Origin of the sequence: Kitasatospora sp. NPDC092286, assembly GCF_044755565.1 — a bacterium.
GTDB lineage: Bacteria > Actinomycetota > Actinomycetes > Streptomycetales > Streptomycetaceae > Kitasatospora.
Genome location: NZ_JBIVRD010000005.1, coordinates 1 through 57,671, shown reverse-complemented (window position 1 = coordinate 57,671; position 57,671 = coordinate 1). Strand labels below are relative to the sequence as shown.

The 57,671-nt window shown below is 73.4% G+C and carries 21 protein-coding genes (1 of these 21 running past the window's edge); 15 read left to right on the top strand and 6 right to left on the bottom strand.

The annotated features are described in order from the left end of the window. The 13 genes from eccB to ACIQIB_RS06845 all read left to right on the top strand — a co-directional run. Positions 1 to 123, top strand: partial view of a type VII secretion protein EccB gene (gene eccB, locus ACIQIB_RS06905; RefSeq protein ID WP_363611124.1) — the final stretch only. 1,332 nt of this gene lie to the left of the window's left edge; 123 of the gene's 1,455 nt are visible here — the last part of the coding sequence; the start codon falls outside the window, past its left edge; it ends in the stop codon at positions 121 to 123. A 132-nt stretch (positions 124 to 255) separates the two neighbouring features. Then, positions 256 to 600, top strand: a complete 345-nt coding sequence (locus tag ACIQIB_RS06900; RefSeq protein WP_363611122.1) for a hypothetical protein — start codon at positions 256 to 258, stop codon at positions 598 to 600. Positions 601 to 688: 88 nt separating this feature from the next. Next, positions 689 to 991 carry a hypothetical protein gene (locus ACIQIB_RS06895; RefSeq protein WP_400757095.1) on the top strand — a complete coding sequence of 101 codons (303 nt, stop codon included), beginning with the start codon at positions 689 to 691 and terminating at the stop codon, positions 989 to 991. 6 nt (positions 992 to 997) lie between these two features. Beyond that, positions 998 to 1,405, top strand: a complete 408-nt coding sequence (locus ACIQIB_RS06890) for a hypothetical protein (RefSeq protein ID WP_363611118.1) — start codon at positions 998 to 1,000, stop codon at positions 1,403 to 1,405. A 96-nt stretch (positions 1,406 to 1,501) separates the two neighbouring features. Further along, the gene (locus ACIQIB_RS06885) at positions 1,502 to 3,601 is read left to right on the top strand and encodes a hypothetical protein (RefSeq protein ID WP_400757093.1); all 2,100 of its coding nucleotides are present in this window, start codon (positions 1,502 to 1,504) and stop codon (positions 3,599 to 3,601) included. Positions 3,602 to 3,676: 75 nt separating this feature from the next. Next, complete coding sequence (locus ACIQIB_RS06880) at positions 3,677 to 4,117, top strand: YbaB/EbfC family nucleoid-associated protein (protein WP_363611114.1); 441 nt, start codon at positions 3,677 to 3,679, stop codon at positions 4,115 to 4,117. Further along, complete coding sequence (locus ACIQIB_RS06875) at positions 4,110 to 4,424, top strand: hypothetical protein (RefSeq protein ID WP_363611112.1); 315 nt, start codon at positions 4,110 to 4,112, stop codon at positions 4,422 to 4,424. The genes ACIQIB_RS06880 and ACIQIB_RS06875 overlap by 8 nt, the downstream gene beginning before the upstream one ends. A 204-nt stretch (positions 4,425 to 4,628) precedes the next feature. Further along, positions 4,629 to 40,325, top strand: coding sequence for an EndoU domain-containing protein (locus tag ACIQIB_RS06870; protein WP_400757091.1), 35,697 nt, complete (start codon positions 4,629 to 4,631; stop codon positions 40,323 to 40,325). 145 nt (positions 40,326 to 40,470) lie between these two features. Further along, complete coding sequence (locus tag ACIQIB_RS06865) at positions 40,471 to 41,925, top strand: hypothetical protein (RefSeq protein ID WP_400757090.1); 1,455 nt, start codon at positions 40,471 to 40,473, stop codon at positions 41,923 to 41,925. 91 nt (positions 41,926 to 42,016) lie between these two features. Beyond that, positions 42,017 to 45,451 (top strand): right-handed parallel beta-helix repeat-containing protein, encoded by a 3,435-nt coding sequence (locus ACIQIB_RS06860; protein WP_363611106.1) that lies wholly within the window; start codon positions 42,017 to 42,019, stop codon positions 45,449 to 45,451. 35 nt (positions 45,452 to 45,486) lie between these two features. Further along, complete coding sequence (locus tag ACIQIB_RS06855) at positions 45,487 to 46,689, top strand: S8 family serine peptidase (RefSeq protein ID WP_400757088.1); 1,203 nt, start codon at positions 45,487 to 45,489, stop codon at positions 46,687 to 46,689. A gap of 226 nt (positions 46,690 to 46,915) precedes the next feature. Then, positions 46,916 to 47,494 carry a sigma-70 family RNA polymerase sigma factor gene (locus ACIQIB_RS06850; protein ID WP_363611102.1) on the top strand — a complete coding sequence of 193 codons (579 nt, stop codon included), beginning with the start codon at positions 46,916 to 46,918 and terminating at the stop codon, positions 47,492 to 47,494. Positions 47,495 to 47,910: 416 nt separating this feature from the next. Continuing rightward, on the top strand, positions 47,911 to 49,515 hold the full coding sequence (locus ACIQIB_RS06845; RefSeq protein ID WP_400757087.1) for a glycosyl hydrolase family 18 protein: 1,605 nt from the start codon (positions 47,911 to 47,913) through the stop codon (positions 49,513 to 49,515). 58 nt (positions 49,516 to 49,573) lie between these two features. On the opposite strand, the gene ACIQIB_RS06840 is transcribed toward ACIQIB_RS06845, so the two are convergent. The 3 genes from ACIQIB_RS06840 to ACIQIB_RS06830 all read right to left on the bottom strand — a co-directional run bounded on the left by ACIQIB_RS06840 (position 49,574) and on the right by ACIQIB_RS06830 (position 52,231). Further along, positions 49,574 to 50,074, bottom strand: coding sequence for a hypothetical protein (locus tag ACIQIB_RS06840; RefSeq protein ID WP_400757086.1), 501 nt, complete (start codon positions 50,072 to 50,074; stop codon positions 49,574 to 49,576). 331 nt (positions 50,075 to 50,405) lie between these two features. Next, the gene (locus ACIQIB_RS06835; protein ID WP_363611096.1) at positions 50,406 to 51,089 is read right to left on the bottom strand and encodes a response regulator transcription factor; all 684 of its coding nucleotides are present in this window, start codon (positions 51,087 to 51,089) and stop codon (positions 50,406 to 50,408) included. Next, positions 51,080 to 52,231, bottom strand: coding sequence for a sensor histidine kinase (locus ACIQIB_RS06830; RefSeq protein WP_400757085.1), 1,152 nt, complete (start codon positions 52,229 to 52,231; stop codon positions 51,080 to 51,082). The genes ACIQIB_RS06835 and ACIQIB_RS06830 overlap by 10 nt, the downstream gene beginning before the upstream one ends. 158 nt (positions 52,232 to 52,389) lie before the next feature. Between ACIQIB_RS06830 and ACIQIB_RS06825 the strand changes: the two genes are divergently transcribed. After that, positions 52,390 to 53,649, top strand: a complete 1,260-nt coding sequence (locus ACIQIB_RS06825) for a serine hydrolase domain-containing protein (RefSeq protein WP_400757083.1) — start codon at positions 52,390 to 52,392, stop codon at positions 53,647 to 53,649. A gap of 90 nt (positions 53,650 to 53,739) precedes the next feature. On the opposite strand, the gene ACIQIB_RS06820 is transcribed toward ACIQIB_RS06825, so the two are convergent. From ACIQIB_RS06820 to ACIQIB_RS06810, 3 genes are all read right to left on the bottom strand, one after another. Further along, positions 53,740 to 55,317 carry a CehA/McbA family metallohydrolase gene (locus tag ACIQIB_RS06820; protein WP_400757081.1) on the bottom strand — a complete coding sequence of 526 codons (1,578 nt, stop codon included), beginning with the start codon at positions 55,315 to 55,317 and terminating at the stop codon, positions 53,740 to 53,742. Between the two features lie 181 nt (positions 55,318 to 55,498). Continuing rightward, positions 55,499 to 56,608 carry a hypothetical protein gene (locus tag ACIQIB_RS06815; protein WP_363611088.1) on the bottom strand — a complete coding sequence of 370 codons (1,110 nt, stop codon included), beginning with the start codon at positions 56,606 to 56,608 and terminating at the stop codon, positions 55,499 to 55,501. Positions 56,609 to 56,641: 33 nt separating this feature from the next. Further along, on the bottom strand, positions 56,642 to 57,064 hold the full coding sequence (locus tag ACIQIB_RS06810; protein ID WP_400757080.1) for a hypothetical protein: 423 nt from the start codon (positions 57,062 to 57,064) through the stop codon (positions 56,642 to 56,644). Between the two features lie 197 nt (positions 57,065 to 57,261). Between ACIQIB_RS06810 and ACIQIB_RS06805 the strand changes: the two genes are divergently transcribed. Continuing rightward, positions 57,262 to 57,671: transposase (locus ACIQIB_RS06805; RefSeq protein ID WP_400757230.1), on the top strand; the 410-nt coding region annotated here is incomplete at its 3' end.

Sequence of the window (57,671 nt, the reverse complement as noted above, 5' to 3'; positions counted from 1 at the left end):
CCGAGCGCGGTGCCCGGGCGCCTGCTCTCGCTGCTGCCCACCGGGCCGAGCCTCGACCCGGCGCCGCTCGCCGGCGGCATCGTGCAGCCCCCGGCCGCCGCCGAGGGCCGCTGCGCGCGGTGAGCCGCGGCGCCGCCGGCGGCCGGTGAACCGTCCGGCGGCGGCGTTCCGTTCACCCTGGCGGGCCGGTCCTGCCGGCCCGTGGCACACCTTGCCGGCCGGGTGCGGCCGGCACTCATGGAGGAGGTACTCGCGGTGGCTCAGCAGACGACGGTCGACCAGAAGGTCCTGGCCGAAATCAGGACCATGGTCGAGGCGCGGTACACGGAGATGTCGACGACCGCGGCCTACATCGAGGACATCAACACGGCCGTCCGGGACAGCTTCTCCGGCGCGGCCAGCACCGCGTTCCAGAACCAGATCAACGCCTGGCTGGAGCAGTACGCGCTGGTCAAGAAGGACTACGACGCCTTCCACATGAAGCTCGGCGACGGTGGTCAGATCTTCAACGCGGCCGACGAGCACACGGTGGGCCTCGCCAACTTCTCCGGTGGCGGCGGCGCCGGACAGCACGTCGAGGACGTCCTGAACCCCCGCTAGGCCTTGCCGACGTCGTGCACGGCTGCCGCGGAAGGCGGTGGCCGATGCCCGCTCCCCGTACCAGAACTCCGTTTGAAGGGATCGCACCATGGGCAACATGTCGCTCCACTACGCCGGCATCGACAGCGCCATCGATGACCTCGAAGCCCACGCGAAGACGATGCACGACGCGATGACCAACCTGAAGTCGTACCTCGACACCAAGATCAACGTCGAGCTGGTGGGTGACTTCGCGCTGGCGGCCGGGAACCTCTCGAACACGCTGCACCTCGCCGACGAGGAGATGGGCAAGAAGATCGTCGCGGCCCACATGGCCCTCACCGAGATCCGCAACGTCATCAAGGACGCGGACATGCGGGCGGGCAGCCACTTCGACCACGTCGGGGGCTGATCGACCGTGGCAGACGATGACGAGGGCGACGGCGGGCACGGCGGCGATGTCAAGATCACCGACGGTTATCTGAGCACGTTCGCCACGGACAACCTCCAACGCTTCATCAAGGACATCAACGAGTCCGTGCCGGTGCAGCAGCTCAGGGGATACGCGACGGGTTCGACCCCGATCCTCGTGGGCAACGACTCCGCCAATTTCAAGAGCCCCGGCACGCTGGCCGCCGCGCTCAAGGCCTACACCGGTTCGGTCAACTCGCTTCTGACCACCGTCGTCGATCAGCTGAACACGCTGATCACCGACCTTCAGCTCGCCGACCTCCGCCTGAACAACGCGATGGACGAGACCCTCGACTACGCGCAGTTCATGCAGCTGGCCGAACGAACCCTGAACCCGGGGGCGGGAGCCAAGTAGCTCGTCGGTGAATTCCGGTCAGCACTGCGGAGCCGGCCCGATCCTGGGCCGGCCCCGTCTCATGTTCGGTCGCGCTCGGCCGCAGAAGGGTCTGTCATGGTTTACAAGTGGGAAGACGCGCTCACCTTTCTCGCAGCGTCGAACGACACGGCGCCGACCAGCCGGGACACGGTTCACGACGACGACAAGCCGTGGATCAACAAGGACAACACGGTCGCCGACGACTACTCGGGCTGGCAGGGACAGGAGACGGGAGGTACTGGTCAGAATCTGGACTCCTGGGTGGCCTGGTTCTTCAAATACACCACTCCGGGTGGTTACACCTACAACGCCAGCTATGTGGTCGGCGCCCACATCCTGTATCCCAACCTCGACGGCCCGGGCGCCAAGCTGGCGGGGTTCACGGGCAGCGTGGCGCCGCTGAAGCGCATGTACAACGCCGTCCCGCGCGTCACTGACTCGTTCAACGTCCTGGTGTTCGGCGACGTGGCGAACGCCCTGACGGAGGTGACCCACTTCCTCGACGGCTGGGTCGAGGAGATCGGCAAATGGGCGAACACCGTCGCCTCGAAGGACAGTGACTGGCAGGGAAGTGCGGCGGGGGCCTTCCGTGCCGTCCTGCTCGCGTTCAGGAACGAAATCGACGCCGACCGGCGCAATATGGCCCGCACCAATGTGCAGAGCTACCTGACGGCCGGCCCCACGTCCTGCGACGCCGTTTTCAGGACGGCGATGGAGACGCTCATGACCGGGTGGAACGAATGGTGGGCCTCGCCCAACGCCTGGCCGACGAACGCCGTGACCTCGGCCCTCACGGAGGGGCTCAAGGACGCGACGCTGGAGGTGACGCAGGTCGCCCAGAACGTCTCGTTCGGCCAGAAGATCCCCGAGACCACCGGAACGCTCAAGGACACGACCTCCGGCACACTGGACCTGAAATTCACCCTGAAGGGCGCGACGTTCGGCGATCCCAAAACGACCGACTTCTGGACGAAGGTGGAGGCCAGGGCGCGGGCGATCTGGGTGGAGAACATCGTTTCCATCCTGGACAAGGCGGCCGAGACGGCGCTCGGCGAGATCGCCAAGGCCTACGGGACCACCTCGGGTGCGGCCACGCCGCTCAAGCCCTTCCCGCTCATCATGCCCACGCCGAAGAAGGACGAGACCGACCCCACCAAGGACGACAAGACCGACGACATCGGCAACCCGAAGATCGACGACCCCACCCTCAAGACCTCCGGCGACGGTGGCGGCGGGCCCGATCTGAAGAACATGGGCGGCCCGGACCTGAAGAACATGGGCGGCCCGGACCTCAAGAACCCGGGTGGCCCGGACCTCAAGCTGGAGGGGAACGGGACCAGCGGCGGCGGGCCGAGCCTGACGAACCTCGGTCTCGGCTCGGTCGGCACCGGCACCGGCAGCGGGAACGGCACCGGCAGCGGCACGGGCCTCGACCTCATCGGCAACCCCAGCCCCGGCGGCGGGCTCCTGCCCGACGACCTCCTGCTGGGCGGCGGCGGATCGGGCCGGCCCGTCACCGTGCCGCCCGGCTCCGTGATCACCAAGGACGGGCGGATCGTCGACGAGAACGGCAATCCCGTGCTCGACTCCAGCGGCAACCCCATGGTGGCCGGCCCGAACTACACCATCGGGCCGGACGGCACTCTGCGCGACGACAAGGGCAACACCGTCTCGCAGTACCGGCAGCTGCTCGCCGACCGGTACTCCGGTGGCGGTGGTGGCGGGGACGACCTGCTGACGCCCAGTAACTTCGGCCCCGGCGGCTTCTCCTACGGCACGGGCGGCCTCGGCGGCCTGTCCGGTTCGGGTTCGGGGGGTCTGCTCACCCCCGGTGGCGGCCCGATGATCACCGGAATGGGCGGTGGCCTGAGCTCCCGGGCGCTCGCCTCCGGTGGCGACCCGAACGCCATGAAGGTCGCGGTCGACCAGGCCAACGCCGAGCGGATGGCCGCCGAGAAGGCCGCCCGGGCCGCCGCCCAGGAGCAGGCCCTGCTGACCGGCCGGCAGACCGCCACCAGCTCCGGCGGCATGCCGCCGATGATGCCGCCCGGTGGCGGCATGGGCGGCCAGGGCGGTCCCAACGACAAGGACCGCCGGCGCACCACCTGGCTGGCGGAGGACGAAGAGACCTGGGGCACCGAGACCGGTGCCGTGCACGGCGTCATCGGACGCTGACGCAACTGGGGTGCCGGGCCCGCCCTCGGGCGGGCCCGGCGGCCCGGCCTTTGACGACAAGACAGGAAGCAGCACATGAGCAACCCGTTCGCGGAACAGATCGCCCAGGCGATGGCTGACATGCAGAGCGAGCTGGCCAAGGCCGAGGCGATGCAGAAGGAGATGAACGAGCTCACCGCCTCGGTCACCTCCAAGGACCGGATGGTCACCGTCAAGGTCGGCTCGCAGGGGCAGGTCGTCTCGATGACCTTCCACACCAACGGCTACCGCGAGATGGCCCCCGCCGAACTGGCGAAGGTCCTCACCGACTCGCTCAACGAGGCCCGCGCGGCCGTGGGCGAGCAGGTCGCCGAACGGATCGGCCGGTTCGACGGCCTCGGCGACACCCTGCGGCTCTCCATGACCGGCGGCACCGAGCTCGACGAGATCCTCGAACCGCTCTGGGCGATGCGCCCGGGCTACGAGGCGCCGGACCGGAAGAAGAAGGCGGACCGTCAGGAGGAGTTCCATGGCTAGCCATGGCACCACGGCCAAGACCGCGATGCTCAAGCAGAGCTTCGCCGAGTTCTTCGAGCTGAAGAAGCTGACCGCGAAGGTCCTGGCGGACGCGGAGTTCATCAACGAAACGAACCTGACGGTCGGCGGCCACGACGAGATCGGCCAGCAGTACCACGCGCAGGTCGACGAGGGCACCACGAACCTGTACCAGCTGATCCTCAAGATCAACGGCACGATGGGTTCGGTCGGCGAGAACGGTGAGGTGCTGGCCGAGACGCTCGACAGGGCCGACGACCACTCCCTCGACCTCGCCAACGGCCTCTGAGCCCGGGCTTCCGACCCCAACCCTCCGACCCCAGCCCTCTGAAGCCCTCCCCGGACCGGCGGACAACCCGGCCGTAGGACCCCCGACAAGCGGTGACGGCGCGCGGGCGCCCCCTGGAACGACCGGAACGGCAGGCAGCACGTGCCCCACTCCTCGATCGAGGTCAATGCCTCGACAGCGCGCTTCTTCACGATCATCACCGGCATGCCCTGGCCGGAGGTGAAGGAGGGAGACCTGCGCGAGGTGCGGGACGCCTACGAGCGGTTGGCTCAGGAACTGCCCGAACTGCACGACCTGATCGCCAAGGTGGCGAAGCACTGCAAGGACCAGTTCGAGGGCGAGGCCGCCACGAAGTTCGCCTGGCAGCTGAACTCGTTCATCGGCAAGGCCGGCGGGAACGGGGAGGACTACGTGTCGGCGGCGGCCAAGACCGCCAAGGCGCTGGCGGACTGCGCCGGCGACGTGGCCAACTCGGTCGAGTACACCAAGTGGATGGCGATCGCCCAGCTGGTGCAGCTGATGATCGAGATCGCGCTGGCGATCTTCTGGGCGCCGTTCAGCTTCGGCGCCAGCCTGTCCGGGCTGGTGCTCAGGAAGCTGCTCACCAAGGTCGCGCTCCAGGCGCTGATGAAGTACCTGCTCAAGACCATCGCGATGCACACGTTCTCGGGCATCGTGGGTGGTCTGCTGATGGACGGCATCATCCAGAACCTCCAGATCGGGCAGGGCAACCGCGACCACATCGACAAGGAGTACACCAAGCAGGCGCTCCTCTTCGGCGTCATCGGCGGTGTGCTCGGCGGCCCGCTGGAACTCTTCGGGCTGGGGCTCGGCAAGCTGCTCGGGAAGCTGCTCGGCAAGAGCGGCGGCCGGCTGCTGGCCGACCAGCTGAGCAACTACCTGGTGCACGGCGACATCCAGGGCCTCAAGGCCCTGCTGGAGTCGGCCACCAAGGCGGCCGAGAAGGACGCGTTGAAGGGGCCGCTGGGTTCGGTGGGCAAGGGGCTCGCGAAGTCGGGGGAGAAGGTCGCGGGAGAGACCTTCACCAAGGCCGAGGCCAAGGCCTTCGCGCGCGAGCTCGGCAGCCTGATGGAGGCGGCCACCGAGCAACTGCAGCACGGCTTCGGGAAGAAGGGGACCGACGCCCTCTCCGGGATGTTCGTCAAGGAGATGGAGAAGGTCTTCACGAAGCACCTCGGCAAGGAACTCGGCGGGGCCGCGGCCGCCAAGGCGCTCGGCAAGGAGTTCGGCGAGGCCTTCGCCTCCAAGTGGGGGGCCAAGGGCGCGGAGCGGCTCGAAGGCGTCAAGGGCGCGCTCGAAGGGGCCCTCTCGCACGAGAGCGCGGAGAAGCTCTCCGCGCGCCAGGTGAAGATGCTGACCCAGGAACTGCCCGCGCTCGCCGAGCAGATGGGGAGCGGGAACAGGGCCTACGGCCTCGGGGTGGCGGTCGGCGGGTACATCCAGGCCGGTGTGCAGAACGTCCTCACCGAGGGCTTCTACAACCTCATCTTCGGGGAGAACCACGAGTTCACCGTCACCGGGGGAAGCTTCCTCGGCGGGATGCTGACCGGCATGATGGGCCACGTCATGCACGTCGGCGCCGGCCCGCTGATGCACAGGTACGTCGACTGGGTCCAGACGACCCAGAACGCGGCGGTGGAAGCCGGGGCGTCCTCGCACTTCCCGCTCTACCACCCGATCAACTTCGCCGCCCTGGCCTGCCTCGCGTCCGGCAAGGTGGTGCCGTTCCCGGTGCCCCGGATGGGGCACAGCCATGACTTCGAGGCCGCCAGCCTGCGGCACATCAACTCGCTGGAGGACGTGGCCGAGAACATCGGGCACGCCTCGGGGCTCAAGATCAACTCCCCGAAGGCCGACCCGGAGGTCGCCGAGTGGATGCAGTCGCTGTTGCAGTACGCGGACTTCGTGGGCGACGAGCGCTCCGCGCACGAGCCGGTGGGCCTGGCCGGCCTGCACTTCCTCGGTGACCTCGGCAGCCTCGACGCCCCCGCCACGCCTCCGCCGGCGCGGCCGTCGCGGACCTCCAGCACGGACGAGCACCTGGCGCCGAACGCCAAGCCGGCCACCTCGACCACCGCCGGGCCGGCCACCACCCCGCCCGTCCGGGTGCAGTCGCACGACGACCCGGCGACCGGCCCGAAGCCGGACGCGCCGAGGTCCGAGACGCCGAGGTCCGAGACGCCGAAGCAGGACGCCCCGAAGACCGGTGCGCCCGGCAGGCCGACCCCCCGGACCACCCAGTCCGTCACCGACCTGCCGCCGGTCCAGCCCAACCGGACCGAGGAGTCGAACCAGCACACGCCGCAGCAGACGCAGCAGACCGCCACGGCGACGACCGCCCCCGCGAACGGCACCGTCGGCAGGCCGGCGCCCGTCCCCACCGCCTCCTCCGACCACCCGGGTCCGAACCCTGCGCCGCCCACCACGCCGCGCCCGCCGGCGGGCACCGACCCCAACGGGCGCCACCCGGCGCAGGAGCCGCGCACCGGGACCGAGCGGCCGACCGAGAGCATCGCGTCGATCCTGCTGGGCCAGGACACCGGCCGGCCCGGCCGTACCCAGGGCGACGAGCCGCCGGTGCCGACGCCGCCCCAGCTGCTGACCGACGACCCCGGCCAGACCCCGAAGTCCGGGAAGCCGCAGGCGGACACCGCGCGGGACTCGACGACCGAGCTGCCGCCGCTGACCCCGCGGGCGCCCACCCGGTCCACCGAATCCACCGAATCCGCCGAGCTCGCCGGCCAGTCGGCCGTGACGCCGCCGCTCACGCCGGTCGACCACCCCGTGGTGCCCGGGGACAGTACCGACCCGCTGACGCCCACGGTGGTTCCGCCGCACGGTGGCGAGGACCAGAACGTCGTGCCCGTGCCGCCCGGCTCGTACCTGGCGGCGGACTACACCTCGGCGGACGTCCGGCGGCCCGCCGGGACCCAGGACACCGCCGTGGCAAAGCCGTTCGAGGCGCGGCGCGGCACCCTGCCGGACGGCACCCGGGCGACCGAACTCGTCCTGCGGACGCACCTGGACGCCTCCGCGCTCCCGGCGGGCTCCGAGCCGGCCGTGGAGGCCGTGCGCGGGCGCGCCCTGACCGCCGTGGCGGACGCCTACAACAACGGCCACAAGCTGCCGGACGGCAGCGTGCTGCGGGTCCGGGTCGAGTTCGTCGACGCGCCCGACGCCGCCCACCACACGGTGAAGCTGCACGCCGGCACCGTCCGCCAGGACGGGGCCAACTGGGGCCTGCGGGTGAGCCGCGACGTGCTCGCCCACGAGCTCGGCCACGCCCTCGGCCTGCGGGACGACCACCGTGAGACGCACGGTGAGACCGCCCCCGGTGCGCGCCGGAGCGTGCAGGGACCGGTCACGCGCGGGCTGCGTGAGGTGGGCACCGCCGTCGACGGCGCCTTCTCCCCGGTGACCGGGCCGGAGGGCGCCGCTCCCGCACCGCGCCCCACCGTCGCGCCCCAGGTCCGCGACGCCGCGCTGTACGGGCCGGACGGCCGTCTGCTGACGCCCGCCCTCCGGGAGGCCGGCCCGGGCGGGACGTACCACGAGAACCCCAACCGCACCCTGCGGCTGGAGACGACGACGGGCGACGCCGTGCAGGAGCGGACGCTCTTCCCGGCGCACTGGACGGCGGACGAGGCCGTGTACGCGGCCGAGCAGGCCCACCTCGACGCCGTGAGCCGGGGGCTGCCGCCGACCGCCCGCCGGTGGGTGGGCGAGTACGCGGGGGTGCGGTTCAGCGGGGAGCAGCGCGACGGCCTGATCACCTCCTTCCAGCCCTCGGGGAACCAGGAGGGGCTGACCGCTCCGGCCTACGCACCGGACCGGCCCGCACCGGCGCACGCCGCAGGGCTCGGCCGCGGCTCCGACTACGGGGACCGGCGGACCATGACCGGCGTCCACCACAACGTCGATCCCTGGGCGGCGAACGCGAACGGCCTCCAGGTCGCCCCCGTGGACCCGGCGACCCTGCACGCCAACGGCACCGCCCGCGGGGAGGTCTGGTTCCTGGACCCGGCCCTGCCGACGGACTCGCCGCTGGCCGAGCTCCCGAGCCGCTGGCACCGCCCGGCCGACGGGCCGGCGCCGATGCGCTACCCGGAGCACTGGACGGCCGAGCAGACCGGGTGGGCGGCGCAGGACGCTGCCGCCGGCCCGACGCGGCGGGTGCCGCTGGCCGACGGCCGGACGGAGCACTGGGTCGGCGAGGCCTACGGCGTCCGGATCGAGGGACTCAGCCGGGACGGCCGGATCCTCGTCCACCGGCCGGCCGGGACGCAGCCGAACCCGCGCGCCCCTTACGGCCGCTGGGACGCGGCCGGCGAGGTCGGCGGCTCGGCGCCCGTCACCGTCAGGCTGGGGGTGGGGCAGAACGCCCCGGTGACCCTGCGGCGGGTCCTGTTCGACAGCGGCCAGGAGGGCATCCAGCTCACCGCGCGGATCCATCTGGAGGCGGACGGCGCGATGACGCCCGCCCAGGTGACCGAGGCACGACAGCGACTCCAGACACAGGCCGACGAGTACATCGCCCAGCAGTTCCCCGACGAGGTCCTGCTCGACCTGCGGCTGGAGTTCACGGACAGCCCGGACGGCAGCCACTCCAGCCACCCGGTCACCGCCGGTACGGCGCCCGAGCTGCGCAACCACCTCGCCCCCCTGCTGGAGGCGGGTGGTCAGCACACTCTGATGTTCATGGCGGAGCGCTCCGCCCCGAACTCGGCGGCCCTGGACGGCCTCCGGGTGGGCGCCCTCCCGGAGCCGGTGCCCGGCAGCCTGCGCGAGCCCGGCACGGTCCACCCGGGCGAGCCGCTGCCCCGGACCACGGACGCCATGACGCCGCTGCTGCCCGGCCTGCGGAAGTCCTTCACCGAGGAGGCCTGGGACAAGCCGCACCGGGGGCTTCCGCCGGAGTGGACCGCCGAGGAGGCCCGGTTCGCGGCCGACCAGGTCGCGCGGTCCACGCTGGGCGGTCGGCCGGACCTCCTGGCCACCGGAGCGGCGGCCCCGCCGGTGCGCCTGAGGACCATCGCGGGCGTCGAGATCGGCGTTCAGGTGGTGAACGGCCGGATCACCGACTTCTGGGGCGTCCGCACGGACGACGGGACCTCGCGGCACACCGTGGAGACCGGCCCGCGCCGCGTCCTCGCCACCGCCGAGGTCCGCCCGCCGGTGGACGCCTTCGAACGCGGGCTGTCGGGCCGCCGCTGGCAGTCCTTCGAGGCCGCGCGCGTCGGACTCCCCGACGGGGACACCCAGACCGTGCTGACGCTGCGGCTGCACCTGGACACCTCGGGGCTGGAGTCCACGGCCGGAGCGGGTCTGGACGAGCCCACCCGTACCGGGCTGGCCGAGCTGCGGGACAGGGCGAGGCGCGGCGTCGGCGAGCAGTTCAACCGGGACCAGCGGCTCCCCAACGGCGATCTGCTGCGGGTCCAGGTGGAGTTCGTGGACCACGCGGAGGAGGCCCATCACACCGCCGTCATCCACCGCAGCAGCGAGCGGGAGTCCCTGACGGAGTGGAGCCTCGGCACCGACGAGCGGACGCTCGCCCACGAGCTCGGCCACGCGCTGGGCCTGCCCGACGAGTACCGCGAGGCCCGGTTCGGCCCGCGGGCCGTGTACGAGGACGGCGCACTCATGGCCTCCAACGAGCTGAACCGGTCCGGTCTGTTCTCGGTGGACCAGGACCACCAGCTCGTCGTCGACGGCCAACGGGCCCCGCTCGGCCTGCCGCCGCGCTACCTGCGGGACCTCGGTGCCGTCGTCGACTCGGCGCTCGACGTGCCGGTCCGGCCGCAGACCCCCGGCGGACCGCCGCCGCGGGCGGGCTTCGACGAGCAGGCCCGCCGTACGGCGCTGTACGGCGGCGAGGACGGCACCGGCGGCCACCTGTACCCGGGCCCGGGATCGGACCGGCCCCGCCCGGAGCGGGCGAACGAGCCGGTGAACCGCAACGGCACCTTCCGGGTCGAGACCCCGCCCGTCGAGCCGCCGCGGGTGGTCACCAGCGCGTCGGCCGGCGATCTCGCGGTGACGCCCCGTCCGGCGCCCGCCGACGGGCCGCAGGGCGGCAAGCGGACGATGTTCCCCGAGCACTGGACGGCGGACGACGCCGTGTACGCGGCCGAGCAGGCCTACCACACGGCCCGCCGCACCGGCCGGGTCACCGAGAACGGTGCCGCGTACCACTGGGTCGGCGAGTACGGCGGCGTGCGGATCGAGGGCGAACTGACCAACGGTCACTTCGGCACCTTCCGGCCCTCCGAGGACCAGACCGGGCTGGTCACCCCGACCCACGAACCGATGCGACCCGCGAACCGGGTCTTCGGTCTGGGCACGGAGGTGCACACCCGCTTCGGCGACCGGCAGACCCTCACCGGCGTCCACCACGCACCGACCCCGGCGGCCGCCCAGGTCCACGGCATCAAGGTGGAGCGGTCGTCGTCCCCGGCCCACGACAACGGCACCTACCGGGCGGACGTCTGGTTCCTCGACCCGACCGTGGCCCCCGGCTCCCCGATGGAGAACTTCCCGTCACGCTGGCACCGCCGCGCCGACGGCGAGACGCACACGCTGTACCCCGAGAACTGGTCGCCGGGCGACGTCCTGGACGCCGCCCGGGACGCGTACGCGGCGCGGAGCAGCTCCCGGCGCACGGACTCCGGTGCGGTGCACTGGGTGGGCGAGGCACGCGGCGTGCGGATCGAGGGGATCACCCGGGACGGGCTCCACCTGGTCCACCGGCCGACCACCGAGCAGCCGCTCACCCACTGGCGCCAGGAGAGTGTGGTCGAGCTGTCCGCGCCGACCTCCGTGAGGGTCGGCGCCGGCGGCCACGAGGTGACCGTCCGGCACGCCCGGTTCGACAGCGGGCAGGAGGGCATCGAACTCACCGCCAAGGTGCACCTGAGCTTCGAGGAGGGCATGCGGCCCGGCCCGGTCGCGGAGTTCCCGAAGGCGCTCCAGAAGGCCACCGACGCCTACGTCCGCGCACAGCGGACGGCGGGCGATCCGCCGGTGAAGCTGAGGATCGAGTTCACCGAGAACGCCCAGGACGCCCACTTCAGGGCCACGGTCCGCAGCGACACCGACCCGGACGTCCTCGACCTGCGGACGTTCCTGCCCGAGTTGACCGACGCCCCGACCCCCTTCCCGGAGCTGGTCCGCTCGCTCGGTGACGGCGCCCCGGGGGCCGGCTGGACGGACAGCGGGCCCCCGCGCCCGGTGGCGCCCCCGCTGCGCGAGCCCGGTACACCCGGGACGGGTGAACGCCCGCCCACCGTCAGCCGGATGACGGAGGCGGAGCCGTTCCTCACACGGGCCTTCGCCGCGTCGCTCGCCCCGGACGCCGGCCGCGGCCTGCCCCGCGAGTGGACCCCGGCCGAAGCCAGGTACGCGGCGGCCAACGCGACCCTGGTCTCCAGCCGGGTGGATCCGGACAACCCGAACCAGCGGATCACCGAGCGCCGGTACGGCGGGATCGGGATGGAGATCCGGACCGAGGGCGGCCGGATCGTGGACTTCAGCGGTCTGCCGGACCAGACGTTCCCGCCCCAGCGCACCCACCCCCTTCCCGAGCCGAGCGGCGCGCCGCTGACGTCCTCCTCTTCCTCCTCCTCTTCCTCCTCCTCTTCCTCGTCGTCGGCGGCTGCCGTTCCGCACGCGGCTCCAGACCCGGCAACCGAGCTGCGGCCGGGTCACACCTCGGCCGAGGTCACGCCGGCCGGCGGTCCACAGCGCCGGTTCGAGCTGCGGAGGGGCACCTTGCGGCAGGGCGGGGAGGACGCCACGGTCCTCGTCCTGCGGACCCACCTGGACCGCTCGGTCCTGCCGACCCACGACGCGCAGGGCCGGCCGGTCGACCGGACGGCCGCGGTGAACGCGCTGGAGGCGCGGGTCAGGGCCGGGGCCGAGCAGTTCAGCACCGGCCACCGGCTGCCCGACGGCAGCCTGCTGCGGGTACGGGTGGAGTTCGTGGAGAACGCGGCCGACGCCCACCGCACGGTGCGCCTGCACGACGGCAGCGCCCGTCAGAACGACCGGAACTGGCACCTGGGGATCTCCCAGGAGGAGCTGGTCCACCAGCTGGGCCGCGCCTTCGACCTGCCGGTCGAGGTGCACACGGGCGGCGGAGCGGGCCGGGTCGTCCCGGCGCTGACACCGGAGCGGCTGAACGCGCTGGGCGGCGTCGCGGACCAGGTGTCTGGCGGGCCCTTCCGGACCGACTCCTCCCCCCTGCCGACCAGGGCGGTGTTCGACGAGGCGGTCCGCACCAGGGCGCTGACCGGAGGCCCCGGGACGGCGGGCCACCTGCCGGCCGGCCTCCATCCGGAGGCGATCGGCCCGGACCGGGTGATGTGGCGCCACGCCAACGGCACCGTGCTGGTCCGGACGGAGACGGGCGGGGAGAGCACCCTGTTCCCGGCCCGCTGGACCGCCGAGGGCGCGGTGTACGCGGCCGAGCAGGCGTACCTCCACGCACGCCGCAACGGCGGGGTCGAGGATACCGAGACCGGCCGCCACTGGCAGGGCGAGTACGCGGGCGTCCGGATCGAGGGCGAGCTGGACGGCGCGGGCGGGTTCGTCTCGTTCCGCCCGTCCGCCGACCAGGACGGCCTGACGGCGGCCGGGTTCTCCCCGGACCTGCCCACCCACGGCGGCGGCCTGCCGGGTGCGGGGCGCCGGGGCGTGCGGTTCTCGGACGGGATGGAGGAGACCGACTACGGCGCCCGTCAGGCGGATGTCCGGGAGCTCGACCCGGCCGTGGCCCCGGGCGCGCCGTTGGCGCAGTTCCCGTCACGCTGGCAGCGGTCGCCGGACCCGCGCGGGCACCTGCTCTACCCCGAGCACTGGACGCCCGAGCAGGCCGCCCATGCGGCCGCCACGGTGGCGGCCGACCCCCAGACCCTCCGCGTCGACCTGAGGGACGGCCGGACCCGCTGGCTCGGCGGCTTCGACGAGCTGCCGATCGCCGGGATCTCGCAGGACGGCCGGGTCGTGGCGCACGGACCGGCCGAGGACCGGCCCGACCCCAACCCGTACTGGAGGCAGAGCCGCGAGCTCTTCCTGTCGGACGAGAGGGAGGTGCGGTTCCAGGGCCAGGCCATGGGCGGACGGTGGCTCCTCCGCGACAGCGGCCACGAGGTCCACCTGGTCACCCTCAGGATCCAGCTGAGGCCGGCCGTCGGGATGACGCCCGAGCAGGTCCACCAGGTGCAGGAGCAGCTGGCCCGCCGGGCCGGCCGGCACTTCGACGACTACCGTGGTCGCTCGAACCCCGACGACCCCTTCGAGAACCGGCGCCTGGCGCTGTCGCTGGAGTTCACCACGGACCCGCGGGACGCCGACTGGAGCACCGCCGTCCACCCCGGGGACGGCCCGAACCTCACCGACCTCCTGCCGCAGGCGCTCCGGCCGGAGCGGGCCGCCGAGCTGGTCGACGCCGTGTCCGACGCCACCCGTCGCGCGCGGAGGGACATGAACCCCGACTTCGCGCCACTGCTCCGCCTGCGCGACCCCGCCGAGGACCACGAGGCGTCGCTCGACACCGTCGTTGTGCCGCCCCCGGCCCCGGAGCGCGTCCTGGGCCCGTTCGCCCCCACCGCCCGGGACAACGGCGGCTTCGGCCTGCCTCCGGAGTGGACACGTGACGAGGCCCGCCACGCCGCCCACCAGGTCTTCCAGGATCTTCGGGGCAGCGGCCGGGGCCGCCCGCAACCGGAGATCCTCACCGGCGAGTTCGCCGGTGTCGGCCTCAGGCTGCTGGTCGACCGCGGGATGATCACGGACTTCTGGGCCGCGCCCGGCCAGCGCCTCGGCGACCAGGCCTTGGCGGCCCCGGCGCCGGCGCCCGTGCGGGTGCTGGCCACGGCGGAGGTCCGGCCGCCCACCGATCCGTTCCTCGCCGGCCTGCAGGCCCAGTTCATCCAGTCCTACGAGGCCCGGCGGGTGGCGGAGCCCGGCGGGGACACCAGGACCGTCCTGACCGTCCGGATCCACCCGCGCCCGATCGACCTGGGGACGAGCCCGACAGAGATCGCGCGGAACCTCGACCGGATGCTGCTCACCGCCGAGGCGGGCGTCCGGGACGTCTTCGACCAGGGCCAGCGGCTGCCCAACGGAGACCTGCTGGAGGTCGCGGTCCAGTTCGTCGACCGTCCGGAGGACGCCCACCACGTCGTCGACGTCCAGCTCGACCAGACGCAGGAGGACGCGCAGAGCTGGGGCGTGCACTCCGCCCCGAGGGTGATCGGCCACGAGGTGGGCCACCTGCTCGGCCTCGGGGACGAGTACCGGCGTGCGGAGGCCGGCCCCCGGCCGGTCTACCCGGAGCCCGGCCTCATGACCGCTCCCACGCTCGACCAGCGCGGCCGGGTCTGGTACGACGCGGACCACCCCCTCATGGAGCACGACAGGACCGCCAACCCCCCGGTGGCGCTGCGGCCGCACAACCTGGACGAGCTGGGCGCGGTGCTCGACCGGGCCTTCGGGACCGCCCCCCGGCAGCCCGACCCCGGCGAGCTCCCGGCCCGGGCGTCCTTCGGTGAGGACACCCGGCGGACCGCGCTCCACGACGGGCCGGACGGCCGGGGCGGGCACCTGGCCCCGCCGGCGGCCTCCGAGCGTCCCCGGCCGGAGCCGTTGCCCAGGACCCTCAACCACAACGGCACCTACCTGGTGGCAGGCGCCGAGGTCCCCGGCGACCGGCTGGCGGGCGCGCCGGACGCGCGCCTCGATTCCCGGTCGCTGCGGATGATGTTCCCCGAGCACTGGACGGCCGACGACGCGGTGTACGCGGCGAAGCAGGCCTACCTGGACGCCCGCCGGACCGGTGGCGTCACCGAGACCGGCCCCGTCTCGTACCGCTGGACCGGCGAGTACGCCGGGGTGCGCATCGAGGGCGAGATCCGGGGGGCCGACTTCACCTCGTTCCGGCCCTCGCTCGACCAGAGCGGGCTCGACACACCGCACTGGCTGCCGCCCAGGGAGACGCCGCGCTTCGGCCACCGGGTCGAGGACCTGGCCCGCTACGGCGACCGGCACACCCTCACCGGTGTCCACCACCACGGGCGGCGTATGACACCCGCCGACCACGGCCTGCGCATCGACCCGCCCCAGCCGGCGAACGCCAACGGCACCTACCGGGCGACCGTCTGGTACCTGGACCCGGCGGTCTCGCCGCACGCGCCGCTGAGCGACTTCCCGTCCCGGCAGTACCGCCGCGCCGACGAGCCGAGCCAGATGTTCTACCCCAGGGAATGGGGGCCCGAGCAGCTCCTCGACCAGGTGGACCAGGCCTACCGGGCCAGGCTGCACGAGACGGAGCTGGCCGACGGGAGCCTGCACTGGATCGGGACGTCCCAGGGCGTCCGGATCGAGGGCATCTTCCGCGACGGTCAGCACCTCGCCCACCGGCCGACCACCTGGCAGCCGTTCCGCCACGGTGACGGCGGCAGGGTGGTGACCACCTTCGTGGCGCACCCGTTGCAGCAGGACGGTGACCACATCGGCGTCACCTTCCGCCGCGACCTGCTCGGCAACGGCGAGTTGCGCAGCGAGCTGGTCGTCCAGGTGCGGGCGGGCGAGACGACTCCCGAGCAGCGGAGGGCGCTCCAGGGGATCGCGGACACCTACACCCGGCAGTCGCTCCAGCCCGGCGACCCGTCGGTCCGGGTGAGGCTCGACTTCGTCCGGCCCGAGGCTGTCACTCCGGGGCTCCCACCACTGTCGCCGGCCATCGATTTCGTATTCGAGACGAATCTCCGTTCGCGCCTCTGGAACCTCCGCGGGCTCGTCACCGAACTCGACGGAGCGCATCCGGTCACCTGGGCCCACCGCCTCCACCTGGACGACGTGGCGCCGGCGGCGCCGCTGCGCCCGCCGGTGACCCCCGGCACCGGTGAGCGCCCGCAGACCGTGACCCGGCTGGAGACGGACGCACGCCTGGACGCGGGCGCCGGGCCGGCCATCGCGGCGGGCCTCGCCGCCGGTGCGGGCCGCGGCCTGCCCCCCGAGTGGACGGTCGTGGAACGGCGCCACGCGGCGCGGAGGGTCGCGGACCTGGCCGGGGTCGCCCCGGGCTCGTCGGAGACCGTCGTCGGGCGCTTCGCCGGTGCCGAGCTCCGGGTCGAGCTGACGAACGGTGAGATCACCGACTTCCACGGGACGCCGGACCAGGTCTTCGAGCCTCAGCGCCGGCCCCGCCCCCGCGCGGAGCGGCCGGACCTGCAGATGCTGCACGCGCCGGCGCCGGTCGCGCACACCGCGGCGCAGCACGCGGTCGCGCCCGACCCGAGGTCGGCGCTGCTGACCGGCCACGAGTCGGTCGAGATCCCGCTGGTGCCGCAGCCCGGCCACCTGGCGGCAGCCGCGCCCGGTGCCGGCCCGCAGCGGCCGTTCGAGGTGCGGCGCGGCACCCTGGGCGAGGGCGGGGAGGAGGCCACCGTCCTCGCCCTGCGCACCCACCTGGACGTGTCGGCCGCGCAGCCGTGGGAGCGCGCCGGCTGGAACCGCACGGCGGAGGACCTGAAGGTCACGGCCAGGGAGGCCGCAGAGGCCTTCAACACCGGCCACCGGCTGCCCGACGGCCGGGTGCTTCGTGTTCGAATCGAGTTCGTCGACGCCCCCGGAACCGCTCATCACACCGTCCGGCTGAACCCCACGACGGCGGCCGGCGACGAGGCCTCCTGGGGTGTGACGACCTCGCGGGAGACGATGGTCCACCACCTGGGGCGCCTGCTCGGCCTGCCGGTGGAGAACCACCTGGCCGGCGGCACCGACCGGGCCGTCCCCGTCCCGTCCGCGGAGCGGCTGCGCGAGCTGGGGGCCGAGGTCGACCAGGCGTTCGGCCTGCCCGCCGGAGCCGGCCACGGGGCCGAAAACCCGCCGGCCAGGGCGACGTTCGGAGCGGACGTCCGGAGGGAGGTACTGCGCGAAGCGGCCCTGGGCGAGGTGGTCCACCGCCATGCCAACGGCACCTTGCGGACCCGGAGCGACGAGGCCGGCGCGGGCCGGGAGCACACCCGCTTCCCGGCGCACTGGACCGAGGAGCGGGCCGTGTACGCGGCCGAGCAGGCCTACCTCGACGCCCGCCGCAACGGCGGAGTCGTCGGGACGGGGACCGGTCACCACTGGCAGGGCGAGTACGCCGGTGTCCGGATCGAGGGCGAGCTGGGGACCAACGGCGAGTTCCTCTCCTTCCGTCCCTCCGCCGACCAGCGGGGCCTGACACCGCCGCCGTACGAGGTGCTCCGCCCCGCGCCCCGCACCGCCGGGGAACCGACGGTCCGTCGGGGCTGGTGGAGTTCCGCCGAGATCCACACCCGTCCCACGCCCGAGGAACTGCAGGCCAGGGGCGTGGACCTGGTGGATCTTCCTCCGGCGAACGTGCACGATTTCCAACGCGTGCGCGTGTGGACGCTGGACGAGGCCGTGGAGCCGGGGGCGCCGATGGCCGCCTTCGGCTCCCGTTGGCACACGTCGGCCGACGACCGTGGGCACCTGCTCTACCCGGAGTGGGTCCCGCCCGAGATCATGGCGGAGGTGGCCCAGCAGGCCTTCGAGAGCCGGAGCAGGGAGCTGTCCACGGACGGTGGCCGCACCGTCCGGTGGCTGGGGGACTACATCAGCCTGATGCCGGTCGTGGGTATCTCCCGGGACGGCCGGATCGTGGCCCACGGCCCGGCGGAGACGACGCCGCACGCCCCGTACGACCGCTGGGACCCGCGCGGCGTGGCGGACCGCTCCGAGCCGGCGGACGTGCCGGTCGGCGCACTGACCCTGACCGGTCGGCGCCACCTGCTCGACAGCGGCCAGGAGGCCGTCCGGTTCTCCGTCAAGGTCCACCTGCAGGGGGAGGCTGGGGCGACGCCCCAGCAGTTGGCCGGGGCCAGGGACCAGCTGCGACGGCAGGCCGACGATCATGTCGTCGTCCGGGCCGACGGCCGGCTGGTGACCGTGGATCTGGAGTTCACCGAGGATCCGGCCGCCGCCCAGCTGACCCGCACCGTTTCGGCCGACACCCTCCTGGTGCTGCTGGCCGACCACCTGCCGGCGGAGCTCGTCGCCGACGGGCCGGGCCTGACCGCCGCGCTGGACCGGCTCACCGAGCAGGCACCACGGCTGGCCACGCGAGAAGACCTCCCGCTGCTCCACCTGCGCGAGCCGGGCTTGCCGGCTGCCGACGAGCCGCTGCCCGCCCTGCTCGACGGGTTCGGGGGGACCGTCGAGGGCGACCGGTTGTTGTTCAGCGGGCCGGCCTGGGAGTCCCGTCGCGGCCTGCCGGCGGAATGGACGGCGGACGAGGTCCGCCGGGCCGCCGCCGACATCTACCGGGCCCGCAGGGACCTTCTCGACCAGGGCCACTACCCACTGGCGGGCGACGTGGTCGGCGGTCCGGGCGCCGACGGCAGGCCGCCGGTCGTGCTCCGTGACGAGTTCGCCGGCGTCCGGATCAACGTGCGCCACGAGAACGGGCTCATCACGGACGTCTGGGGCGAGCCCGGACAGCGGTTCGGGCAGCGGCTGTTCGATTCTTCGCCCGAGCCGGTGCGATTGCTGGCCACGGCCGCCATCCAGGAGCGCACGGGGTTGCGCTTCGAGGCCCGACGGGTCGCCTTGCCCGATGGCGACACGCAGACCGTCCTGTCGGTGAATCTGCACCTCAGGGTGGGGCAGGAGGCGGACCCGAACGCGGAGCCCTACGCGACGGAGCTGCCGCTCCTTCGGGGCCGGGTCGAGGAGGCGGTCAGCCAGGCTTTCGACCGGGGCCAGCGGCTGCCCAACGGGGACCTGCTGAAGGTCGAGGTCCGCTTCGCCGACCGCCCGTCGGAGGCCGCCCACACGATCACGGTGCGGCAGCCCCACGAACGCCGGCAGCCGGGTGACTGGGGACTGCACGATCCGTGGTCCGTCCAGGCTCAGAAGATCGGCTACATGATCGGCCTGGACGACGAGCGCCGTGCCGCGTCGGTGGGCCCGCGGCCGGTGTACGCGGACGCCGGGCTGATGGGAGGCGGCTTCAAGGACACCGTCGGCCGCTACGCGGTCGACTGGGACTACCGGACGCTGCAGAGCGAGGAGTTCGGCGGCGCGAACCAGCTGATGCCACGCAACCTGATCCAGCTGGGTGAGGTGCTCGACCGGGCCTTCGGGACGACCCCGCGGAAGCCGAACGGGTTCGAGCCGCCGGAGCGGGCGGTGTTCCCCGAGGCCGTGCGGCGGGCCGCGCTCTTCGACGGCCCGGACGGCCGGGGCGGGCACCTGACCCCGCCGGCGGCCTCCGAGCGGCGCCGCCTGTCGCCGTTGCCGCGTGACATCAACCGCGAGGGCCCGAACCTCGGCGAGGAACGTGACGTCAACCCCAATGGCGCGCTCCTCGGCGAGAACGGTGCGGTCAACCGCAACGGCACGTTCCTCGCCGACGCCGGTGAGGCGCCGGGCGGCCGGGTGGCGGACGACACGGCCCTCTCGGGGCCCGGGCGGGTCCGGATGATGTTCCCCGAGCACTGGACGGCCGACGACGCGGTGTACGCGGCGCAGCAGGCCTACCTGCACGCCCGCCGGACCGGCGATGTCACCGAGACCGGGCCGGTCTCGTACCGCTGGACCGGCGAGTACGCCGGGGTGCGGATCGAGGGTGAGATCCGGGGAGCCGACTTCACCTCGTTCCGGCCCTCGCGCGACCAGAGCGGGCTCGACACGCCTGCCTACGTGCCGTGGAGCGCCACCGACGGGTTGTTCGGGCAGCGGGTGTCGGACGTCGTCCGCTACGGCGACCGGCAGACCTTCACGGGCGCCCACCACCCGCCGGAGGCCGGGGTCGCCGAGAAGCACGGTCTCCGGGTCGATCCGCCGGTACACGGTGGCCGGCACCCCAACGGCACCTACCAGGGGAGGGTCTGGTTCCTGGATCCCGTGATCTCCCCGTCCTCGCCGGCGTCCCGGTTCCCGACCCGCTGGCAGAGCCGGGCGGACGGGGAAGCGCACACGTTCTACCCGAAGCACTGGACGTCCGAGCGGCTTCTCGCCGCGGTGGAGCGTGCTGCCGAGACGCCGGAGCACAGCTTCGTGCGCGCCGACGGGAGCACCTACTGGGTCGGTACCGCAGAGGGCGTCCGGATCGAGGGCGTCACCAGGAACGGGCAGCACGTCGTCCATCGCCCGGCCGGTCTGCAGTACGAGCAGGGCAGTTGGGACCGGGATGCCGTGGAGGCGCGCACGCCGCGGCACGTGGAGGGGATCGGAGCGGACAACGACCGCGAGGTCGCCGTGCAGCGGGTCCGCTTCAACAACGCCGAGTTCGGCGTCGAGTTCGTCGTTCCGGTCCGGCTGCGGTTCGACGGACTCGATGCGGGCGAACAGTCGGCCTACGTGCGGCGGGTGCAGCTCGCCGCGAACGCCTACGCCGAGAACCACGGGGTGCCGGGCTTCAGCCTGACCCGGATCACCGTCCGACTTGTCGGGTCACCGGAGGGTGCGCACTCCGACACCCGGATCACGCCGGAGAACCATGAGGCCGACGTCGATCTGACGACCTTGCTTCCGGACTTCACCGGCCTGGCCGACGGGGACCTCGCCGAGCTGGCGGCCAGGGCGCCGAGCACGCGGTGGCTGCCCGAGCCCCAGGTGCGGATGTCGGATCTGATCGAGTCCGGGACCAGTCGGCGGCCGCAGGTCCAGACCCAGGTGACGCCGCAGGAAATGAGCCTGATCGAGCCGGCGTTCGCCCCTGAGTTCGTCTCGCGCGAGGGGCATCTGCCGGGCGGTTGGACGGCCCACGACGCCATGTACGCGGTGACGAAGGGGACGACGGAACCCGAACGGGTGCTCCCGGGCGACCCGGACCGGGTGACCGGCCGGGTGACGTTCGAGAACGTCGCCATGACGTACGTGCGCCGGATGGACGACTGGCTGATCATCGACGTCCGCCCGGAGACCGGGATCGACGGGAAGGCCGTTGAGCCGCCGCCCGGTGTCGCGGTGCGGCCGTTCGTCCCGAAGGCCGGTGGGTCCTGGCACGTGATGGGCGCTCCGGACCTGGTACGGCCGGACGCCTGGCCGGCCGGCGGGCACACGACCGACCGCAACGGCGTGGTGCGCGTTCACGAGTGGTCGCCGGTCCCGGGGGTCGAGCCGGGATCGGCCGAGGCGGGCCTGCCGTCCAATCTCCGCCGGGCCGAGGACGCGCCGAGCAAGGGCACGTACTATCCGCGGGACTGGACGGCGCAGAGCACCGAACAGCGGGTTCAGGAGGCCTTCGGGAACCGTTCCCGTGAAGACCGCCTGCCGGACCGCGCGCTGTACTGGGCCGACGGCCCGGAGGGTCCGGTGCCCGCCGAGCTTCCCCAGGGCCGGGCCGTGCACTGGGTGGGCGAGGTCGACGGGGTACGGATCGAGGGCGTCGCGGTGGACGACCGGGTGGTCGTCCACAGCCCGGCGGCCGACCAGTGGTCCGGGGCGTGGCCCGCGGACCGCATGGTTCGGGAGGGCGCGTCCGGGCCCGTGGCCGACGGCATGTTCGAGGTGCCGCTGCGCGCTCGGCGGGTGCTGTTCGAGAACGGTCGGGAGGGTCTGGAGGTGTCCCCCCGGATCCGACTGGCGCAGGACGCCGGGACGGACGCGGCTGCCGTTGACGCGGTGAAGCGCCAACTGCAGGAGCAGGCCGACCACCTGGTCGCCATGGCCGGGAACCGCGGGGACACGCTGTTCCGGCTGCGGCTGGAGTTCCTCGACGTGCCCGGCGACGGCGATGCCGATGTCGTCGTCGGAGGCGGCCGGGGTCCGAGGACTTTGGAGGAGATCGTGCCGTCCCTGTGGGACAGGACGATCGGTGACCTCGACGGACTTCGGGCGGACTTGCGGACCGACGCACCGGAACTCCCGCCCGGGGCGTGGATCCCGGCCCCGGCGCACGACATCGGCGGCCGGTTCCACCCCGGAGTCGACGCCGCGACGCGACGCGGCCTGCCCGAGGACTGGGCACCGGAGACCAGGGAGTACGCCGCCCACTGGGTCATGACGCACAGCGAGGGCCTGCCGGACCACGCGATGCCGGCCAGGGGTGAGCGGGGCTACGAGGTACCGGTCGAGGGCACTCCTGGCCATGCGACCCCGGCCGCCGACACCCCGGTCGCGATGGTCCACCGCGGCACCTTCGGTGGTGTCCGGCTCAACGTGCTGGTCAGGGACGGTCTGATCACCGACTTCTGGGGCGAGCCACTCGCACGACGGGTCTCCGCCGCCGAGGACCTGGGGAACCGTCTGACAACGGTGGGGCCGCCGGAGGTCGAGTTCGTCCGGGGGATGCAGACCCGCCACGGGCAGCGGTTCGAGGTCCATCGGGTCGACCTGCCCGACGGTGACCGCGAGACCGTGCTGACGATGCGGCTCCACCTGGACACCAGCCCCCTGGATCTGCGGAACCCGGAGGTCCGCAAGGCGCTGGACGCGATGAAGGGGCGGGCCGCGGAGGGCGTCGACCGGGCGTACAACCTCGGCCAGCGGCTGCCCAACGGCGACCAGTTGCGGATCCGGGTCGAGTTCCTCGACACGGCCGGGCCGCGTGCCCAGACCATCGTGATCAACCCCGAGCCGGGGCGCGCGCACCACGTGGCGTGGCACCTGGGCCTTGAGTCGTACGTCCTCGCGCACGAACTCGGCCACCACCTCGGGCTCCCCGACGAGTACCGCGAGGCGAAGCCCGGCTGGGGCCACCGCGCGGTGTACCCGGACGGCGGTCTGATGGGAGGCCAGACCGTGATCCGCGGCGGCCGCTTCGACGTCGAGAGCGACAACCCCTACGGGTGGCCGGAGCGCCGCGCGGCCGACCAGGTCCTTCAGCCGCGCAATCTGCGGCAGCTGGGGACGGGGATCGACCGGGTCCTCGGCCGGCCCGAGGCGGGTTTCACGGCCGACGGGCTGCCGACGCGGGTCGGCCTGCGCGGCGAGGTCATCGAGACCGCGCTGCGCGGCAACCCGGACGGCCGGGGCGGGCACCTGTATCCGCTGCCGGGCTCGGGGCGGCCACGGCAGGCCGAGGTGGCCGGGTCGCTGAACCGCAACGGGACCTTCCAGGTGGAGAGCACGACCGCCGAGCGGGCGACGCACAGCGGTCGGCTGGCGGGCGACATCGAGGTGCCCGGCCCCGGCCGGACGACGCGGACGATGTTCCCGAAGCACTGGACGACGGAGCAGGCCGTGTACGCGGCCGAGCAGGCGCACCTCGCCGCCCGCCGGGCGGGCGACGTCCCGCCGCTCGTCCCCTCGGCGGGTGCCGGGCTGCTCGACGGCCCGCGCCCCGGTGAGCACCCGCTCAGTGCCCGCCGGACCGTCGGGATCGAGCGGTCGGGCGAGCTGACCTACCACTTCCTGGGTGAGTACGCCGGGGTGCGGATCGAGGGCGAGGTGCGGGGCGAGCAGATCGTCTCGTTCCGTCCCTCGACCTGGCAGGACGGGCTGGACAAGCCCGCGCACCTGCCCTGGCGTTCCACCGAGGGCGCGTTCGGCCAGGCGACCGAGGACCACGTCCGCTACGGCAACCGCCACACGCTCGACGGTGTGCACCACCAGCCGACGGCGGAGTCCGGCGAGTTCTTCGGCATTCGGGTCAACGAGCCGTGGATGAGGAACGACAACGGCACCTACCGGGCCGGGGTGTGGTTCCTCAAGCCGGGCATCAACCCGGACTCCCCCGAGGCCAGGCACCCGGACTCCTGGCGCCGGCGGGACGACTGGCAGGCCCACACGTTCTACCCCAGGAACTGGACGCCCTCCACGGTCGAGCACGCGGTCTCGGAGGCGTACGCGAACCGTCGTCAGCAGAGCCCGCCCGGTGCCGGGCCCGAGCACTGGATCGGCACGGCACTCGGCGTCCGGATCGAGGGGATCACCCTGGACGGCCGGCACCTCACCCACCGCCCGACCCTCGACCAACCGCACCGGTTGTGGAACGACTCCACCATCGTCGCGGAGTCGCCCCAGAACACCGTCTCGCTCGCGCCGGGCCGCCAAGGGAGGCTGCGCGCAGTCCAGTTCGCCGGCGACCAGACGGGGACCGAGCTGACCGTTCCGGTCCACCTGAGTCCGGACGAGGTGGCGACCGACCCAGCCGGGCTCCAGGCCAGGCTGCAGTACCAGGTGGACAGGTACCTCGGCCAGGGAGGTGACCTGGCGCGGCTTCGGCTGGCCTTCACCGACGACCCGGCGGCTGCGCACAGTCGTGGGGGGAATGCCGGGGATGTGGTGTCCTGGCTCGGACGCCTGGAGAGCCCGAACGCGAGCCGGAACGATGCTCGTGGCCTCATCTACGCCCTGACGTCGGACGTCTATGTCCTCTCGGAGCATCAGGGGCAGTTCCTCGGGGAGTACATCCACTCGCTGGCCGGGCAGCATCCTGTGGGGGCCCTTGTCCCGCTCCCGCGCGCCCCTCAGGCGGTCGAGGCGGCGCCACTTCGCGCGCCCGGTCTGCCCGGGACGGTCGAACCCCTGGTCATACACCCCGATCCGGAGGAGGTCGGGCCCGGGAACCCGCCGGCGGAGGACGGTCCGGAGGCGTCGCCGCCGGGGGGCGTGTACGACGAGCACATGGGCGGGATGGTGGACGGTCTGGCGAGTCTGCTGGCGGGGGACGGTCCGGAGGCGTCGCCGCCGGGGGGCGTGTACGACGAGCACATGGCCGGGATGGTGGACGGTCTGGCGAGTCTGCTGACGGGGGGCCCGGGGGACCTCCCGCAGCACTTCGCACCGGGCACCACGGACGGCGGCCCGCTGCACAGCGGCATCGTCGGGGCCGTGGGGCCGGACACCCTGTCGGTCGGCACTCCCGCCGGCGCCGGCGCCGGCGGCCCGGCCCGGGCCCGCACCGTTCCCCCCGCCGGCGGGGTCTGGCACCCCGCGACGAACCTCGACGGGACGCCGACCGAACCGGTGCGCCCCTCCGCCTGGCCGGCCGACAGCCACAGCACGGACCACAACGGTGTCGTGCGGGTGTACGACTGGTCGCCGGTCGACGGAGTCGCCCCGGGGTCGCCGGAGGCGGCCCTCCCGCAGAACCTGCGCCGGCCGGCGCAGGCCGCGGGCAGGGGGGCGTACTACCCGCGGGACTGGACGGCGCAGACCACCGCGCAGCATGCCGTCGAGGCGTTCGTCAACAGGTTCCGGACGGAGAACATGCCGGCGGACTCCCTGCACTGGGTGGAGGGGCCGCAGGGCCGACGCCTTGAGCAACTGCCCAACGGCACTGCCCAGTACTGGGTCGGTGAGGCGGGCGGTGTGCGGATCGAGGGCATCGCCGTCGACGGCCGGATCGTCCTGCACAGCCCGACCCTGCACCAGCCGCACGCGCCGCATGCCGGCTGGCCCGGTGAGGACCACGTGGCCCACGTCGGCGACGCCCACGTGCCGGTCGCCGTGGCCCTCGGACCACCGCTGACCGTCCGGCGGGTGCTGTTCGACAGCGGCCAGGAAGGCCTGGAGGTCACCGCCGAGTTCGAGCTGCGGCACCCCGGAGGCCTCGAACACCCTGAGGCCCAGGCGATGATGGAGCACCTGCAGGGGCTCGCCGACGCCTACGTCCAGGACGCCGCGCTCCGGTCGCCCGGTGCCCCGCCGGTCCGGCTCCGGCTGGAGTTCGACGACGTGTCGGAGGGCCGCCCGCGCATCGACATGCGGGAAGACACCGTGACCGGCTTCGACGAGCTGGCGCCCGCGTTGGCCATGGAGGTCGAGCAGGCCGGGCTGCACGGTCTGCTGGACCAGCTCGTCGACGGGATGCCGCCGCTGGACCCGGGGGCCCGGCTGCACGCCGTGTCGGTCCCGTCGCCGCACGACGGCACCGGGACCGGGCCGGGCGACGGCTGGGTCCACGGCCGGGCGGAGGACGTCGCGTCGTCGTTCGCGGCCGGCCTCGCCACCGACGCCGGCCGGCGTCTGCCGCAGGACTGGCCGGCGGACGCGCGGCGGTATGCCGCGCACGTGGTCCGGACGAACAACGCGGGCACGCCCCTCGCCGACGCCGTCGGCGGGGCGGCGGTCCCGATGGTTCACCGCGGTTCCTTCGGCGGCCTCCGGATCAACGTCCGGACCGAGAACGGTCTGATCACCGACTTCTGGGGCGAGGCACACCACCGCAACGTCTCCGTCACGGAGGACCTGGGGCGGCCCCTCACCACCGTGGGACCGCCGGAGTGGGAGTTCGTCCGAGGACTGGAGGCACGTGATGCCCAGGGGTTCGAGGTGCACCGGCGCGACCTGCCGGGAGGGGACCACGAGAGTGTGGTGACGGTCCGGCTCCACCTGGACACCCGCGGCCTCGACCTGAGGGATCCCGGAATCCGGCAGGCGCTGGACGAGCTCAGGGCCCGGATGGCGGAGGGCGTCGATCGGACCTACAACCTCGGTCAGCGGCTGCCCAACGGCGATCTGCTGAGGGTCCGGGCCCAACTCCTCGAAACCCCCGGTCCGGCCGCCCGGACCGTGGCGATCACTGCCAGGGACGGGCGTGAGCACCATCAGCAGTGGCACCTGGGCACCGACGCGACGACGCTCGCCCACGAGCTCGGGCACCACCTCGGGCTGCCCGACGAGTACGCCGAGGCGAGGCCCGGTCGTGGACGCCGCCCCGTGTATCCGGACGGGGGCCTGATGGGATCCCTGCGCACGGAGCCCGACGGCCGGGCTTCGATCGGCGCGGACCACCTCGGCGGGGGGCCGGTCCGCATCATGACCGACGGGGTCCTGCAGCCGCGCAACCTGCGCCAGCTGGGTGCGGGTATCGACCGGACCCTCGACGGGGTCACCCAGGGCTACACGGCCGACGGGCTGCCGAAGCGGGCCAAGCTCGGAGCCGACGTCATCCGCGCCGCGCTGCACGGCGAGGACGGACCGCGCGGCCGGGGCGGCCACCTGTTCCCCTCGTCGAGCGGGGACCGGGAGCAGCCGCGTGTGGTGGCCGGTTCCCTGAACCGCAACGGCACCTTCGAGGTGGCGGGGGAGGCCGTCGAACGGACGGTCCGGACCAGCACCCTGGCCGGCGACATCGAGGTGCCCCGCTCCGCTCCGACGACGCGGACGATGTTCCCCAGGCACTGGACGGTGGAGCAGGCCGCCTACGCGGCCGAGCAGGCCCACCACGCCGCCCTCCGGGCGGGCGAACGGCCGTCGGACGGCGGCATGCCGGACGGCGGGAACCCGCTCACGGCCCGCCGGGAGGAGGGGTACCAGCGCAGTCGGGCGACCGCGGAGAGCAGCGCGCGGGAGCGGGGGGCGGACAGCACGTACCACTGGCTGGGCGAGTACGGCGGCGTGCGGATCGAGGGCGAGGTCCGGGGCGACCGGATCGTCTCGTTCAGGCCGTCCGAGTGGCAGGACGGCCTGGACGCGGCCGCCCACCTGCCGTACCGCTCCGCCGGCACGTTCACCACCGCCGCCGACCGGTTCCAGCACTACGGGGACCGGCGGGAGCTCACCGGTGTCCACCACCACCGGAACCCCGTCGCCGCCCGGTTCCACGGCGTGCGGGTCGACCCGCACACGCGGTCGGCGATGAACGAGAACGGCACCTACCGGGCCACCGTGTGGTACCTCAGGCCCGGGATCCACCCGGACTCGGTCGAGGCCCGGCTCCCCGCCAACTGGGAACGCCGGCAGACCGGCGAGGAGGGCCACACGTTCTACCCCGAGCGGTGGACGCGCGACCGGATCGAGGCCGCGGTGGCGGAGGCCTACCAGCAGCGGAGGGGCCCGGGGGAACTCCTGGCCGACGGCTCGGAGCGGTGGAGGGGGCTCGGCGACGGCGTGCTCATCGAAGGCATCACCACCCAGGACGGCCGGCACCTGGTGCACCGGCCGGCGACCTCGCAGCCGCACAGCCGGTGGAGCCCCAACCAGCTGTGGCGCTCCGAAGGCCTGCCGGTGGACCTCGCCCCCGGGCGGCGTCTGACCGCCCGCCACTTCATCTTTCCCAGCGGACAGACCGGCGTCACGATCGACGTCCCCGTCCACGTGTCCAACGAGGTCACTCCGCAGGAGCGGACGCGGCTGCAGAACCGGATCAACGACTACCTCACCGAACCTGCGGGGCCGACGTTGGCCCGGGTGCGGCTGGTCTTCGTCGACGACCCCGCGCAGGCCCGCAGCCTCGCGCTGAACCCCATGGTCTTCATCGGCGAGTCGGAGAGCCGGGCCCTGGGGGCGCCGGAGCAGGACCGGGCCGCCATCCTCGGCGGGGGCCGGCGTGACGCCCTGATCGCCCTGATGCCCGACGTCATGAACATCACGCACATCACCGGCCGCAGCCTGCCCGATGTCGTTCGGGGCCTTGCCGGGCAGATGCCGACGCACCTGGGCCGGACCACGTACGACCCCCCGCAGACGCAGCCGCTGCGTACGCCGGACCTGCCCGGGACGGCGAGGCGTCCGGCGGATCTTCAACTGGTCGACATGGCGGCGTCGGTCGCCGCGCGGGTGAGCGACCAGGCCATGCCCGGTCTCGCGGCGGGGGCGGGGCACGGCATGCCCGCACACTGGTCGCAGGCGGACCGCAGGAACGTGGCCCTCGAAGTCCTGGAGGAGTTCCGGCAGCGGCGCGCGCAGCAGGGCGGGGCTCTCCCCCGGGTGGGGACCGTCATGCACGAATTCCCGAGCCATCGGGTGACGGTCAGTTTCGTGGACGGTCTCATCACCGATTTCTGGGCCGAACCGAACCCCGCGGCCGGGCACCAGGCGGGCCCCGGGGCGCCGCTGCACACGCCGGTGCACACCACGGACGAGCACACGCCGGTGCACACCACGGACGAGGACGTGTACCCGGACAGCCAGATACTCCTGGACGGGGACGCCGAGCCGGCGCTGCTGCACACCGCCTCGGTCCACGGAGCGGGGTCCGCCGACGCGGCCGGCTCGGCGCGCACGCCGATCGGGCAGCCGGCCGGCGGGGTCTGGCACCGGCGCACCCCGGGCGGCGCGCCGCCCGAGCCGGTGCGGCCGAGTGCCTGGCCGGCCCCGAACCACACGGTGGACCACAACGGTGTCGTGCGCGTCCACGACTGGTCGCCGGTCCCGGGGGTCACGCCCGGATCGGTGGAGGCGGGCCTGCCCTGGAACCTGCGCCGCGCGGCCGACGCGCCGGGCAAGGAGGCGTACTACCCGCTGGACTGGACGGCGCAGATCACCGACCAGCGGGTCCAGGAGGCCTTCGCCAACAGGATCTACGCCGATCGCGAGACCCCCGGCACCCTGCACTGGGTCGAGACACCGCTGGGCCGCCACCTCCAGCCGCTGGGGGCAGGCGAGGTCCTGCGCTGGGTGGGCGAGGCGGGCGGCGTGCGGATCGAGGGCATTTCCGTGGACGGCCGGGTGGTCTTCCACAGCCCGACCCTGAACCAGCCGCACGCTCCCCACTCCGCCTGGTCGGAGAACCATGTCGCCCACCGTGGTCAGTTCCACGAAGCACAGGGTGAGGACTACGGCATGCAGGTCGACGTCCGACGGGTGCTGTTCGACAGCGGCCAGGAGGGCGTGGAGCTCGTCACCGACATCGAGCTGCTGCACCCCGACGGGATGGACGCCCCGCAGGTCCAGGCCATGAGGGAGCACCTGCAGCAGCTCGTCGACACCCACCTCCACGACGCCCCGCGGGTGCCGGGCGCCACCGGTCTGGTCAGGATGCGGCTCAACTTCGTCACCGGCTCCGAGGACGCGCCGCAGGTCGACGTCGCCCACGAGACCATCACCTCGTTCGATGAGCTGTTCCCGGACCTCGCGGAGGCCATGGGCACCTCCGGGCTGGACGCCCTGGTGCGCGAATTCATGGCCGGCGCACCGCCGTTGGCCCCGGGCGCGCGACTGCTGGCCGTGGCGCAGCAGCAGCAGCCTTCGGCCGGCGGCTGGGTGCACGGGGAGGCCGGGGACATCGCGCAGCGGTTCGCCCCGGTCCTCGCCGACGGCGCCGGCCGCAGCCTGCCCACCACGTGGTCGCAGGACACGAGGCGGTACGCCGCCCACTGGATCGTGACGCACAGCGAGGGCGCACCGGCCCACGAGGCCCCGGCCGGTGGACCCCCGGCTCCGGTGGTGCACCGCGGCAGCTTCGGCGACGTCCGGATCAACGTGCGGACCGAGAACGGCCGGATCACCGACTTCTGGGGCGAGCCGCTCGCCCGACGGGTCTCCGTCGATGAGCAGTTGGGGGCCCCGCTGGCAACGGTGCGGCCGCCGACGGACGCCTTCGTCCGGGGGATGGAGGAACGCGCCGGCCAGCGCTTCGAGGTCCACCGGCGAGACCTGCCCGGAGGGGACCGCGAGACGGTACTGACGGTCCGGCTCCACCTGGACACCAGTCGGCTGGATCTTCGGATCCCGGAAATCCGTGCGGCACTGGAGGCGATGAAGGGGCGGCTGGCGGAAGGCGTCGACCAGGCGTACAACCTCGGCCAGCGGCTGCCCAACGGCGACCTGCTGCGAATCCGCGCCGGCCTCGTCCACACCGCCGGTCCGGCCGCCCAGACCGTCGTGATCCACCCCGAGTCGATGCGCGAGCACCACCGGGCCTGGCACCTGGGCACTCCGGCATTCGTCCTCGCGCACGAGCTCGGCCACCATCTCGGGCTCCCCGACGAGTACCGCGAGGCGAAGCCCGGCAACGGGCGCCGCGCCCAGTACACGGACGGCGGAATGATGGGATCCCAGATCCTGATCCCCGACGGCCGCTTCGACCTCGACAACGACAACCGCTACCGGGCGGCGCCGGCCCTCGCGACCGACCTGGTCATGCAGCCGCGCAACCTGCGGCAGCTGGGGACGGGCATCGACCGGGTCCTCGGCCGGCCCGAGGCGACCTTCACGCCCGAGGGGCTGCCGACGCGGGTCGGCCTGCGCGGCGAGGTCATCGAGACCGCGCTGCGCGGCACCCGGAACGGTGAGGGCGGCCACCTGTACCCGCCGCTGGGCTCGGGTCGGCCGCGGCCGACCGAGGTGGCGGGGTCCTTGAACCCCAACGGCACCTTCCAGGTGGGGGCCACGACCACCGAGCGGGCGACGCACAGCGGTCGGCTGGCGGGCGACATCGAGGAGATCCGGCCCGGCCGGACGACGCGGACGATGTTCCCGAAGCACTGGACGACGGAGCAGGCCGTGTACGCGGCCGAGCAGGCGCACCTCGCCGCCCGGCGGGCCGGTGACGCCCCGCCGCTCGTCCCCTCGGCGGGTGCCGGGCTGCTCGACGGCCCGCGCCCCGGTGAGCACCCGCTCAGTGCCCGCCGGACCGTCGGGATCGAGCGGTCGGGTGAGGTGAGCTACCACTTCCTGGGTGAGTACGCCGGGGTGCGGATCGAGGGCGAGGTGCGGGGCGAGGAGATCGTCTCGTTCCGCCCCTCGAACTGGCAGGACGGGCTGGACATGCCCGCGCACCTGCCCTGGCGTCGTACGGACAGCACGTTCACCCAGGCGACCGAGGACCACGTCCGCTACGGCAACCGCCACCTGCTCGACGGTGTGCACCACCAGCAGAACCCGGTGGCCGCCACGTTCCGCGGCATCCGGGTCGACGAACCGTGGAAGGTGAACGACAACGGCACCTACCGGTCCTCGGTCTGGTTCCTCGACCCCAAGGTCCACCCGGACTCCCCGGAGGCCAGGTTCCCGGAGTCCTGGCACCGGCGCGCCGACTGGCAGACGCACACGCTCTACCCCAAGAACTGGACGCCCGCCCAGGTCGAGCAGGCGGTGGCGCACGCGTACGCGAACGCGCAGCTGAGGACCCCGCCCGGGGTCACGCCCGAGCGCTGGATCGGGATGGCCGGCGGCGTGCGGATCGAGGGGATCACCCTGGACGGCCGGCACCTCACCCACCGCCCGACCGACGTTCAACCGCACCAGCGGTGGAGCGCCGGCGACGTGGTCGCACAGTCCACCCCCTGGGTGGGGCAGCTTGCCCCGGGGGTGCCGGCGACGTTCCGTCATGTGCGCTTCGACAGCGGCCAGGCCGGCGTCGAACTCTCGCTCAACATCCACCTCGGCGCCGGGGACTCGGCCCCCGCCCGGGCCGACCTGCAGCGCCGGGTGGACGAGTACCTCGGCCGCAGCGCCGGACCGTCGCTGGTCCGCCTGAGGCTGGACTTCGTCCAGGACCCGGCGCAGGCCCTGCGCACCACCGGCCACGACGCCGTCACCCTGCTCGCGGCGACGGACCACCAGGCCCGTCAGCTGGAGCCCCAGCAAGCGGCAGCGATCCGCAACGGGGCCCTCCAGTCGGCGCTCGACATCCTGCTGCCCGACGTCCGGGCGATGGCCAACGGCGACCTCCCGGGGTACATCCGCTGGCTGGCGGAGAACAACCCCGGCCAGTTGCACCAGCTGGCTCCGACGACCCCGCCGCCGCCTCCGCTGCGGGCGCCGGGAGAGCCCGGGACGGGCGTCCGTCCGCAGGCCGTCACCAGCATGACGGAGACCTACACCCCGAGGGTGGACGCGGCGATGCCCAACCCCGCCGCCGACGCGGGCCGGGGCATGCCCGACCACTGGTCGGAGCCGAACCGGCGAAGCCTCGCCCTCCACGTGCTGGAGAACGCGCAGAACCAGCTCGCCCGGACGCGGCTCCAGACACCCGGCGCGGTGCTGGCCCCGGTCATCGGGCACTCGTTCCCGACCCACCGGGTGTTCATCCGCCAGGAGAACGGACTGATCACCGACTTCTGGGCCAGGCCCGTGACGCAGGGCGGCGCCACCACGCACCCCGTCCTGCAGCACACCATGTCCCCGGGCGGGGCGGACGGCACCCCGCAGTCGAGCCGCAGGCCCGGCGACGTGGAGGAGTTCGAACCGGCCGGGCCCCGGGTGAAGGTGGCGGGCGACGGCCTCTGCCTGCTGCGGGCGGTCTCCGTGAGCGCACCCGACCTGGTCGAGCGGTGGACGGCGCGATCCACCGACCCGATCGAGGGCCTTCGGCGTCAGGTCGAGGACCACTACCGGCAGTTGGACGCGGCGGAATTCCCGGCCGAGGTCGTGTCCGCCCTCCGCTGGCAGCGGCTCGGCAGCTTCGACGCGTTGAGTGACAGTGAGCTGCTCCTGCGCATTCCGGCCGAATCCCGGGACGCGTATGTGGGACTGAGCCGACACGAACTGGTGGACTTCGCCGCGCAGCACGTCATCGCGGCCACCGAGCCGGTATCGCCCCACGAACGCGCGGCACTGCTCCGGACCATCCGGAACTGGCGGGGCGAATGGTCGTCGGACGCGGGAGAGATGCTTCCGCCGGCACTGGCCCATGCGCTGGGTGTCCGTCTCCGGTTGATGAACCACGACGGCGTCCACGACTTCGGCGGCTACGGGCCGGCGGACGGGCGACGGGTCGCGGTCTACTACGACGTGCGCGGTAGGCATTACGACGGCAGCAAGCCGATCGAGCCGCCCGTGCTCATGGAGCGAACCTCGGGCGGGGAGTCGTCGCAGCAGAAGTCCGATTCGTCGGCGGCGCGCAGGCTTGCCGAGGAGGAGACGGCGGCGCTCAAGCTTGCGGAGGAGCAGGAGGCGGCCGCGCGGAAGGCTGCCGAGCAGGAGGCGGTGCGCAAGGCGGCGGAGGAGCAGGAGGCGGCCGCGCGGAAGGCTGCCGAGCAGGAGGCGGTGCGCAAGGCGGCGGAGGAGCAGGAGGCCACGCGCAAGGCTGCCGAGCAGGAGGCGGTGCGCAAGGCTGCCGAGGAGCAGGAGGCCGCGCACAAGGCTGCCGAGCAGGAGGCGGCGCACAAGGCGGCGGCGGAGGAGCAGGAGGCGCGCAGGCTTGCCGATGACGAGCGGCTTCCGTCACAGGTCGGGGCACCCTTGCCGGTCGGTGGGGAGGACGTCCTCAGCCTTCTGGAATCGGTCACGAGCACCGCGCCCGAGATGGTCCGGCGCATCCTCGGCTACTCGCCGACGCAGGTGCTGCCGGACCGGCTGGCGACGCTCCTGCGGGAGTCTGTTTGGGAGTGGGTGAACACCGAGTACCGCCCGATGCCGAGGGAGATCGCGAACCTCGTCGACATCGGCCACCGGCCGGGGCTGAGGGAGGAACTGCGGCACGTGCTCGTCCGGAACCGGCTGAGGTCCATGGTCGACGACTGGGCGGTCACGGCGGCCGGACCGGAGGCGGCCGTGCTGCCGGCCGTGCTGGCGCATGCGCTCCGTATCCGGCTCCAGGTGGTGCGCGAGAGCGCCGGCGGGGTGGAGCTCGTCGCGGAGCTCGGGCCCAGGGACGGTGAGATCGTGTCGGTCTATCACCGCGACGGCAGCCGCTACGACGCCAGCACCTCCATCCCCCGGGAGTCCCGGTCCGCCGAGTCGGAGGGGCTCAGGAGGGAGGCGTCGGAGGAGCCGAAGCCGGAGGAGCCGAAGGAGTCGAACCAGGACAAGTCGGAGGAGCCGAAGCAGGACGAGTCGGAAGAGCCGAAGCAGGACGACTCGAAGCAGGACGACTCGAACCAGGACAAGTCGGAGGAGCCGAAGCAGGACGAGTCGGAGGAGCCGAAGCAGGACGAGTCGAAGCAGCCGAAGCAGGACGAGTCGGAGGAGCCGAAGGAGCCGAAGCAGGAGGAGCAGGACGAGACCGACTCCCGCCGGGACGACCTGTCGCCGGAGAACAAGCCGACGGACCAGAACCCCATCGAGCCGGCCGAGCAGCGGGCTCCTGCGCAGAGCGAGATCGTCGAGGAGCCGTTGCCGACGATGCCCGAGCCGGAGAAGCCGCCGGTGCCGGTGGGCCCCGCCAAGGGCGGGCACATCGCGGGCACGGACCTCCTGATCGGCCTGACCGACCACGAGGCGGCGGCGCGGAACAAGGTCGTCGCCGTGATCAAGCGGATCATGGCGGGCGATGAAATGGCGGCCCGGGCCTTCGCCGACGCCTACTTCGGTCCGGCGACGCTGCGCCCGATGCTCTCCGCGCTCTCCCGGGGCGAGGTGTGGGTGGCTCCCTTCGACGGCAACGGCTGGAGCGGGAGCATCGCGCTGCGTGCCACGGTCGAGAAGTCGACGTTCCTGCGTCAGGAGAAGATCGAGGTCGAGAACGGCGCGGACCGGTCGGTCATGACCGGGACGCGTGGTGATGTGCGCTGGCAGTACAACCTCGGCTTCCAGGCCAAGCATTCGAGCAGCTCCGGTGACCTCGCCGAGCTCGCCGGCTACTTCCACGACCGCGGCCACGGCGAGGTCAGTCTGGACAGCGGAGGGATGGTGGCGCGTTCGAAGACCTCCGAACCCGCCAACGTGTTCACGTCGGAGATCAGCCTGGAGATCGACTACAGCAAGCTCCGGCACGAGGGTTCCACGGTTCGCACCGAGCAGGGCCACACCACGGAGAAGGTGGAGATCGGCGTGACCGTGGCCGTCCCGGTGCGCGAACCGCTTGCGCCGGGCACGCCGGAGCAGACACCTCCGCAGCGTCTCCAGGACGGTCGGGTCGGCGGCCAGGACATCGTGCTGGACCTCTCGCCCCGTGGCGAGCGCCAGGGCCGACGGCCGGTGGAGGTGCTGCTGGACCATGTGGAGAAGGTCCTGCTGAAGCCGCTGGAGGAGTCCCGGCTGAAGCCTGTGGAGGAGGGTCGGCAGGAATCCGCGGAGGCGAGGACGAGGAGGCTGGAACAGGAGGAGGCCGCCAGGAAGAAGGCCGCCGCCCACTGGCCCGAGCTGCGGCAGAAGATCCTGGCCGAGGTCGACTTCGCCCGTCTCCAGCGGGACTTGAAGAGCATGACGGCGGGTGAGCCGCTCACGGTCGTGCTGACCGACCGCTCGGGCCGGACGGTCGCCGCGGCCGAGATCACCGCCAGGGTCGACGGCCTGCATCAGGTCGGCGCCACCAAGGAGACCGAGTTCAACATCGGAACCACCGTCCAGCAGGTGCGCAGCAGCCTGACGAACCGTGGCCACGCGGGTCAGCTGCCGATCGTGCCCACCTTCGGTCCGAAGCTGGACGGTCCCGTGGCCGGCGCCGGAGCCACGGGGCGGCTGGGGCGGGAGTTCGTCGAGGTCTCGGGGCAGAGCCGGGTGTCCCAGCTCACCAGCAAGTCCAAGGTGCCCGGCGTGATCTACGACGGCAGCGTCGAATTCCAGGTGACCTTCAAGGACATGACCACGGGGTATGCGGCGGGCGACGCCGGTGTTCGGATCCTCGTCGACAAGGCGGACACGAAGACGCCGGAGCCGGCGTCGGATTCGGTCGGCGGCTCCCAGCAGACCGTCGTGCCGCCGACGTACGACGTCATCAGGCCTCCGGACAGCGTCTGGCCCACCGGGGCCGGATCGCACGGGCTGGGCGAGTCCGTCGTCCTCCGGGACCTGGAGGGCACCGCCGAGCTGCGCCAGGCGGTGGACAAGAGCGGCGCGGCGAAGTTCCCGGGCGGGTGGAACTCGGTCAGGGAGGAGGTCATGCACCTGCTCAGCCAGCCGAAGCTGGCGTCCAGGCTCACCGCGATGACCCGGGGCGAGCCGCTGGAACTGAAGCTGCACGGCAAGGACGGCATCGTGGTCACCGCCTTCGCGAAGGTCGAGAAGATGACCCTGGTGCGGGAGGACGGCAAGGCCGAGCTGAACCCGGTGAACGAGACCGGCGCCTTCGCCGCCGAGCGCCGGCTGCGCGCGCGCACCTACGCCGCCCAGGGGCAACTCGGTGGCAGCGGTGCGAGGGAGGCGCTGGGCGGTGAGGGCGTCCTCACCGGCGGCACCCAGCAGCGGGACCGCTTCGCCTGGCGCGGCCGTGACGCCGACCGGGTGTACGCCAACGGCAAGTACCCGGTCGCGCAGGTCATCTACCGCGCCGAGCTGATGGTGGACATCCATCTGGGCAAGGTCGGCGACGAGCCCGACGTCTCGGCACCCGTGCATGTCGAGGTGGGCCTGGATGCCCGGGAGACCCTCAAGGAGGGGACGTCCGACAAGGTGACCGTCTTCGAGGGACCCAAGGAGACCGACACCGGTGCCGGCGACGGCGGGACGATCTCCAGCGCGGGTGGCAGCAGCCGGGGGAGCGACGGCCACCCCACGGAGACGTCGACCAGCAGTTCCCACCGGAGCGAGGACCAGACCGACAAGTACGTCGCGCCGCGCAGGATGAGTGAGAACCATGAGCTGAACGCCTCCTACGTCGTCCACGGTCTGAGCGACGCCGGCAAGGTGCGCAGCACCATCGAGGAGGCCGTGCGGTCGAAGTACGGTGAGCCGTCCGACGAGGTGAAGCGGCGGATCGGTGAGACCTTCGACCGGGTCGCGCTCAGGACCCAGCTCTCCCAGCTCACCCGGGGCGGCAGGATCACCGAGACCGTCGCCGGTCGGCTGTGGAGCGCCGAGATCACGGTCACGGCCAAACTGGGAGACGCCAAGTACCACTCCATGGCGGGGAAGTACGAGTTCGAGTCCGGTACCCAGTCGTCGAGCGGCCAGGGCTATGCGTGGGACCGCCTCAACCGCCACCAGGGCGGATTCCTGGGCAAGTTCAAGTCCAAGTTCGTCGATGTCACCGGCGGTTACACCTACCGGCTGGACCGTACCTACGGCGATGCCACGGACACCGTCGGATCCGTCTCGAACCGGGGCAAGCACACCGAGGCGGCCGCGTTCTTCGACGTCGCCGCGAAGTACGACGTCGAGGTCAGGTACAAGTGGCTGAACGTGCACGACGGCTCGTACACCGATCACGTGACGGCGACCGCGAGGGTGGCCGTCCCGCTGCGTGATGCGGAACCCCTGCACGCGTCGTCGGAGCGGTCCACCGAGAAGCAGCCCTCGGGCTTCCTGGACGGCCGCCGGCTGGATTCCTCGGCGATCGTCAGCGATGTCTTCCCGGTCCGGGAGACCGGCGGGACGAAGGAAACGGCGACGGGCGGGACGACGGCCAAGGCCAAGCACCTGCTGGGCGAGTCGATCCTGGACCAGCTGGAGTCGAAGCCCTGGCCGCATCCGGACCGGAAGCCGGCGTCGGCGTCGGCGTCGGCGAAGTCGGGGAGCAACCCCTTCAGGAGCGACTGGGACGGCATCCGGCGGAAGCTGGTGGAGGAGCTCACCCCGGGCAGGCTCCAGGCGAGGCTCAAGGCCATGACGGCCGGTGACGAGATCGTCGTGCGGCACGGGCGGACCACCGTGCGCGTCAGCGCCGTGCTCCGCGACAGGATGGTCCACCTGGGCGAGTCCGGGGTCACCGAGTTCAACGCCGGTACCCAGGTGCAGCGCACCTTCGCCAGCTCCGACGGCGTCACCAACTTCGGTGCCGGCCAGGGCCACAACGTCACCGCCGGGGTGACGGGCACCATCCCGGTGGCGGGGGCGGTGCCGGTGACGGTCGGGCTGTCGGGCAACTTCGGCTGGGGCAAGGACCATATGGACCTCCTGAGCCGGACCACCGCGGCCGGCTCCGCCACCAAGGCCAAGGTGGCGGGAAGCGCCTTCGAGGGCGAGGCGGAGCTGCAGTTCGAGATCGTCCGGCGGCCTCTGTTCGGGGCCTCCGTGCACATGATGCGCACCGCGAGGATCGGCTTCGAGACCATCGTCGAGTCGGGTGAGACCCGGCCGGTGCCCCCGTCCAGGGAGAACGCCGCGCCCAACACGGGGATCAAGCCGACGCGGACCCTCCCGGCGGAACCGCCCGCGCCGGTCACCGCCACGGTCCCGCCGGACCGGGTCTGGACGACCGGACTGCGCGACACCGACGTGCTGCGCTGGCTCGGCGACGTCGGAGGCGTTCAGGACCTGGTGCGGCTGCGCGGGCGGAAGTACTTCGGCACGGGGACGTGGCGCCGGATCGGCCACCTGGTCGGCAGCATCACCTCCCACAGCCACCTGTCGGCGCTGTTCGGTACCGCGAGCCAGGGCATGGAGATCGCCACGGCGTCACCGGGCCGATGGCTGCTGGGCCAGGACAAGGGCGTGGAGGTCCGGGTGAAGCTCGTCGAGCTCCGACACCGGGAGAACGACAGCGCCGTCGAGCTGAGCCCGTCGAACGGGACCTCCTTCGGCTCCGTACTGACCGAGCTGTCCGCGAAGCAGGCGGGCCTCCAGGGCCAGGTCGGCCTCAAGGTCCCCGGCGACATCACCAACACCCCGGGTCTCACCGGCGGAGCCCAGCGGGTGTGGCGCGACGGCGGCATGCTGGGCGACGCGGGCCAGGTGATCTCGAACGGCAAGTTCCCGACCCCGATGGCCCGCTACGCCGGGGCCGCCGAGATCGAGGTGACGTTCTTCGACGGAAACCGCGAAAAGGTCACCGAGAAGGGGGTCGTCCCGTTCACGGTCGACATTCCGCTGGCGGAAACGGTCAAGCGGGACGTGCCGGACGACACCTACGCCACCTTCACCGGCGAGCAGCGGCGAGGTGAGCTGCGTTTCGTCGAGAGTCCGACGGCCCTGCGTGAGATCCACCTGGCCCTGGAGACTCCGAGGGCGGAGCGGGAGGGCGGGAAGCCGAGGCAGCAGAGCGAGCTGACGGACCCCGAGATCGACCAGCTCCTGGGGACGTTCCGGGTCGGGAGGACGGCCTACGACGGGAAGTTCACGAGCACGAACGAGGACGGTCTCAAGCACATCCGCGCGACCCACCGGCTGGTCGAGCTGGCCGGCGGCTCCTCGACCGCCGCGGCCCGCCTGGTGCGGGAGCTGCTCGAATGGCCGCCCCGGGCGTCGTTGCGGGCCGAGGTGCTGCGGAGGGTGATCGGATTCATCGAAGAGCGGACCGCCGACGGGGGCACCGTCACGCTCGATGACCTCAGGGCCTGGGCCGCGACCCCGGTGGAGCCGGTTCCCGTGCCGGCGCCGGCGCCGGGTGCCGCGCCGACGCACCCGGGCCCGGACGTGGCACCGAACCTGCTGAACGACGTCGGTCCCTCGCTGGCCGACGACATCTTCAGGGCGCTGAACGGGTAGGCCGGCGCGGCCGGGCCCGGAGGTCCGCCGACGGCAGGTGAACCGTCGGGCCCGGCCGGGCCGTGACTACGGAGTGGAAGCGTCCGTGGCCCTGTCGGCCGGGCGGTTCCGCCGACAGGACTGCATGCGGAGCCGAGGAGCTGCGGTGGGCACGAGCACAAGTGGAAACGGGGCTCAGGGCGGGGCGGCGAGCATTCAGCTGCCCTCGGTGGCCTGGGAGATGGAGGAGAGCGGCGGAGCGGGGCCGGTCGCGGTGGCGAGCGCGACGCCGCCCGCCGGGGAGACGGCCGCCCCGGTGGCCGCTGCCCCGGTGGCCGCAGCCGTGGCCGCCCCGGCCACTGTGCCGCACTACGGGCGGGTCGCCGCCGTGCCGCCGATGGCCCCGCCGGGCCCGGCTCCCGCACCCCCGGCGCCCCCGATGACGCCGCACGCCGTCGGCCCCGGCCCGGTCGAGGCGCCCGCCGGGCCCGAGCCGGCCGAACAGCCGGGCCGCCGGGCACGGTTGAAGCGACCGGTGTTCGTGGCCGCCGCCACCGCGGGCGTGGTGCTGATGGGCCTGCCGTTCCTGATGGCCGGCAGCGGCCGGGACGGTGACAAAACAGTGGACGGCGCCGGGCTGAGCCAGGCGGACCAGCCGCTGGCCGAGGGCCCCGAGCTCGGCGACCCCACGGTCTCCGCGTCACCCACCGATCCGGCCGATCCCACCGCGCCCGGTACCCCGGGCGCCGAGGCGCCCACCGACCCGGCGCCGGCCCAGGACCCGGCCCCCGGGACCACCGCGCCGCAGGGGACGGAGGGCGGGACCGCGACGGTGCCCGGCACGACTCCCGGCACGACGCCAGGTACGGCGCCCGGCGCGGCATCCGGCACGAACCTGAACTCGCTCGCCCGGCCCGCCAACCCGCCCGCCCAGGGCGCAAAGCCGCCGACGACCGGTGGCACACCCGGCGGATCGGCCCCGCAGCAGCCCGCGCCCGGCCAGCCCGCCCCGCAGCAGCCGGCGCCGCAGCAGCCCGCCCCCGGCCAGCCCGCGCCCCAGCAGCCCGCGCCCGGCCAGCCGGCGCCGCCGAAGCCCCCGGCCGCGCCGAGCTTCAGCGCCGTCAACTGCGGCAACTCCGCCGCCGGCTACGCCCAGTACGGCTGGTGGGAGCAGGGCACCACCGGCTGGACGATCAACTCGGCCGGCGGGTACTCCGGTTCGGGCTGCAACGGCAAGTACGCGGCACTCCCGATGTCCGGCTCGGCGACCAAGGACGACGGCAACTCGGTGGTGTGGACCTTCACCACGGCCCCGGTCACCAGCGGCACCTGCCGGATCTCCGTCTACGTCCCGAACAACAGCGACCGCAAGGCCGTCGGCGGCAAGCCCGCCTACTACACCGTCCAGAACAGCTCCTCGCCCAACAGCGGAACGATCGGCTCGTTCAGCGTCGACCAGACCGCGAACCGGGGCGGCTGGGTCACCGCGAGCGGCACCTTCCCGGTGAGCGGCGGCCGGATCGCCGTGATGCTGCACTCCAGGGGCATCGACTGGGGCGGCGGCGGCGCCGACAAGGCGCACCTCGCGGCCTCCGCCGTCCGCGCGGACTGCACCGGCTGACCGCTCCGCCACCCCGGCCGCCGTGCGGCCGGGGCACCGGCGGGACGCCGCCGACCACCACCACTGGAGCAACGGAAAGGAAGGCCACGCCATGTCGCGCCACGTGCTGACGGTGTGCCCGGAGCAGCGGGACGGCCCGTACCGCACGATCGGCGACGCCCTGACGGCGGCCCGCAGCGGGGCGGTGATCTCGGTACGCCCCGGCCGGTACGAGGAGAACCTGGTGATCAGCAAGCTGGTCACCATCACCGCCGCGGAGGCCCGGGGCAGCGTCCGGATCACCGCCCGGCGCGGCTGCGTGGTCCAGGTCACCGCCGAGGCGGTGCAGCTGACCGGCCTGATCCTGCAAGGGCAGGACGAGGAGATGCCCGCCATCGACGTGCCGCGCGGGCAGGCCGCCGTCCAGGACTGCGAAGTGGTCGGCAGCTCCTGGACGGCCCTGCTCACCCGCGGGGACGGCACCCTGGCGATGCGCGGATGCCGCGTCACCAACCCGGCGGGCGCCGGCATCGTCGAGACCTCCAGCGGCACCAGCATCATCGAGGACTGCGTGATCGAACACCTCGGCAGCTCCGCGGTGGTGATCGGCGAGCGCGCCAACCCGCTGCTGCGCAACTGCGTGCTGCGCGATGCGCGCGGCAACGGCATCTGCGCCAACGGCGACGCCCGGGGCACCTTCGAGGGCTGCGAGATCTCGGTCACCGACAAGCCCGGCATCGCCCTGGAGGAGCGCAGCACCACGCGGTTGGTGCGCACCGCCGTCCGCGACACCACGATCGGCATCTACATCAGCTCCTCCGCCCAGGTCGTCCTGGAGGACTGCACCGTCACCGCCACCTCCGGCCACGGCATCGCGCTCGCCGCCGGCACCGACCCGCTGCTGCGCCGCTGCCGCGCCTCCCGCACGGCGGGCCACGGCATCCACGTCACGGCCCGCTCGCGTGGCACCTTCGAGGACTGCGAGGTGGACGGCGCGCAGGGCACCGGCATCTGGGTGGGCGAGTCGTCCGGCCCGACGCTGGCCCGCACCGTCGTCCGGGACTGTGGCACCGACGGGGTGGAACTGACCGGCGACAGCTCCGCCGACTTCGACCGGCTGGAGGTGCGGGACGTCGCCGGCACCGGCGTGCTGATCACCGACGGCGCCAACCCGCGCCTGCGCCGGGTCGCCGTCCACCGCGCGAAGGGCGACGGCATGACCGTGCTCCGGGACGGACGCGGGCAGTTGGAGAACTGCGAGGTGCTGGACGCGGGCCGGGCCGGGCTCCGGTTCGCCGAGGGTGCGGACACCCGGGTCGGCGCCACCGTGGTGCGCGGCGCCGGTGGGTCCGGTGTGCTGCTCGGCCGGGTCGGCACGGCGACGCTGCGCGACTGCGAGGTGTCCGGATCGGCCGAGGACGGCATCACGGCCGAGGACGGCGCCGAACTGACCTGCACCAGGGTCCGGGTGACCGGCAACCGCCGCCACGGCGTCCGGATCGGGGCCGGGGCGCGGGCCGTGCTGGCCCAGCTCACGGCGGCGGAGAACATCGGCGACGGCGTGCGGACCGACTCCACCGAGGCGGTCCGGCTGACCGGCTGCACGCTCTCCCGCAACCGGGGCTCCGGCCTGCGCCAGAGCGAGCCGAGCGAGCGGCTCGCCCTGGAGGAGCTGGTCAGCGAGGAGAACGGCCTGCCGGACGCGCACGGCACCGCCACCGCCGGCTCGGCGCCCGCCCACCGGGCGGCGCAGCCGGCCGGAGCCGCCCCCGGCCCCGGCCACGGACCCGCCGGGGAGCCCGCCGCCGAGAGCGCGCCCGCGCAGTCGGCCGCCGCGGCCGGCCCGCTGGAGGTGCTGGAGTCGCTGGTCGGTCTGGCCGGCGTCAAGGAGCAGGTCGCCACCCTGGTCAACCTCAACAAGCTCGCCCGGCGCCGGGAACTGGCCGGCATGCCCGCGCTGCCGATGAGCCGCCACCTGGTCTTCGCCGGGCCGCCCGGCACCGGCAAGACCACCGTCGCCCGCCTCTACGGGAGCATCCTCGCCGAGCTGGGCGTGCTGCGCAGCGGCCACCTCACCGAGGTGGCCCGCGCCGACCTGGTCGCCTCGATCATCGGCGGCACCGCGATCAAGACCACCGAGGTGTTCAAGGAGGCGCTCGGCGGGGTGCTCTTCCTCGACGAGGCCTACACCCTCTCGGCGGGTTCGGGCGGCAGCGGCCCGGACTTCGGCCGGGAGGCGATCGACACCCTGGTCAAGCTGATGGAGGACCACCGCGACGACATCGTGGTGATCGTGGCCGGCTACTCCGGCGAGATGACCGACTTCCTGGCCTCCAACCCGGGCCTGGCCTCCCGCTTCAGCCGCACCGTGGAGTTCGCCAACTACGAGGTGGACGAGCTGGTCACCATCGTCGAGCGGGCCGCCGTCGGGCACGGCTACGAACTGGCGGACGGCGCCCACGACTCCCTCACCACGCTCTTCGAACGGATGCCCAGGGGAGAGGACTTCGGCAACGGCCGGGCGGCCCGCAAGGTGTTCGAGGAGATGGTCGACCGCCAGGCGACCAGGCTCGCGACCCAGCCCGAGATCTCCGACGAGGACCTGGCGCTGCTGCTGCCCGAGGACGTCGCCGCCGAGGACACCGCCCCGCCCGAGGCCAAGCGGGACGGCACCGAACTGCTCGCCGAACTGCGCGCCATGGTCGGCCTGCCCGCCGCCAAGGAGCAGGTCGAGGACCTGGTCAACCTGATCCGCCAGGTCCGCCGCCGCGAGGAGGCCGGGCTGCCCACCGCCACCATCAGCCACCACCTGGTCTTCGCCGGGCCGCCCGGCACCGGTAAGACCACCGTCGCCCGGCTGTACGGGCAACTGCTCGCCGAACTGGGCGTGCTGCCGGGCGGCCAGCTGATCGAGACCGCCCGCTCCGACCTGGTCGGCCGCTACGTCGGCCACACCGCCCAGCTCACCAAGGAGGCCTTCGACCGGGCGCGCGGCGGTGTGCTGTTCATCGACGAGGCGTACACCCTGACGCCCCGGCACGGCGGTGGTGGCGACTTCGGCCAGGAGGCGGTGGACACCCTGATGAAGCTGATGGAGGACCACCGCGACGAGGTGGTGGTGATCGTCGCGGGCTACGACGACGAGATGCGCCACTTCCTCGCCTCCAACCCGGGCCTGGCCTCCCGCTTCTCCCGGCAGGTCGACTTCGGCCACTACAGCGACGCCGAACTCGTCACCATCGTCGGCCGGCACGCCGACTCGGCCGGCTACACCTGCGCGCCCGAGACCCTGGCGGCGCTGGAGCAACTGTTCGCGGCCGTCCCGCGGGACCGCACCTTCGGCAACGGGCGCTTCGCCCGGCAGACGCTGGAGGGCATGATCACCCGCCAGGCCGGCCGGCTCGGCCGGCTCGACTTCGCCGACGTCTCCGAGCTCAGCCTGCTCCTGCCGCAGGACATCGCGGTGGACCGGCTCGGCGTCACCGGCGGGCCCGGCGGCGCGGAGCGCCCGGACAGCGGCCCGCAGTGGCCCGGCAGCGGCGGATGACCCGCCCGGCCCGCGCAGGCGGTCCGGCGACGGCGGTGTCCTCGGCCCTGGCGCTGTCGGCGGCGGTGGCCCTGCTCGGGCCGCCGGCGCCCGCCCGGGCCGAGACCCCGGCCCCGGACGATCAGGCGGCGGTCACCCAGACCCTCCCCGACTTCCGGCAGAGCGGCTGCCGCAAGCCCTCCACCCGGGCCGCCCAGGGGACTCCCTGGGCCCAGGTCTACCTGCGGCCCGAGGCCGTCTGGCCGTTCGGCCGGGGCGCCGGGGTGACCGTTGCCGTGATCGCCTCCGGCGTGGACAACGGCTCCGGCATGCTGGCCGACCGGCTCCGGCTCGGGCCCCGGCTGCACGGCCAGGGCGACGCGGGCCGCGACTGCGTGGGCCACGGCACCTTCCTGGCCGGACTGATCGCCGGCCGGCGTACGCCCGACGGTGGCCCGTCCGGCCTGGCCCCCGAGGCGAGGGTGCTGGCCGTGGCCGTCACCGACGACGCCGGGAGCACCACCCCCGAACTGCTCGCCCAGGGCATCCGGGCGGCGGCCGACGGCGGCGCCCGGGTGGCCGTGGTCGGGGTGCCCGTGGCGGCCCCGAACCCGGCACTGGCCGAGGCCGTCGCCTACGCGGCCACCAAGGGCCTGCTGCTGGTCGCCCCCGCCGGGCCCGACGGCCAGAGCACCAACGGCGCGGTGTACCCGGCCGGCTACCCCGGCGTGCTCGCGGTGACCGGCGTCGGCGCGGACGGCGCCGTGGCCTCCGGGGCGGCCACCGGCCCGGGGGTGACCGCCACCCGTGGCGGGCGGGTGGACCTGGCCGCGCCCGGCGGCGCCGTCGGCGGCTTCGGGCTGGGCGGCGGCTACGCCACCGGCTCCGGGCCCAGCTATGCCGCCGCCCTCGTCGCCGGCGCGGCGGCGCTGCTGCTCTTCCGCACCCCGGACCTGACGGTCGACCAGCTCGTCCAACGGCTGGAGTCCACGGCTTACCAGCCCGGTTCGGCCCTGCCGGACCCGGCCCTGGGCTGGGGCACCCTGGACGTGGTGGCCGCCGTCACCGCCCTGCCCGGCGGCGGTGGGGGCCAATCGCCGGTTTCGGCCGATCCGGTCACGGTGCCCCCGCCCGCGGACCCGACGTCCGTCGAACGGGCCTCGGCGCTCGCCGCGGCCGCCCTGGGGACGGCGGTGCTGGTCGGCCTGGGCGCGGTGGCCGTGGGGCTGGGCCGCCGGCGCGGCCGGTGCCCGGGGTGACCCCGGCGGGCGGGTGTGGAACCCGCTGGGCGGACCGGACCGCCGCCGGTCCTTCGTCCGGTCCAACGCCGCGCCCCCGGCCCGCCAACGCCGCGCCCTGATCTTCGTTGGCGAAGCGTTGGTCCGGTGTTGGCGGTGGCTGGAAACGTCTACCGGGCAAGGGGGTGGGCCCATGCGAACCACCCGCCCGCCGTACCGACGAACTGCTGCGAGGGGCTCAACAGCCGTGGCCATCGACGCTACCGCTCACGCCAAGGACACCGCCAGGCCCGACCGGCCGGAGCGCGCCACCCTGGACCACCACACCTTGGCGGAGCTGTACCGCCTGCACGGGGGCTACCTGCTGCGGGCGATGCTCCGCGTCACCAGCGGGGACCGGGGCAAGGCCGAGGACATCGTCCAGGAAACCCTGCTGCGCGCCTGGCAGAACCCGGCCGCCATCCACCGGGGGGCCGAGCACAGCCGCCCCTGGCTGTTCACCGTGGCCCGCCGGATCGCCATCGACCACTTCCGGATGCAGGCCGCCCGCGCCCAGGAGGTCGCCGACGACGCCCCCGAGGAGCACGCCGGCACCCACGACCCGTACGACGAGGTGCTCGCCGCCCGGGACATCGCGGTCGCGCTCGCCGAACTCCAGCCCCACCACCGCGACGTCCTCGTCGAACTCCACATGAACGGCCGCTCGATGGCCGAGGCCGCCGCCGTCCTCGGCGTGCCCGTCGGCACCGTCAAGTCCCGCAGCTTCTACGCCGTCCGCGCGCTGCGACCGATCCTCGAAGCCCGCGGCATGGCGTCCGCCGGCTGACCCGGCGAGAACTCTCCGGACCGCCCCGTGCCACTCGCGTCCACCGGTCTGAACCGCGCGGCGGTCCCCGGCCGTAGAACGGGGTGGCGGTACCGCCGCCGGCGCCCGTCACCCCCGTGCGGGCGCCGGTTCCCCCGCCCGGAGCCGACAACTCGCGCTCCGGGCAAGGCGGCTGACGGACTGTCTCTCGCGGTCCGGTGAACCGGGCAGGCCCGTCCGTCCGTAGCTACAGCTGAAGGCCGCCGCTCGGACCAGGCCCTTGGCCCAGGAACTCCCGGCTTCCGCGCCCCGGCGGGATCCGGGCCCCCCGGCGCCCCGGCGGTGCCCTTGTGGGGCGCCGCCGGGGCGCTCCGCGTGTCGTGCGCCCCACACCGGGTCGGCCCGTCCGTTCCCGCCATCAGCCCAGGAGAGTCCCGATGCCCAAACACCGGCTCAGCCGCCGCCGACGGATCACGGTGGCCGCCACGGCGATCGCCGCCGGCGGCGTGCTCATCCTCGCGCAGAACGACGCCCCCGCCGCGACCGCCGACCCGCTCGGCCTCAACGCCGCCTCCGTCTACCTCGGCTGGGGCGACGCCCCGGACCCGGTCGCCGTCATGAAGGCCACCGGTCTGCGGCAGTTCGCCCTCTCCTACGTGCTCTCCGGCGGAGCGTGCGACCCGAAGTGGGACGGCTCCCGCGCGCTCACCGGCGGCACCGACGAGGCGAAGATCAAGCAGATCCGGGCCGCGGGCGGGGACGTCCTGGCCTCCTTCGGCGGCTGGGACGGTGCCAAGCTCGGCGAGCGGTGCACCACCGCCGCCGAACTCGCCGCCGCCTACCAGAAGGTGGTCGACGCCTACGGCCTGAAGGCCGTGGACATCGACATCGAGTCCACCGAGCTCAGCACCCCCGAGGTCCGCAAGCGGGTCGTCGACGCGCTGAAGACGCTCAAGGCCAAGAACACCGGCCTGCGGGTCTTCCTCTCCTTCGCGGTCGACCCGACCGGCCCCGACAAGGACGGCGCCGACCTGATCGCGCTGGCCGCCAAGGCGGGCCTGGAGGTGGACGGCTGGACGGCCATGCCGTTCGACTTCATCGGTCACGACGGCACCATGGCGGCGGCCACCGCCACCGCCGTCACCGGCCTCCAGCAGGCCGTCGCCGCCGCCTACGGCTGGGACGCCGACAAGGCCTGGCGGCACACCGGCCTCTCGTCGATGAACGGCCGCACCGACCAGAAGGGGGAGCAGCTGAGCCCCGCCGACTTCCGCACCATCCGGGACTTCGCCGCCACCCACCACCTCGCCCGCTTCGGCTACTGGGCGGTCAACCGCGACCGCCCCTGCGCGGGGGGTGCGTACGACCCGGCGACGTGCAGCGGCGTCCAGCAGGCCGCGTACGACTTCACCCGGATCGTGGCCGGCTACCACACCGACTCCCGGCCGGGGGACGGCGGCACCTCCTGCCCCAGCCCGTCCGCCACCAGCCCCGCGCCCACCGGCACGAACCGCTCCAAGATCCCGATCCCGACGGTGAGCACCGCCCGCCCGGCCGACGAGACCGGCGGCCGGGGCACGCTGGAGCCCGACCCCGTGCGGGAGACCGGGAGCCCGTCCCCCTCGGCGTCCAGCCGCGTCCCGTCGCCCACCGGTACGTCCGGCCGGACGGACTGCGCGAGCCCGACCGGGCACCCGTCGGGCTCCGCGTCCGGCACGGCCTCCGGTACGGCCTCGCCCACGGCGTCCGGCACGGCCGTGCCGACCCCCGGCCGGAGCTCCACGGCGCCGGGTGCCCCGACGTCCGGGACCGCCACCGCGTCCGGCGGCGCCGCGCCGGACGAGCAGCCCACCGGCGGGCCGTCGCCCACCGAGGTCGTCGCCCCCGGCCCGGCGCCGACCGGCGGCTCGCTCGCCTCCACCGGGGCCAACGACGCCACCAACACCCTGCTCACCGTCTCGGGCGCCCTGCTGCTGCTCGGCGGCACCTTCGGTCTGATCGGCACCCGCCGGCGCGACCCGGAAGAGTCGGCGGCCGGCTGACCGCTGGTCACGGCAGGCGGCCCCGGTCCCGAGCAGGGACCGGGGCCGCCTGCCGGGCTCACCAGCCGAGGAGGTACGCGCCCCCGGGCAGCCCGTCGAGGACGGACTTGGTGGCCGTCTCCTCGTCCATCGCGGTGGTGTCCACGGCGTGCCGGTCCAGCGGTCCGGTGCCGGCCGGGCGGAGCGCGACGTAGTGCAGCGCCGCGCCGGTGGCACGGCTCTCCCGGCGGAAGGCGCCGAGGGCGGCCGGCTCGACCGCGCACTCGACCACCACCTGGTAGCCGGCCGTGGCGTACGCGAAGGCGGCCTGGGCGGTGGCGGCCAGCACGGTCTCGTTCTGGCGCCGGGCCTCCGGCAGGTGCGGTGGGACGAAGCCCTGACGGACCGCCCGCCGGAAGTCGTCGGCGCGCAGATGCACGCTCGGATGCAGCGCGTCCGCCAGCAGGGGTGCGACCGCGCTGTTCCCGGCCTCGGCCCCGGCCGGGTCGGAGAGGACGACGACGCCGCCGGCGCCCCGGCCGCCGCCGATCTCCGGCCCACCTACGGTCGTACGGTTCACAGCTGCTGATCCCTTCGCGGGCCGGGGGCGGAACGGGTGCGCGGAGGCCGGGCGGCCGGAACGCGCGGGTCGGTCGGACCCGGTGCGGACCGTCGGCCGCCTCGTTCCTACGATTGAATGCTTTCGGGATCAACCTAGTCCACGGCGGCACCCCGAGTCCTCTCCAACCGCTCCTCGGACCCCGGCGTGATCGGGTCGGTGAGCGCCGCCGGACCGTCCCACCCGGCCCCGACCCGGACCCGGGCGATCAGGGCAGATCGCTCGACAGGCCCGGACGGCAGCCAGGTCGAGCTGTTCGAGAAGGGACGATGCGCCTGGGGCACGGCGCTGTTCATGCCGGCGGGTGTGATGCCGTGGGGCCGGGCGCGGTACCGCCATGGCGGCGGAGGTGGGCCAGGACGGCGCGGACGCGGCGGTGACCGCTGTCGCCGGCCGACAGGCCGAGTTTGAGGAAGACGTTGCCGATGTGTTTGTGGACGCCGTTGTCGGTGATGACGAGCCGTCGGGCGATGGCCGCGTTGTCGTGACCCTCGGCCATCAGCGCGAGGACCTCGCGCTCGCGTGCGGTCAGGGCATCGACGGGATCGCTGCGTGCGGCGAGGAGCTGGGCGATGACCTCGGGGTCCATGGCGGTGCCGCCGCCGGCCACACGGCGCAGTGCGTCGGTGAATTCCGCGACGCGGCTCACCCGGTCCTTGAGCAGATATCCGATGCCGCCCCGGGCGTCGGCGAGCAGGCGGCCCGCATATTCCTGCTCCACGTACTGCGACAGGACCAGGACGGGAAGTCCGGGACGGTCGCGGCGGGCCTGGACGGCGGCCCGGATGCCCTCGTCGCGGAAGCCCGGGGGCAGCCGCACGTCCACGATGGTGACGTCCGGTCGGTGGGTCTCGACGGCGGCGAGGAAACCGGGGGCGTCGGCCGCGATCGCGACGACCTCGAAACCCCGGGAGTTGAGCAGGAGTTCGAGCCCGGATGACAGCAGGACGTTGTCCTCGGCGATCACTACGCGCACGGCAGCCCCACGGTGATGACGGTCGGCCCACCCGGTGGGCTGCTGATCTTCATGGTGCCGTCCAGAGCGGCGGCGCGGCGGCGCATTCCGTCCAGGCCGGACCCCCGGGCGGCGTCCGCTCCGCCGGTCCCGTCGTCGGCGATCTCCGCGCGGAGCAGCGCGCCGTCGCGGGTGACGCGCACCGAGGCATGGGTGGCCCGGCTGTGTCGGGCGATGTTCGCCAGTGCCTCGGTGACGGCGAAGTAGGCGACCGCCTCGACCGCTGCGGGGATCTCACCGAGCGGGCCGATGTCGATGCGGGTCGGCACCCCGGCCCTGGTGGCCAGGGTGCCGAGCGCGCCGGAGAGGCCCTGGTCGGCCAGCACCGGGGGATAGATGGTGCGGATGACGGAACGCAGCTCGGTCATCGCGTCCTCGGTCTCGGCGTGGGCCTGCCGGACCAGAACGGCGGCCGCGGCGGGGTCGTCGGAGAGGCTTTCGCCGGCGACGGCGAGCCGCATCGCGATGGCCACGAGCCGGGCCTGGGTGCCGTCGTGCAGGTCCCGTTCGATCCGGCGGAGTTCCGCACTGTGCGCCTGCAGGACGTCGGCACGCGTCCGGGTGAGTTCGGTGACGCGCTCGACCAGTTGCTCCGCGGGCGATGGCGCCAGGACCGCGAGGCAGCACCGGGCGTGCGCCCGGGCGAGCGGCGGGAGGGCGATGGCGGCCAGTGCCGCCAGGAACACGAGATTCACCAGGCCGACCGAGAACGCGGTGCCCCAGCCGGTGATGGGAACGCTGAGCACGGGCAGCCACGGCGCCGTGGGAAAGGCCCACCACAGCACCGTGACGACGGGAGTGAGCAACAGGCCGCCCAGGCAGAGCAGGGCGAGGGCGCCCGCCGGAAGACCGGTGACCACCTGCGTCACGAGCCACCCACCGTTGCGGCGGGCGGCGCGCGGACGCGGCTCGACCGACTGTCCCAGCAGCGCCCCGGCGCGCCGGCGATGCCGCTCCGTCCAGGGCTGCGCCAGCGACGGAACGCACAGCAGGGGCGCCGCCGCGAGCGTCACCGTCGCGGCCACCAGGGTGCCCAGCAGGTAACGCCCGCCGCGCCGCGTCCTGAGCCACCACGCGCGGGCCGCGCCGGGTATGCCGAGCACTTGTTTCGCTTTCCCTTGTCGCACAGGAGGATTGTGGGAGGCCCCACCTGATGCACCCTAGACAACCGGGCGGCCCTGCGGCACTACAGGTGGCTGTACCTTTCCTGCGGGAGTCCGTGGTAGCGACCCGCGACCCGACGCCTGCCTAGCGTGGCGGCATGAGATCCACAAGCCCGACCGCAGCGCCGCACCACCCGGACCCGTCCCTGCCCGACCGGCAGCACCGCCGCATCGGCAGACGGTGGTTGGCCGCGGCGGCGGCCGCCCTCCTCCTGGCCGGCGCGGCCGTTGCCCTCCGGCCGCCGGTCGACGCCGAAGCGACCGCGCCCGGATACGGGCAGGACGATCTGCGCCGGGACACCGACGCCATCCGGGCGCTGGGGGTCACCGGCGTCCAGGCACGGGTGACCACCGGCCCCGGCCGGGATCTGGTCGCCACCAGCGGCGTCGCCGAGGCGGGCACGGACCGCCCGGTGCCCCGCGACGGCTACTTCCGGATGGCCAGCACCGGCAAAGCACTTGTGGCCACCGTGGTCCTGCGACTGGTCGACGAGGGCAGGCTGGCGCTCGACGACACGGTGGACCGCCGGCTGCCCGGCCTGGTGGACGGCAACGGCAACGACGGACGCCGGATCACCATCCGCCAACTCCTCCAGCACACCAGCGGCATCCACGACGACGATCTCCCCGGTTTCACCACCCCGCAGGAGTACGACGAGCGCCGGTACGACACCTACACACCCCAACAGATCGTCGCGCTGGCGATGAGGCACCGCCCGGACTTCCCACCCGGCACCGGGTGGAGGTACTCCAACACCGGCTACGCCCTGCTCGACATGATCATCGAGAAGGTCACGGACCGCCCCTGGCACCAGGAGGTCGAGGACCTGGTCCTGAAACCGCTCGGCATGGACCACACCTACCTGCCGGGCAGCACCCCCACACTGCGCCGGCCACACGCCGACGGTTACCAGGTCTTCCCCTCCGGCGAACGGGTCGACGTCACCGAGGTGATCCTCCCCGACCCCGGCGGCTACGTCTCCACCACCGCGGATGTCAACCGCTTCTTCCAGGCCCTGCTCGGCGGCGAACTCCTGCCCCGGGCACGGCTGGCCGAGATGCGGGACACCGTCCCGGTCAGCGAGGAGATCCAGGCGTTCTGGCCACACGGACGCTACGGCCTCGGCCTGGTCGGCCGGCCCCTGTCCTGCGGCGGCGGCTACTGGAGCCACGAAGGAGGCGACGGCGGCTACATCACCCTGAACGGCGCCACCGACGACGGCAGCCGCACCGTCACCGTCTCCATGTCCACCGCCCTGAACGACTCGCCCGACAGCGCACTCCGACAGGAGCGGGCCGCCAGTGACCTCGTCGACCACGCGCTGTGCGACACCCCCGGCAACGGGCAGGACACGTAACGGCCTTCCCCGGCCTTCGTGCGCCCCAGGGCCTGTACGGCGACCGCCGCCCCGGCACGGACCTCCCAAAGCCCGTGCCGGGGCGTCGCGTTACCGCTCTTCGGACCCCAGCACGATCGGGTTGGTGAGCGCCGCCATCGGACCCCAGGGGAGGTCCGGACCCATCGCGTTGCCCTTGCCGGGTGTCCCGTCCGCCCTCGGGTGCCTGACCTCGGCCCGGACGTACGCGGCGAGCGAGGCCGTCGTCCGCCAGACCACCGTGCCCGAACCGTCGGCGGGCAGCGTCTCCTGGTGCAGCTGGCCCTCGTCGGTCAGCAGCCGGACCGTCCCGCCCGGCACCCCCGACACCGCCAGCCGCACGTCCACCGGCGCGTCCGGCGGGACGGTCAGCCGCTCGCCGATCCCCGCCTGGCGGCCGTGCCCGGTGGCGGTGAACTCCAGCTGGACGGCGGCCGATTCGGCCAGCCAGCTGCGCCCGGCCCGCAGCCCGTCCAGAACCGCGTCCCGGGTGAGGTCCTCGGCCCGGACCACGGTGTGCGGCGAGCCGATCACCTGCGGGGCGCTGTGCGCGTCGCTGTTGCCGACGGCCGGCAGCCAGGAGCGCCCCTCCCGCAGCGCGACGGCGAGCCGGGCGTCCCAGCCGTCCACCGCCGACTCGTCGTCGTACGTCCAGGGGCCGTTCCAGACCTCCACCGCGTCGGCGTCCTGATAGCCGAACTTCCACTGGCAGGCGACATACGGGCAGAACGGGTGGGCGGGCACCACCAGGCCGCCCTGGCGGCGGACCTGGCGGGCGAAGCGGGGGAACGCCTCGTCGCGCGAGCGGTACCGCCAGTCGACGAACCGGCCCGGCCGGAGGCCCAGCGCCAGCCAGTGGCCGTTGCGGGTGGTCACCTCCTCGCCCAGCACGATCAGCAGGTCGGGACCGGCCAGCGGCCCCCAGACCCCGTGCGAGGACGTGGTGTTGTGGTCGGTCGAGACGATGAAGTCCAGCCCGGCCGCCCGCGCCTCCGCCGCCACCTCGGCGGGCAGCCGGCGGCCGTCGGAGTGCACGGTGTGGAGGTGGCAGTCGCCCCGGTACCAGGAACGCCCCCGGCCCCGGGCCCGCTCCGGCGGGTAGGACGGGGTGAACTCCGGCCCGGGAACGCCGAATCGGAGGCTCACCTGAACGCGGTAGTCGAGCCCCTGCGGCGCCACCTGGTACGGGCCGAGGACGACGTGCCAGGTGCCGGGGCGGATCGGCCCCGGCAGATAGCCGGGCGTCGCCCGGTCCCGGGCGATCGTGAACTCCGTCCGGAAGCCGCCCGACCAGCCGCGGAAGCCGTTCTCGCCGAGGTCGGTGCCGCGTTCGTCGAAGAGGCCGATGTCGCAGGAGTTGCCGGGGGTGCCGGCGGGGACGGAGGGCTTGTCGTAGCCGTAGGAGACGGCGATCTCCCGTACACCGGAGGGAACGTCGAAGGGGAGGTGGACGAAGTCGGGTGCGCCGGTGGGCAGATGGCCGGTGAGGGTGAGGACGCGGTCGGGGGCGGGGGAGCCGGCCGCCTCGGCGGAGGTGGCGGCGGCCGTCCCGAGGGCGGTGGCGGCGCCGGTGGCCAGGCCGCTCCGGAGCAGGCGCCGGCGGTCGAGGGTGGGCCGGCCGGTGCTGGAGTCGTGGTCGCGGTCGGACATCGGAGGGCCTCCGGGCTCGGGCGGACACCGGCGGCGGGCGGGCTCCCGGCCGGTACGCCCGCCTCCTACCCGGCCCGGTGAACCCCGGGTGAGCCACGCCCGGCCTGCGCCGGTCGGGCCGGTGAAGGAGCCCCGGGGCCGACCGGTGCGGGCTCCTCGCGGCACCGGACCGCTCGTGTCGTCATCCGAGGGGGTCGTGGTGCCACCACCACGAGATGGAGCGGATGGGCAGGGGGGTGGGGTCGTCGCTGCCGGGGTGGTCGGTCCAGCCCGTGAGGGTGACGGGGAGGGTGCCGTCTGAACGGAGGTATCGGGGGTACCGGGCGGCCTCGTGGTCCCATTCGAGGGAGCCGCGTACATAGTGGTCCAGCAGGGTGCTGTAGCGGTGGAGTGGGGGGTCCGCCTTGGCGCGGACCGCGTCTCCCAGCCTGAGGTACAGGCACATGACGCGGTCGCGCATGGCCATGGCGGTGCTGAGGGCGTCGTCGACGGGGAGGTCGTATTCGGCGGCGACGACCTCGATGAGGTTGTTGCCGTCGTTGGTGCGTTCCCGTTCCTTGACGAAGGCGAAGAAGTCGGTGTCCCAGGTGACGACGGTTGCGGCCATCTCGGTGAGGGCGTGGATGTCGCGCCGGGCGCGGGTGGCGGCGGGCAGGTCGATGTTCTCGAAGGCGGCGGGCATATGGGGGAAGACCATTCCGCCCCCGCCGTAGAGCCGGTGGACGGCATAGTCGGAGAGGTTCGGGCGGATACCGCGTGCGGAGTTGCCCGACTTGCGTAGTTCGATCATGAAGTAGTTGCGCATCCACTCGGCGAAGCGGTCGCCCTGGACGGGGGATGCGTGGGCGTCGATCCGGACGCGGATGTCGCGCAGGGCCATCGCGTAGTTGTCGGCCTGGTCCAGGGGGTATTCGGGGATCTCGATGGCGCGGTGCATGCGTCCGAAGGCGTCGGCCTGCTCGGCCGGATGGAAGCGCAGAGGGCCTTCGTCACAGAAGTCGTCGTCGAAGGCGAAGGCCCAGGTGCAGAAGTCCGCGTAGACCTTGAGCAGGTCCGACGACGGGCAGAAGGGGGCCATGAGGGCGGCGAGCCGGCCACAGTGCGTGGTGGCCATCCGGTCGCGTTGGGTCTGGTCGGAGAAGAGCCCGAAACGGTCCAGCCAGGCGATGGTGTGGGCGTCGGCCTCGTCGGCGCCGGGATGGACCGCGCGGGGGATGGGGCAGTAGAACGCGGGAAGCCGGAGGGCGGCGGGCGGCTGTGCGGAGGGATCGCCGGACGGGGCAGCGGGCATGAGAGCCCCCTTTCGCACGCGGAGGAGGGCCGGTCAGCGGGACGCGATGATGCTGTAGACGGAATAGGTGCCCTCGTGCAGGGCGGCCGTCAGGTTGACGGCCGTGTCGCGGAGTTCTCTGAACGCCTTGGGGATCTCCCGCGGGAAGACCCGCTCGATGTTGGCCCGCACGTCCTGCAGCCAGTGGATGACGTCCTCGTCGGTGGGCAGTCTGCGGGCGTCCTGGAGCATGAAGGAATTCCTCATCAGCGCATCGGCCAGGAGGTTCAGAGTCTTGCGGTGGCCGCAGGCGAGCCGGTCCTCGTCGTCGGGCAGGGCGGAGGTGTAGTCCTGAAGAGGAATGTTGTACAGGCTCTCGGATATGACGAGCGTTCCTCCCCCGCTCATCCTGGATGCCAGTGCGCGCAGGGTCGCATCCAGCAGTCCGGCGGAGAAGTGGGTGATGCTCCCGCGCATGAGGACCAGGTCGTAGGGCTGCTCCGGGTCGGGCAGGAGCCACAGGTCCTGAGCTTGTCGTTTTACCTCCGGTGATCGGCTTGAGGTTGTTCGATCTGGTCACCCACATGGGGATCTGCCGGACACGGCGACGACCTCCGTTTCACGCTGTGTGATGTCGAGTCGCACAACAGAGCCGGAGGTCGTCGGTGTCGATTATGGTCCCTGAAGCCGTTCGCCAGCAGGCCATCGCGGAACTGTCCTCCTTTCGAAGGGACTTGTACGCCGCGATGCCGCGCCGTGCGGACGCCCTGTTCGAGCTGTCCGATGCATTGCTGTGTGCCGACGGTCCGGTCCGCGCCCTGGTCGAGCTGGCCCTGACGCCCGAGCACCGGCGCTCGCACGCCTCCCTCTACGCCGCCTTGAACCGGGGAGACCTCGACGCTGACCGCCTGCGGTGCGCGATCGCGGCCCGAAGCGTGCCGCGCGGCCCGGGAGGGCGGATCGTGCTCGCCGTCGACGTGTCCGCCTGGCTGCGGCCGGACGCCAACACCAGCAACGGCCGTTCCTTTTGCCACACCTACGGTCGGCGCGAGAACACGCACGAGATGGTTCCCGGATGGCCCTA

Bases quoted from the DNA above. Each gene is read 5' to 3' on its own strand.
- ACIQIB_RS06870 (WP_400757091.1), top strand. From the start codon at position 4,629: ATGCCCTGGCCGGAGGTGAAGGAGGGAGACCTGCGCGAGGTGCGGGAC.
- ACIQIB_RS06820 (WP_400757081.1), bottom strand. From the start codon at position 55,317: ATGTCCGACCGCGACCACGACTCCAGCACCGGCCGGCCCACCCTCGAC.
- ACIQIB_RS06825 (WP_400757083.1), top strand. From the start codon at position 52,390: ATGAGATCCACAAGCCCGACCGCAGCGCCGCACCACCCGGACCCGTCC.
- ACIQIB_RS06875 (WP_363611112.1), top strand. From the start codon at position 4,110: ATGGCTAGCCATGGCACCACGGCCAAGACCGCGATGCTCAAGCAGAGC.
- ACIQIB_RS06880 (WP_363611114.1), top strand. From the start codon at position 3,677: ATGAGCAACCCGTTCGCGGAACAGATCGCCCAGGCGATGGCTGACATG.
- ACIQIB_RS06845 (WP_400757087.1), top strand. From the start codon at position 47,911: ATGCCCAAACACCGGCTCAGCCGCCGCCGACGGATCACGGTGGCCGCC.
- ACIQIB_RS06885 (WP_400757093.1), top strand. From the start codon at position 1,502: ATGGTTTACAAGTGGGAAGACGCGCTCACCTTTCTCGCAGCGTCGAAC.
- ACIQIB_RS06815 (WP_363611088.1), bottom strand. From the start codon at position 56,608: ATGCCCGCTGCCCCGTCCGGCGATCCCTCCGCACAGCCGCCCGCCGCC.
- ACIQIB_RS06860 (WP_363611106.1), top strand. From the start codon at position 42,017: ATGTCGCGCCACGTGCTGACGGTGTGCCCGGAGCAGCGGGACGGCCCG.
- ACIQIB_RS06810 (WP_400757080.1), bottom strand. From the start codon at position 57,064: ATGCGCGGGAGCATCACCCACTTCTCCGCCGGACTGCTGGATGCGACC.
- ACIQIB_RS06895 (WP_400757095.1), top strand. From the start codon at position 689: ATGGGCAACATGTCGCTCCACTACGCCGGCATCGACAGCGCCATCGAT.